We start from the raw sequence: 57,554 nt of genomic DNA, 5'->3' as shown, positions 1-57,554 counted from the left end.
GCCGGGCTCCATCACTCCGCACACCGACTTCGAATCCGAAGTATACGTACTGTCCAAAGACGAAGGCGGCCGTCACACTCCGTTCTTCAAAGGCTACCGTCCTCAGTTCTACTTCCGTACTACTGACGTGACCGGTACCATCGAACTGCCGGAAGGCGTTGAAATGGTAATGCCTGGCGACAACATCAAGATGGTTGTAAGCCTGATCGCTCCCATCGCGATGGAAGACGGTCTGCGCTTCGCTATCCGTGAAGGTGGCCGCACCGTGGGCGCCGGCGTTGTAGCCAAGATCATCAAGTAATTGATGACTTGCGCAACCCGCGCTGCAAAAAAGGAGGCTTCGGCCTCCTTTTTTCGTTTCTGAGCTTGCCTGCACACCTTTATGTTAGTAACTTCTAATCTAAAGGTGTGAGGGGAATGCTATCATTCGTCACCGATAACCCAATTAAGGAACCCAGTATGAATATCAAACAGGTAACCTCCGGCTTTGCGGTGGCGGATCAGGTCACCGCCGGCGATCTGGCGACGCTTAAACAGCTGGGATACAAAACCCTTATCTGTAACCGTCCTGATGGTGAAACAGAAGGGCAGCCTGCCGCCGAGGCGCTGGCAGCCGAGGCGCGCAGTCAGGGCTTTGCCTGGGAGTGGATTCCTATCAGCTCAGGCAACTTTACCGATGAGGCCATTACCGACTTTGACACGGCCCTGAAGCGCCACCCGGGCCCCGTACTGGCCTTTTGTCGCACCGGTACCCGCTCTATTACGCTGTGGGCCTTGTCTCAGGCAGCCCGGCAGCCGGCAGAAGTATTGCTGCAGCAGGCTGCTGCAGCTGGTTATGATCTCTCTGTCCATGCCGGCCGGATGGCGGAACGCCTGTCATCATGAGTCTGTTGCCCGAGTGGGCGAAAGATTATAGCCGCAGCATACTGGCTCAGGATGGAGCCGCAGCACTGATTGTTACCCTGATGCTGATCCCTCAGTCGCTGGCTTATGCCATGCTGGCGGGGCTGCCGCCTCAGGCTGGCCTTTATGCCAGCATATTGCCATTAATTATCTATGCACTGTCCGGCTCAAGCCGAACCCTGTCGGTTGGGCCGGTGGCGGTGTTGTCTCTGATGACGGCGGCTACCCTGGGCCAGCTCTCACTGCAGGGAGTGCATTACACTGACGGGGCCCTGGCGCTGGCGTTGCTGAGCGGTGGCTGGTTGCTGCTGTTTGGCCTGTTCCGGCTGGGGTTTGTGGCGCATTTTATCAGTCATTCAGTGATGTCGGGCTTTATCAGTGCGTCTGCGGTGCTGATTACGCTAAGCCAGTTGCGTCACCTGCTGGGGGTTCAGCTTGAAGGGGCGCTCTGGCAGCTTCCTGTGGTGCTGGTGGCCCAGTCTGAAGCCATACCGCCGGCGACCCTGGGGGTGTCGGTTATCAGCCTGATCGCCCTGTTATGGGCCCGGGCCGGCCTTAAAGGCCTGTTGTTGCGGATAATGAGCCCGGCCTCGGCCACCGCAGTGGTGCGGCTGATGCCGGCCCTGGTGGTGATGTCGGCGATTGTACTGTCGGTGCAGCTGGATCTGGAGAGCGCCGGCGTGGCGGTGGTGCAATCCGTTCCGGCTGGCTTGCCGGTGCTGAGCTGGCCCGAGTGGCACAATTTGCCATGGCGGGAGCTGGTATTGCCTTCATTACTGCTGGGCCTGGTGGGATTCGTCGAGTCGGTATCCATCGGTCAGACTCTGGCAGCGCGCCGCCGGCAACGCATTCGGCCCAACAGGGAGCTGATTGGCCTGGGGCTGGCTAACTTGTCTGCAGGCGTCTCCGGTGGCATGCCGGTAACCGGGGGCTTTGCCCGCTCCGTGGTGAACTTTGACGCCGGCGCACAAACGCCGGCAGCCGGTATTTATGCTGCTTTCGGCATTACCCTGGCCGGGCTCTGGTTTGCGCCCTGGCTGAGTAACCTGCCCCAGGCAGTGCTGGCCGCCACCATAGTTGTATCGGTACTGGGGTTGTTTGACTGGCGGCATTTCGGCTACACCTGGCGTTATTCCCGAGCTGACTTCAGTGCCTTGTGCGTTACCTTTATCGTGACGCTGACGGCAGGCGTTGAGATCGGCCTGGTGAGCGGCATTCTGGTGTCACTGTTGCTGCATTTGTATCACAGCCACAAGCCACACTGGGCTGAGGTGGGCCGCATTGCCGGCACGGAGCATTTTCGTAACCGGCTCCGTCATCGTGTAGAGCTGAACGAGAGGCTGCTGTGTCTGCGAATTGACGAAAGCCTGTATTTTGCCAATGCGGGTGAGCTGGAAGAGGTAATCGCGACGCTGGTCAGTCAGCGCCCCGGGCTGCGCCACCTGGTGCTGCAATGCACGGCAGTCAACCGCATTGACGCTTCAGCCCTCGACAGCCTGCTGATGATTAATGAACGCCTCAGGCTTGCCGGTATTTGTTTTCATCTGGCCGAGGTAAAAGGCCCTGTGATGGATCGGCTGGAGCGCAGCGAGCTGTTGCGGCAACTCAGTGGCAAGGTCTATCTGACGCTGTTTCAGGCCTGGCAAGAGCTGGGCGGGTCGTGAGTGTTAAAAAGGACACTTGACGTAAATCGACGTGTTTTTAGTCAAAATTAACTTGCACTGATAACTGATATCATTTAGATTTGCCCTATAGCGGAGGGCATCATTTATGTATGTTTGTTTGTGCAAAGGTATTACCGAACGCCAGTTAAAAGCAGCCATTGCCGAAGGCAATGCCGATTTTATGGATCTCAAGCGCGAGCTGGGAGCTGGCTCCCAGTGTGGTAAATGTATTCCGGTTGCACTGGCCATTCTGGCTGAAGAAACCGCTAAAAACGCCGTCTTTTATGAAGTGGCCTGACACCGGCCGCCTAGTACAAAAAAAGCTCCTTCGGGAGCTTTTTTTGTTGAAGCAGTCAGCTGCGGCCCAGCTGTTTGTAAGCATAGCGGGGGCGAGAGCTGAGGAGCTGACTTTTCTGCTCTTCGGTCATGTTGGCCGGATTCAGCCCCAGTACTCTGAAGGTTAACAGGGGGCGCGCTTCCAGCGTGATCATCAGCGCCTTGATGGCCTGCAGGCTGTTTTCTCCCGGCTCGCCGTAGGCGTAGGTCAGAATGCCCTGATTCAACAAATTTTTGACGGCGGGCTCGGTGACCGGCAGTTTTATGACGCTTTTACGCTGGATCACAAACTCCCGCAGCACGGCTTTTTCATTCGGATCCAGGTATTCAAGCAGCTCTTTCAGCAGCTTTTGCCGGGTCACTCGCTGTTTACGATAAAACACATGCTGAAACAGCATGATGGCACCAATCGACAGAAAATAAGTCGCTGACAACACCAGGGCAAGCACAAAGAGTAGCCGGTAATCGGCAAGCCAGAGTCCAAAGGCACCGGTAAACAGACTGTCGGGCAACAGCGTGATCAGCAGGCAGCTCAGCATCAGCCAGCACATAAACCAGTTCAGCGTAGAAACCTGTCGCAGCTCCGGCATTGTATTTTCTCCATTGAATGATGCCTGAGCCGAGAAGTGAGCAATATTCGTGCCATTGGTCAGGCAGGCAGCGGCCAGAAGACAGTTAATACATCAATGCCGGCACTTGTTAATGGCTTACGCAAAACAGGAGCAGAAGTGACGCAAGGTTTGTCTTTATATTAAACGTATACAAATATCTGTTAACTTTGTCGCGATTTTATGTTTTATTGGTGTCCAGTTGGTAATACTTTAGTATGGCTAGACAGGGAGTCATTGAGTAATGAATACAATTTCACTTGAGCAGGCATTATCAATCACCGAAGGTGCGCTGCAGCGCGCTAGGGAAATGTCTGCCGCACCGCTGACCGTCGCCGTGCTCGACAGTGCCGGCGTGCTGGTATCTTTGCAGCGTGAAGATACTGCCAGTCTGATGCGTCCCGATATTGCCATTGCCAAGGCCTGGGGCTCCATCGCACTGGGTCGCAGCTCCCGTGGTCTGGCCGAAATGGCAGAAGCCCGTCCGGGCTTTATGCAATCCATCAATACTCTGGGTCAGGGCAAAGTGTTGCCTGCTCCCGGTGGCGTACTTATTCGTAACGACAATAATCTGATCATTGGTGCCGTGGGCATTACCGGTGATCTGTCTGATGTGGATGAAGCCTGCGCCGTTGCCGGCATTGAAAAAACCGGCCTGAAGGCAGACTGCAGCTAATATTCGGTGCGCGCCCGCCTGCGTGCGGCTCATCACCCCATTGTTTTGGTCGAGGGGTAACCTTGGTTACTCTTTTTTCACGCTCACCCTGTGGTGGGCGTTTTTTTATGAATTTGTAACCGATTAGGGTATGGTTGCTGACTAGTAGGTCAAACAAACGTAAAGAACTATGTCACGGATAAGAGCCAGAAACGAAGAAAAAATCATACGCGCTGCCAGCCGGGTATTTGCCGAGCATGGCTATGCCGCCACCAAAACTGCCGATATCGCCGAGCTGGCTCAGTTGCCCAAGCCCAATATCTACTACTATTTCGGCAGCAAGGAAAATCTCTACCGCGCTGTACTGGAAAGCGTGACCGAGCCGCTGCTGGCGGCCTCTGCTCCTTTTGAGGAGCATGCTGATCCGGTAATGGCACTGACGGCTTACATACGCACCAAGCTGACGATTTCCCGTGACTACCCTTATGCCTCAAAGGTGTTTGCCAGTGAAATCATGCATGGTGCTCCTCACTTGCCAGAAGATCTGATTGCTCGCCTGAGTGAGCAGACCAAAACGCTGAGCAGCAAGCTGAGTGACTGGATGGGGCAGGGATTGATGGAGCAGTTTGAGCCACGGCATCTGCTGTTTGCCATCTGGGCCTCTACCCAGACTTATGCCGATTTTAACTGGCAGATCACCATGGCCCTGGGTAAGGAGGAGCTGGATGACAGCGACTTTGAACAGGCCGCCGAAGTGATCACCCGGCTGGTGATTGAAGGCTGCCGAGTGCGTCCTTTACCTCAGTAACGTTTCAGCCCGGCTGGTTCTTGGCCTGATTACCCAGCTCTTTGTCGGGCATCACGAAACCCAACAGCAGGCACACCAGCCCATATCCTGTGAGCGAGCTGTAAACGGGTACCGACCAGTCGCTTAACTGCTGCTGATATTGCCAGCTCAGCCAGACCACTCCCAGGGTGCCGCCCAGGGAGCGACAGAAGTTCATCAGCGCCAGCCCGGCACCCAGCTGAGGGGAAGGCAGGGCGTTTTGCACTGCAATGGAGCAGGCCACAATCAAAAAGCCGATGCCCACGCCACCGGCAATCAGGCCGCCATACAGCCAGGGGCCGTTCAGCCAGCGGCCAAATAGCGCCAGTAACAACGCACAGCCAAGGCCCAGCAGAACACCGCCCGCCCAGGGAAAAGGACGGCAAAAGCCGCTGTGAGCAATGCGCTTGCCGCTGATAAAAGTACCGGCGGTCACACTCAGAATAAACCAGAGTAACACCCGGCTGGTGCCGTCCGGGCTCATGCCTTGCTGTTGCTCCAGCGCCAGTGGCAGATAAACCAGCAGCCCCAGTCGCACACCTTCCGACAGCGCCAGCAACAAAAAGGCAATGGCCAGCAAACGGTTGCCCAGCAGTCGTAATGGCAACACCGGATTGGAATGACGCCATTGTTGTACCAGCAGCACCAGGCTGAGCAGGGCAGCCCCGGTCATCATATAAGGCTGGTATGCCGCCAGTGCCGGCAACAGCTCGGCGGTATTGGTAGACAAACCCCAGCCGGTGCCGGCCAGCAGCAGCAAAGTAATGCCGATATTATCCGGCTTGCTGCGGGCTCCTTTATGACCCAGATCCTTTAATGCCCAATAACTCACTGCCATGGCCAGCAGCCCCAGGGGCAGCTTGAACAGAAACAGCCAGCGCCAGTCAAAATGCGCCACCATAAAGGCGCCCAGCAGCGGGCCGGCCACGCTGGAAACGGCAAACAGAGTGGAAATCAGCCCCTGATAACGGCCTACCTGACGGGGTGGTATCACATCGGCAATCACTGCAAACGACAGTGCAATCAGACCACCGCCGCCCAGGCCGGTGAGCAGCCGGGTGGCCAGCAACACCGGCAGGCTGTCGGTAAGGGCGCTTGCCAGTGAGCCAAAGGTAAACAGCGCCAGCGCTGCGGCCAGACAGGGGGTGCGGCCAAAGCGGTCGCTCAGCCGGCCATATACCGGCATGGTCAGGGTCATGGTGAACAAATAACTGCTTACCAGCAGCGGGGCCAGCTGTGGCGAGTCAAAGATCTCACCCAGCCGGGAGATAGCCGGCATCAGTAAGGTAATTTCCAGCGCTCCCAGCATAATGGCCATGGCCACGCCGGCAAACACTCTGTGTGCTTGCTGGCTTTGTTGCACCTGAATTGTTTCAGACATGATAAAAATGACTCCCACTACACTTTAAGAGATCAGGCTGCTTGGCTATCACAATTTGTGAGCAAAACTGCTTTTTCAGCAAGCAGTTAACTACGAACCGGGCAAGCGTCGCAAGCCATGTGTAAAATTTTTGTTGACCGAGAGGTCAAATTTTAATTTAATTGGATGTAAAGATATTAACAACTCATCTGTTCGTCCGGGTGTTTTACCCTGAAGGAGGCAAGCTGTGATCACCTTTTTGTTAAACCAGGAGCTGCGACAGGAAAAAGACCTGTCCCCTAATATGACGGTGCTCAATTACCTGCGCACCCGCGTTGGTAAAACCGGCACCAAGGAAGGCTGCGGCTCCGGTGACTGCGGTGCCTGCACTGTGGTGCTGGGCGAGCGGGATGGTGATCGCATGCGCTATCGCTCGGTCAATTCCTGTCTTACCTTTGTCTCGGCCCTGCACGGCAAGCAGCTGCTGACCGTGGAAGATCTTAAGTCCAGAGACGGCCGCCTGCATCCGGTGCAGCAGGCCATGGTGGACTTCCATGGCTCTCAGTGCGGCTTCTGTACCCCGGGCTTTATCATGTCGATGTTTGCTCTGAGCAAGAACAAACCTGCCGCTGACAAACACGATATCTTTGAGGCGCTGGCCGGCAACCTGTGCCGCTGCACCGGCTATCGCCCCATCGTGGATGCCGCCAAAGCCATAGCCGAGCAGCCACAGCTGGCCGATGACTTCTCTCGATATGAGCAGGAACTGCTGGCGCGGCTGGGCAAGATTGAAACCGATACTCTGGTCACTCTTACCGGTGATGACAAGGTCTGTTTCTCGCCCACCAGCAGTGCCGAGCTGGGCACCCTGCTGGAGCAGCATCCGGATGCCCGGCTGCTGGCCGGCGGCACCGATCTGGCTCTGGAAGTGACCCAGTTTCACCGCGAGCTGCCCACCATGATTTATGTGGGCAATGTGGCCGACATGAAAACCCTGGAAGAAACCGAGCAGGGGCTGGTGATTGGGGCGGCCCGCTCTTTAACCGACAGCTATGAAGCGTTAAGCCGCTACTACCCCGACTTTGGCGAGCTGCTGCATCGCTTTGCTTCGCTGCAAATCCGCAACCAGGGCACCCTGGGGGGCAACATCGGCAACGCCTCGCCCATCGGTGATGCGCCGCCGGTGCTGATTGCCCTGAACGCCACTCTGGTGCTGCGCAAAGGGAGCAGAGTGCGGGAACTGCCGGTGGAAGACTACTTCCTCAGCTACAAGGTGACCGCTCAGGAAGAAGGGGAGTTTATCGAGAAGATCATAGTGCCCAAACCGTCGGCCAATCAGCACTTCAGGGTGTACAAGCTGTCCAAACGAATAGACGACGATATTTCTGCGGTGTGTGGTGCCTTCAACCTGATCATTGAAAACGGCATCATCACCGATGCCCGCATCGGTTTTGGCGGCATGGCCGCCACCCCCAAACGAGCCAGTGGCTGCGAGCAAGCGCTGGTGGGCAAGATCTGGAACATGGCCACGGTCAAGGCCGGCATGAAGGCCCTTGAAGCCGACTTTGAACCGCTGTCGGACTTCCGTGCCAGCAAGGAATACCGCATCAAAACAGCGGCCAACCTGCTGTATAAGTGCTTTATCGAACAACAGGATCTGAAACTGGAAACCAGGGTGACGTCTTATGTCTAATAAACCTCAGAACACGCTCACTATCGATGAAATGATGGCGAAATTAAAACAGGAACTGCAAACCGGCGTGGGCAAGAGCGTGCCTCATGACAGCGCCGCCCGGCAGGTATCCGGCGAGGCCCAGTACATAGACGATCGCCTGGAGTTCCCCAATCAGCTGCATGTGTATGCCCGCCTGTCGGACCAGGCCCATGCTCGCATTACCAGGCTGGATGTGAGCCCCTGCTACGATTTTCCCGGTGTGGCCATTGCCATTACCGCCGAGGACGTGCCCGGCGAGCTGGATATCGGCCCGGTACTGGCGGGTGATCCACTGCTGGCGGACGGCAAAGTGGAATATTACGGCCAGCCGGTGCTGGCGGTAGCCGCCAATGATATGGAAACCGCCCGCAAGGCTGCCATGGCCGCCATTGTGGAATACGAAGAACTGCCGGCGGTGCTGTCGGTGGAAGAGGCGCTGGAAAAAGAGCTGTTTGTCACCGAAAGCCACAAGCAGCAGCGAGGTGACTCCGCCGCCGGTCTGAAAAAGGCCAAACACGTCATTGAAGGCAGCCTGCATATCGGCGGTCAGGAGCACTTTTATCTGGAGACCCAGGTCAGCTCTGTGGTGCCGACGGAAGACGGCGGCATGATGGTATTCACCTCCAGCCAGAACCCCACCGAGGTACAGAAGCTGGTGGCCAGTGTGCTGGACGTGCCCATGAACAAAGTGGTCATCGACATGCGCCGCATGGGCGGTGGCTTTGGCGGCAAGGAAACCCAGGCCGCCGGCCCCGCCTGCATGGCGGCGGTGGTGGCGCGCCTCACCGGTCGTCCGGCCAAAATGCGGTTGCCGCGCATGGAAGACATGATCATGACCGGCAAGCGTCACCCCTTCTTTAACCAGTACAAGATTGGCTTTGACGACAGCGGCCGCATTCAGGCGGCAGAAATTACCGTGGCCGGTAACTGTGGCTACTCGCCGGATCTGTCCTCGTCCATCGTTGACCGGGCCATGTTCCACTCCGACAACGCCTATTACCTGGGTGATGCCACCGTTATCGGTCATCGCTGCAAGACCAATACCGCGTCTAACACCGCCTATCGCGGTTTTGGCGGCCCTCAGGGCATGATGACCATTGAACACGTAATGGACGAAATTGCCTCTTATCTTGGCAAGGATCCCCTGGAGATCCGCAAGATTAACTTTTACGGCAAAGCCGAGCGCAACGTCACTCACTATCATCAGCCGGTGGAGCACAACATTATTCACGAGCTGGTGAATGATCTTGAGTTGTCGTCGGAATATGCCAGACGCCGGAAAGAAATTCGGGCCTTTAACGCCAAAAGCCCCATTCTGAAAAAGGGCATCGCCATCACACCGGTGAAGTTTGGTATCTCCTTTACGGCCACCTTTCTCAACCAGGCCGGGGCGCTGATCCACGTTTACACCGACGGCAGCATTCACCTTAACCATGGCGGCACCGAAATGGGTCAGGGCCTGAATATCAAGGTGGCCCAGATAGTCGCGGAAGAATTTCAGGTGGATATTGATCGCATTCAGATCACCGCCACCAATACCGACAAGGTGCCCAACACCTCGCCCACGGCGGCGTCGAGCGGTACCGATCTGAATGGCAAGGCGGCCCAGAATGCGGCCCGCACCATCAAGCAGCGGCTGATCGACTGGGCTGCCGGTCACTTTCAGGTGAGCCCGGAAGAAGTGGTGTTCAAAAACAACCTGGTGCAAATTCGCGATACCCTGATGGCGTTTCCGGAGTTTGTTCAGCTGGCCTACTTCAACCAGATTTCGCTGTCGAGCACCGGCTTCTACAAAACGCCGAAAATCTATTACGACCATGCCAGCGGCTCGGGCCGGCCTTTCTACTACTTTGCCTACGGCGCAGCCTGTGCCGAAGTGGTCATAGATACCCTTACCGGTGAATACAAGCTGCTGCGCACCGACATACTGCACGATGTGGGCGACTCCCTGAACCCGGCCATTGACATCGGTCAGGTGGAAGGAGCCTTTATTCAGGGGGCCGGCTGGCTCACCACCGAAGAGCTGGTATGGAACGACAAGGGCCGGCTGATGACCAGCGGACCGGCCAGCTACAAGATTCCGGCAGTGGCCGACATGCCCACGGATTTTCGTATCAAGCTGGTGGAAAACCGCAAGAACCCGGAAGACACCGTGTTTCACTCCAAGGCCGTGGGCGAGCCGCCCTTTATGCTTGGCATGGCAGTCTGGTGCGCACTGAAGGACGCCGTGGCCAGTGTCTCCGGTTACCTGCGCTATCCGCATATAGACGCACCGGCCACTCCGGAGCGGGTACTGTGGGCGGTGGAACAAATGCGAGAGCTGGCAGAGCAGCAGCAAGGCGCTGCCGAGCATGCGGTCAGTATGAAATAAGTCATTGGCCCGGGAGCGAAACATGTTCAAGGACAACTGGATTCAGGTTCTGGCCGAGCTGGAGCAGCGGGGTGAGCCCTGCATCATGGTCACAGTAGTGGAGCACAAGGGCTCCACCCCGCGGGACAGCGGTACCAAAATGCTGGTGACCGAAGCCGGCTGTTACGCCACCATTGGTGGCGGCCATCTGGAATTCAAAGCCATGGAGCTGGCGCGGCACATGCTGGCAGAAGGCGAGCAAGCCATGCGGGTGGAGCGTTTTAATCTTGGGGCCAGCCTGGGCCAGTGCTGCGGCGGCATGACCACCATAATGCTGGAGCCGGTGGTGCGGCCCCGCCATCATCTGGTGCTGTTTGGTGCCGGCCATGTGGCCAAGGCGCTGGTGCATATACTGGCCACGCTGCCGTTTCGCATTACCTGGATAGACTCACGGCCCGAGGAATTTCCCGCCAGCCTGCCCGAAGGAGTGACTGCCGTGGTCAGTGACGAGCCCGTTGACGAGATTGATGAGCAGCCTGCCGGCAGTTATTACCTGGTGATGACCCACAATCATCAGCTGGATCTGGAGCTGTGCGCCCGCATTCTTAAACGCAATGATGCCCGTTACTTTGGCGTGATTGGCTCGCGTACCAAGCGCAAGCGTTTTGACTACCGGCTGAAGGAGCGGGGGTTTGATGACGCCGCCCTGGCGAACATGATTTGCCCCATCGGCCTGGCCGAGGTCACCGGCAAACATCCGGCGGAAATTGCCGTGTCGGTGGCGGGTCAGCTGATTGCCGCTTATCAGGGTGAGGTCGTCAGCAATCAGGCGATTCCCGCCGCCCAGGCCGAGCATGCCTGATTTTATTGATTTCAAGGAGACGCGCAGAGATGACGCAACCCGTAGCCTATCGCGCCGCCATTTTTTACAGCCTGGGTGATCCGGCCAAAGTGGGCCTGGAAAACTCTTTTGCCTGGCATGAAGATGGGGTGCTGGTGGTGGCCGATGGCCATATTCAGGATGTGGGGCCGGCCCCGGAAGTACTGAACCGGCTGCCCGCCGGCACCCAGGTGGTGGAGCTTGAAAACCGGTTGATCACGCCGGGCTTTATCGACACTCATATTCATTTTCCACAAACCGAAATGATCGCCTCTTATGGTGATCAGCTGCTGGACTGGCTCAATAACTACACCTTTCCGGAAGAACGCAAGTTTGCCGATCCCGCACATGCTGCCCGAGTGGCAAAGCTGTTTCTCGATGAGCTGTTGCGCAACGGCACCACCACCGCCATGGTGTATGGCACTGTGCACCCCCAGGCGGTGGACGCCTTCTTTACCGAGTCCGAGCGGCGCAATACTCGCATGATCGCCGGCAAGGTGATGATGGATCGTCATGCTCCCGAATTTCTGCTGGACACGCCTGAGTCGTCCTATGCCGACAGCAAGGCGCTGATTGAGCGCTGGCACAACAAAGGCCGCCAGCTTTATGCGGTGACGCCGCGCTTTGCCCCCACCAGCAGCCCGGAACAGCTCGACGCCGCCGGCCGCCTGCTGCGTGAGCATAAGGATCTTTATCTGCAGACTCATCTGTCGGAAAACCGCAAAGAGATTGCCTGGGTCAAGGAGCTGTTTCCAGAGCGCTCCGGCTATCTGGATGTGTATGACCATCACGGTCTGCTCAGTGAGCGCTCCATATTTGCTCACAGTGTGCATCTGGAAGACGGTGAATGCGAGCGGCTCCATGCCACCGGCTCGGGGGTGTCTTTCTGTGCCACCTCCAACCTGTTTCTCGGCTCGGGCCTGCTCGATCTGGCGCGGCTGGAGCGCTTTGATGTCAATGTGAGCCTGGGTACGGACGTGGGCGGCGGTACCAGTTTCTCGCTGCTGCAGACCATGAATGAGGCTTACAAGGTGTTGCAGCTGCAGCAGCAAAAGCTGCATCCGCTCAAGGCGTTTTACCTGGCCACCCTGGGTGGTGCCGAGTCGCTGCGTCTGGATGACAAGCTGGGTAACCTGCTGCCGGGCAAGGAAGCCGACTTTCTGGTGCTGGATCTGAATGCCACAGCACTGATGCATGCCCGCACACAAAATGCACAAACTTTGTACGAAAAACTTTTTGTACTCATGATGCTGGGAGACGACAGAGCCATTGAAAGTACCTTTGTTTATGGCAAATGCCAGCATGGCAGAAATGGCGTCTGAGAGAGTTAAGAGGCATTTGAGTAGTAAGAAACGCCCGCTCAGGGCGTTTTTTGTGCTCAGTCACAGACTTGGACATTGTGGCTGTTGAATTGGCAAAAAGCGCGTTAGATTGTATACGTAAAGTGTAACAATTTTTTAACTGAAACAGGCAAGGATAGCGGTGATGTCGTCGCTGCAGCCAAGTCCGCAACTGGAAACAAAAACATGAGTTCACTCAGTCAACTGGAGCCGAGACCTGTCAAGTCGAGCTCAAACACGCAAGACGATATCGTCTACGAACATATTTTTGATGCCATTCTGGAGCAGCGACTGGCACCGGGCACCAAGCTCAGTGAAGAAGCGCTGGGCGATATTTTTGGCGTCAGCCGCACCATTATTCGCCGTGCCCTGCTGCGCCTGTCTCACGAGCAGGTGGTGATTATTCGCCCCAACCGGGGGGCCGTGGTGGCCGCACCCAGCGTGGAAGAAGCCCGGCAAATTTTCGCCGCCCGCCGCGTGGTTGAGCTGGCGGTTATTGAGCTGGCGGTAAAAAATGCCACCCCCGAAAGCCTGGCCCGTATGCGTGCCATGGTGCAGGAAGAGCAGGACGCCTTTGCCCGGGGCGATCGCGGCAGCGGCATTCGCCTGTCTGGTGAGTTTCACCTTGAGCTGGCGCACATGGCCAACAATACACCGCTGCTTAACTTTCAGCGCAGTGTGGTGTCACAGACATCACTGATTATTGCCCAGTATGAAGTCGGTCATCAGGCCCACTGCTCCTTTAACGAGCATGAAATATTGCTGAATGCCATCGAAACCGGCGACAAAGATACCGCCATGCAAAAAATGGCCGAGCATCTGGACCATATCGAAGCCAAGCTCAATCTGGACGGCGATTCCGCCTCCACGGATCTGCATGTGGTCTTTTCCGGCGTGGCCAAAAAACGCCGCGGCCGTTAATTCGTCCAGAAATAATAAAGGGCGGCTCACTGGCCGCCCTTTGTGTTTTTAGTGAGTCAGCAGCAGATAGCTCAGGATCAGCAGGGCGATAAAGACAGTTTCCAGCACCACCAGCAAAACCGGTTTCCAGCCTACCGAGAGAATGTCTTTCAGCTGAGTGCGCACGCCCAGCGCGGCAATGGCAGTGAGCAGCAGCCAGGACGAACTGTCCGCCAGCTGACCGGCCAGCTGTTGCGGCAGCCAGCCCAGGCTGTTAATGATAAACAGCACCACAAAGCCGATTAAAAACCCCGGAATGGCTACCTTTCCGCTCTCATTGCCGTTGCCCTGTTTGCTGGCGGCCCGGCGAATAATAATGCCAATGGTCATCACAATGGGCACCAGCATGGCCACCCGCAGCAGCTTGACGAAGGTGCTCAAATCGCCCACTTCTTCCGACATGCTGTAGCCGGCCCCCACCACCTGAGCCACATCATGAATGGTGGCCCCGAGAAAAAGCCCGGCTTCCTGCCCGGTCAGCCCCAGCGCCTGGCTGATCATGGGATAGAAAATCATCGCCAGGGTACTGAGGGTGGTGACGATAATCACGGTAAACAGCGTATCGCGTTTAGCCTGCTCGCTGTTGGGCAGCACGCTGCTGATGGCCATGGCCGCCGAGGCACCGCAAATGGCCACTGAGCCGCCGGTCAGGGTGCCAAAGGCACTGCTGAAGCCGAGCCAGCGGGCCATCACCACGCCAAAAGCAATGGTCAGCACCACCGCCGAGCACACCATCAGCATGGGTTGCCAGCCCAGGGTCAGCACATCACCAAAGGTAATGCGCAGGCCCAGCAGAGCCACCCCCAGACGCAGCAGGGTTTTGGCTGAAAATTGCAGCCCCGGCGCACACTGGGATTCTTCACTGAGAAAGTTAAAGGCCAGCCCCAGCAGCAGCGCCATCAGCATGGCGGGCGCACCATAGTGCTGAGACAGAAAACTGGCGGCAATGCCGATGGTGGCGGCCACACACAAACCGGGAAAAAAACGTTTTCGAGTGTCGTCAAGACGACGCAGCAGCGCGGCCATCAGGCCTCCTGATTAAAAGTGCATAAGGATATTCCCTAATGTTATCAATGCCAGCCAGCCCAGGGCCAACCAAAGTTTGATTTGTTTCCTGTGTGGTGGTCCAAGTTAATCCGTGCAACTGGCGCTACCGGCCTTGGCCCCTTTCCCTCTAATGTTATGAAAATGTAAATAACTCGGTGCGCCGGGTCTTGATTCATCGCCACTTGCTGGCCAAGGGAGAATTGATATGTCTGCTGAAAATAACCAGAAAACCGTTGCGCTGCTGGAGCAGCTGTTTGCCGCCTTTAACCGTCACGATATTGAAGGCATCATGGCCTGCATGACCGACGATGTGGTGTTTGAAGGGGCGGCCGGGCCCGAAGCCCATGGTAACCGTTTTGTGGGTGCCGATGCGGTGGCGGCGGCCTTTATCAATGTATGGACCACAATGCCGGATGTGCAGTGGAACAACACCAGCCACTTTGCCACCGGCGATCGGGGTGTATCCCAGTGGACCTTCTGTGCCACCACGCCGGATGGCCGCCGTATTGAAGCCGATGGCGTGGATCTGTTTACCCTGAAAGGCGGCAAGCTGGCGCTGAAGCAGGCCTTCCGTAAGGATCGTCCGCTGCTGGATCCGCGCTAAGCCTCGGCAGCCTCACTCTGTTAACGGGAATCACGAATATGGATATGGTCAACAACACTCGGGCGGACTTCCGCCAGTCGGCCAAGGCCGATACCGTGCTGGATCGTTACGATCCCAGCTATGATCCCCTGGTAGCGGCCACGCCCGGGAAGGGTCAGCAGTATGCGCCCACTTATTGGGTTGCCACTGCCGGAACGCCGCCGGAGGATGATGGCCCCGTAACCGGTGACATGGATGTCGACGTCGTGATCATCGGCAGCGGCTTTACCGGCCTGTCTGCGGCGCTGCATCTGGCCAAGGAGCATGGCATCAGGGCCACCGTACTGGAAGCCAACCAGGTCAGCTGGGGCTGCACCAGCCGTAACGGCGGCCAGGCCCAGAACGCCTCGGGCCGGCTGACCCGCTCTCAGTGGATCAAACGCTGGGGGCTGACGACTGCCCGCAAAATGCATGATGAAGTGCAGGAAGGCTTTGATACCTTCAAGGGCCTGATCCGGGAAGGCAACATCGACTGTGATCCTCAGGATGGCGGCCACCTTTATATTGCCCACCGTGACAAAGCCATGCGCAAACTGGAAGCGGAAGCCAAAGTGCTGCGTGAACAGTTTGGCTATGACACCGAGCTGCTCGACAAGGCGACCTTAAGCCGTGATTATGTGAATGAAGCCGAGGCGGTAGGGGCCATGCACGAGCCGGAAGGCATTGGCGTGCATCCGCTCAAGCTGGCTCAGGGCTATCACCGCATGGCCCGCAATCTGGGGGCTACCATACATCCGTCCAGTCCGGTACTGGGCTGGGAAACCATTAATGGCGTACATCATATCAAGACCCCGGGCGGCACCGTCCGTGCCCGTGCCGTTGGGGTGGCCACCGGTGGCTATACCTCTCAGGGACTGCATGCCAGCCTGAACAGCAAGATTATGCCGATACTGTCGAACTCACTGGTGACCCGGCCGCTCACCGAGCAGGAAATTGCTGCCTGCAACTTCAAGACCAATGAAGTGATCACCGACACCCGGACTCTGCGGCATTATTATCGCAAGCTGCCCGACAACCGGGTGCAGATTGGCAGCCGCAGTTCCATTACCGGGGCCGATGCCGGCAACCATAAGCATCTGGAATTACTGATTAACGGCCTGCATCGCAAGTTTCCGGCGCTTACCGGCATTCAGATTGACTATTCCTGGTGGGGCTGGGTGGATGTCAGCCACGATATGATGCCGCGCATCTATCAGCCCGACGACAAGGAGCAGATTTTCTATGCCCTGGGCTACGGCGGTAATGGTGTGATGTTCTCGGCCCACGCCGGCCGGCGCATGGCCCAGCGCATTGCCGGCATTCGCGAAGGCTTTGAGCTGCCCATTTACAACTCACCGCTGCCGGGGCACCTGTTCGCCCCCTTCCGCCGGCTGGGTCAGCGCATGCTGTACCACTGGTATCATTTGCGTGACGAAGTGCTGTAAATGAACAAATAATTGTTAACAACCCTTTTACTTTACCGCCCTCTGAGTTACAACGGCTTACATCAGAGGGCGGCTTTTTGGTACCGCCAGCAGAATTCAACTCGCTGACAGGTAAGCCTTTTCATGCTTCATTTATTTCATCTCTCCACGGAAAAAAACACCAGTCTGCAGCAACAGCTGCGTGAACAAATTGCTGCCGCCATTCTTAATGGCAATATTCCGGCGGACAGCCCGCTGCCATCCAGCCGCAAGCTGGCCAAGCAGCTCAGCATTGCCCGTAATACGGTGGTACTGGCCTACGAGCATCTGCTCGATGACGGCTATCTGCTGGCGCGGGAGCGCAGCGGTTATTTTGTTAATCCGGAGATTTTGTCCCGTCGTCCTGAGCTGCCGGCAGAAACCGCACCGGCTAGTGAAGGCACGCCACCGGACTGGGGCCGCAAGCTCAAGATCCATCCCAGTGCTCAGCACAATATCAGCAAGCCCAAAGACTGGCAGAAATACCCTTATTCCTTTATTTACGGCCAGTTTGATCCCACCCTGTTTCCCAGCAACAACTGGCGCGAATGCTGCCGTGATGCGGTGAGCATTCCGGCCATTCGTGACTGGGCTTCCGACAGTTTCGACAACGACGATCCGCTGCTGATCGAACAGATCCGTACTCGCCTGTTGCCACGGCGCGGGGTCTGGGCCTCGGCGGATCAGATCCTGGTCACGGTAGGGGCGCAGCAGGCGCTCTATTTGCTGGCGCGCTTACTGCTGGATAAAGACAGTACCATCGGCATTGAAGATCCCGGCTATGTGGATATTCGCAATATTGCCACCATGAACCCGGCCAAAGTGCGGCCGCTGCCGGTGGATGAGCAGGGGCTGATCATCGATGATCAGCTGGCCGGCTGCGATCTGGTGTATACCACCCCCAGTCATCAGTGTCCGACCACGGTCACCATGCCGCTGGAGCGCCGCTTTGAACTGCTGAAGCAGGCCAGCGAGCGTGATTTTCTGATTATTGAAGATGACTATGAAAGTGAAACCAACTTCAGGACCAACCCTACGCCGGCGCTGAAGAGTCTGGATGATAATGACCGGGTGCTTTATGTGGGCAGTCTCTCCAAAACCCTGGCACCCGGGCTTCGGCTGGGTTATCTGGTGGGACCGGCGGAGCTGATCCGTGAAGCCCGGGCCCTGCGCCGGCTGATGCTGCGGCATCCGGCGGCCAACAACCAGCGTTCGGTGGCGCTGTTTCTGGAGCGGGGCTATCACGATGCGCTGATCATGAATCTGGCCAAGGCCTATGAAGCGCGCTGGCAGGAGATGGGCAAGGCGCTGGATGAGTTCCTGCCCTGCTCCAGCCGCCAGCCCGGTTTTGGCGGCTCCTGCTACTGGGTAAAAGGCCCGGACGGGCTCGACAGCCGTATTTTGCGTAAAGAAGCCGCCGACAGAGGCATTCTGATCGAGCCCGGCGATATTCATTTTCAGGGTGAGCGAGTGCCGCTCAACTATTTTCGGCTGGGTTATTCCTCCATTGCCGCGGATCGCATTCGCCCCGGCATCGAGTCTCTGGTGGCGTTGATCCGCGATATGACTTGATTAAAAAAGCCCCGCATGTGCGGGGCCAAAAAGTGCAAGGGTAGTAAAACAATATCATCAGCCCATCAGCAGCAAATAAGCGAGCACCAGCAGGGCGATAAAGGCGGTTTCCAGCACCACCAGCAGCACCGGCTTCCAGCCTACCGACAGAATGTCTTTCAGCTGGGTGCGCACGCCCAGAGCGGCAATGGCGGTGAGCAGCAGCCAGGACGAGCTGCCGGCCAGAGGCTGAGCGATGTTCTGAGGGATCCAGCTCAGGCTGTTGAGCACAAACAGCACCACAAAGCCGATCAAAAAGCCGGGAATGGCCACACTGCCACCTTGGCTTTGTTCGCCTTTTTTGCTGGCGGCACGGCGGATCAGAATGCCGATGGTCATCACGATGGGCACCAGCATGGCCACCCGCAGCAGTTTTACAAAGGTGCTGAGATCACCCACTTCGGCGGACATGCTGTAGCCGGCCCCCACCACCTGGGCCACATCGTGAATGGTGGCACCGATAAACAGGCCGGCTTCCTGATCCGACAGCCCCAGGCTCTCGCTTATCATGGGGTAGAAGATCATCGCCAGGGTGCTGAGGGTGGTCACGCTGATCACGGTGAACAGGGTATCGCGCTTGGCCTGCTCACTCTGGGGCAACACACTGCTGATGGCCATGGCCGCCGACGCGCCGCAAATGGCCACAGAGCCACCGGTAAGGGTGCCAAATTCCTTTGAAAAGCCGAGCCAGCGGGCCATGACTACGCCAAAGCCAATGGTCAGCACCACCGCGGAGCACACCATCAGCATGGGCTGCCAGCCCAGGGTCAGCACATCGCCAAAGGTGATGCGCAGGCCCAGCATGGCAACCCCCAGGCGCAGCACGGTTTTGGCCGACAGCTCAAGGCCCGGCGCGCATTGCGGTTCGTGGCTGAGAAAGTTAAACGCCAGCCCCAGCAGCAGTGCCATCAGCATGGCGGGGGCACCATAATGCTGAGACAAAAAGCTGGCGGCAATGCCAATGGTGGCAGCAACGCAAATGCCGGGAAAATAGCGCTTGCGGGTGCCGTCCAGGCGGTACAGCAGGCCCATTACCGGAGAGTGGGTGTCGGCAGCCATGGAATTTCCTCCGTGAAACAAATCCAGTCAATGTTGCTGTTATGTTATTGACGATGCTGTGATGCAGGCCAATGCCATTTTCAGCCATTGCGGTTACTTTTTTGCATAGGTGTTATTTCACAAACCAAGGACAGCGTAATGGAAACCAAATGGCTGCATGATTTTATTGCCCTCAGTGAGCAGGGCAGCTTTTCCCGGGCGGCGGAAAGCCGCTTTGTCACTCAGCCTGCGTTCAGCCGCCGTATTCGTTCACTGGAAAACTGGCTGGGAGTGGCATTGGTATGCCGTAACCGTTATCCGCTGGAGCTGACGCCGGCCGGGGACAGCTTTCTCGAGCAGGCCCGCCAGCTGCTGGCCCAGATTTATGGCATACGCAGTCAGCTGCGGCTTAGTCAGCAACAAACCCCCGGCGTCAGTCTGATCACCCAGCCGGCGCTGGCGGTGACCTTTTTTCCGGCCTGGCTGCACCGGCTGCGCCCGGCGCTGGGCGAGGGGCTGGTGCGGCTTAACACCGGCCACTACCACGAGGCCATGGAGCAGTTTGTGGCGGGAGCGGTGGACTTTTTACTGTGCTTTGCCGAGCCGCAGCAGGCCGAAGCCCTGCAACGCCTGAACGTAGAGCGGCTGCAGCTGGGCCAGGACCGGCTGGTGCTGGTATCGGCTACTGACCAACCGCATAACCCCCGCTTTCAGCTCAATCATGAACAGCCGTTGCCGCTGCTGCTCTACCCGAAAGATGCCTATCTGGGGGCTCTGGTGCAGCAGCATTGCCTGCCGGCGCTGGCAGAGCAGCCCTGGCAGCCGGTGTGTGAAAATGCACTGGGAGAAGGGCTTAAGGCCCAGCTGCTGCAAGGCGAAGGGGTGGCTTTTCTGCCGGAAAGTCTGGTGCGCGACGAACTTGCCAGCGGTCGGGTGGTGGTGCTGGAGCAAAGCCCGTCACTGCAGCTTGATATTGAGCTGTGCCGGGCCGGCGAGCCCCGCTCAGAGCTTGCCGAGCGGTTCTGGCAGCAAAGTGCCGTGCTGGCGAATAAATAAACCGGCTGGCATCATTTTTTTAACCCTGGCGTAACATGGGGAGTGAAACTGGCCCTATGTTACCTTGCCCCCCCTTCCTAAGCTGTTTCCCAAGCGAGCCACTCAGGTGCTTTTACTCTGCAGGGCCTGCTCGTCATAACCAACGCAATTGCCCGGACAGAAAACGGAAGATTGAACTCAACCCAACCGAGGCGGCTGGCATCAAGCCACCACCAACGGGAAACAGCAAAAGGAAGACAGTTATGCCACGTATGACTCCCAGTGAAGCTCTGGTCGAAACCCTGGCGGCCAACGGTGTGACCGATGTGTTCGGTATCATGGGCTCTGCCTTTATGGATGCCATGGATATTTTTGCCCCCGCCGGCATTCGTCTGATCCCTACGGTGCACGAGCAGGGGGCCGGTCACATGGCCGACGGTTATGCCCGGGTCAGCGGCCGCCACGGTGTCTGTATTGCCCAGAACGGCCCCGGTATTACCAACTTTGTCACTGCCATTGCCGCCGCCTACTGGGCCCACAGCCCGGTGGTGTGCATTACTCCGGAAACCGGCTCCATGACCCAAGGGCTAGGCGGTTTTCAGGAAGCGCAGCAGCTGCCCTTCTTTGAAACCATCACCAAATATCAGGGCCATGTGTCCAATCCGGCCCGCATGGCGGAATTTACCGCCCGCTGTTTTGACCGTGCCATGCTGGAAAACGGTCCGACTCAGCTCAATATTCCCCGGGATTTCTTCTACGGTGACATTAACGTGGACATCCCTCAGCCTATTCGCATTGAGCGTGGTGCCGGCGGCGAGCAGAGCCTGCAACAAGCCGCAGCCCTGCTGGCCGAGGCCCAGTTCCCGGTGATTATTTCCGGTGGCGGTGTGGTCATGGCCGACGCGGTAGAAGAGTGCAAGGCGCTGGCCGAATATCTGGGTGCGCCTGTGGTAAACAGCTATCTGCATAACGATTCCTTCCCTGCCAGCCACCCGCTGTGGTGTGGTCCACTGGGCTATCAGGGCTCCAAGGCCGGCATGAAACTGCTTTCCCGCGCCGACGTGGTGCTTGCGCTGGGCACCCGTCTGGGGCCGTTCGGCACCCTGCCGCAGCACGGTCTGGACTACTGGCCGAAGGAAGCCAAGATCATTCAGGTAGACTGCGACGCCAAAATGCTGGGCCTGGTGAAGAAGATCTCCGTGGGCGTGTGTGGCGATGCCAAGGCCGCTGCCGTGACCATTCTCGATCGGCTGCAGAACCTCAATGTTTCCTGTCTGGAAAACAAGGGGGCCCGTGCTACCGAAATCGCCAACGAAAAAGAAGCCTGGGAAGCCGAGCTGGATCAGTGGATCCACGAGAAAGACGACTATTCCCTCGATATGATTGCCGAGCAGTCGGAAGAAGAGGGCAGCTATCTGCATCCGCGTCAGGTGTTGCGTGAGCTGGAAAAGGCCATGCCCGAAGATGTGATGGTATCGACCGATATCGGCAACATTAACTCGGTCGCCAACAGCTATCTGCGCTTTGAAAAGCCGCGCTCTTTCTTTGCGGCCATGAGCTTTGGTAACTGTGGTTACGCTCTGCCCACCATTATTGGTGCTAAAACTGCCGCACCTCATCGTCCGGCGGTGTCTTATGCCGGCGACGGTGCCTGGGGCATGTCCATGATGGAAGTGATGACCTGCGTGCGTGAGCATATTCCGGTGACCTCCATCGTGTTCCATAACCGTCAGTGGGGTGCCGAGAAGAAGAACCAGGTCGACTTCTATAACCGCCGCTTTGTGGCCGGTGATCTGGAAAACCCGAGCTTTGCCGATATTGCCCGCTCCATGGGTGCCGAAGGTGTCACCGTCGACAAGCTGGAAGACGTGGGCCCGGCGCTGCAGAAAGCCATTACCCGTCAGATGGAAGAAGGCAAGACCACCGTTATCGAGATTATGTGTACCCGGGAGTTGGGCGACCCCTTCCGCCGGGATGCGCTGTCCAAGCCGGTGCGTCATCTGGATAAGTACAAGGACTATTGCTGATAGCCAACGCTAAAGCTGCCCCTTGGGGCAGCTTTTTTGTTTGTCAGGCTGTTTACTGGCCATCATCAAAGGGAACTCAGTGATGCTCAATACTAACCCCAAACAATGCCCGGCCCATTTGCTGGAGCAGGCCCGGCAATATGCGGCCGTACGCACTGTGGTGATCAACCCGGTTAACCGGGTGTCACTGGCCAGCGCCCGGCTGGCGCAGGATGAGGGGCTGATCATGCCCATTCTGGTAGGAGATGAAGCACGCATGCGTGCAGAAGCCACCGCCATGGGTTGGGATCTGGCCGGTGTGCGCCTGGTGCATGCCACCGATGAAACGGCTGCCGCTCAAGCTGGCGTGGCCCTGGTCAGCCAGGGCGAGGCCGACGCCATTATGAAGGGCCATGTGCATACCGACATCTTGCTGCGTGCTGTGCTTAATCGTGCCGCCGGCCTGCGTACCGACAGCCGCCTGAGCCATGTGTTTTACATGACGGTGCCGGGCAGCTGCCGGGCCCTGTGCATTACCGATGCGGTCATTAATGTGCAGCCCAATGTGCTCGACAAGCTGCATATTGCCCGCAATGCCATTGAGCTGTTACATGCGCTGGGCTGCGAGGAGCCCAGAGTGGCGCTGTTGTCGGGCACCGAAGAAGTGAGCAAAAGCATGCCCTCAAGCCAGGATGCCGCCGAGCTGGTCAAGCTGGCCGCCATGGGGGCCCTGCCCGGTGCCGTGGTAGAAGGACCGCTGGCGTTTGATAATGCCGTCTCTCGGGAAGCGGCCGAGATCAAGGGCATTTCCGGCCAGGTACCCGGCAATGCCGATGTGTTGCTGGTGCCCAATCTGGAGTCGGGCAACTTTCTGTTCAAGCAGATGGTGTATTTTATGGGGGCGACCGCTGCCGGTCTGGTGCTGGGAGCCCGTGTGCCTGTTATTCTCACCTCTCGTGCCGATCCGCCCGAAGCCAGGCTGGCATCCTGTGCCCTGGCCAGCATAGTGCATCATAACCGTCATGGTGTGGCACCGGTCCGTGCCACCGCCTGAACAAGGAGAAAACTGATGAGTCTGAGTCGTTACGGTTTTATTGCAAAAGCGCCGGATCTGGAAATGTTCAAACACCACGGCCGCATCAAGAGTGAAGGTTTTGATCTGGCAGTGTCTGGTGTCAGTAATCTGGAAGAAGCCATCATGGCTGCTCAGGAAATGCTGACTCGGCGCATCGAGTTGATTGAACTGTGCGGTGGCTTTACCGCCGAGGAAGAAGCGCAGATCCGTGAGGCGATCAACGATCATGTGCCTCTTGGGCGGGCGGTGATCCGCCCTCAGGATCAGGATCGGATCCAGTGGCCCTGATCCGCTGTGATACCAAGTAGATCAGAAAAAAGCCGGGCAACAGCCCGGCTTTTTATTGGAGACTGAAGCGCGTTCAGGATCCTTTCTTTTCCGGGCGGGGTACTATCAGGGTGGGAATACGCGACTCCCGCAGCACGTTCTTGGCCACGCTGCCCAGCAAAGTATGAAACCAGCCTTTTTCGTGAGCCCCCATAATAATCAAATCGCACTCCAGCTCTTTTGAGCGCTTCAGAATGGTTTGCTCCGGGTAACCTTCTACCACCTCACAACCAATCACCTTGCTGCGCAGGGCCTGCTCTTCCGGTGCTATCTGCTCCCAGAAATAATCCTGGCGTTGCTGCAGCTGAGCTTTGGCATGGTTCAGGCGCTGATGCAGAAACTCTTCCCGGCTGCTCTGGTTAAGAATATAAGACTGCAGCGTCAGTTTTTCATCGCCGGACAGCTGCTCTACCACCTTGAGGATATGAATGTCGGCACCGGTCTCCCGGGCCAGATACACAGCATACTGAAAAGCATAAGAGGCGTTCTTGGACAGGTCAGTGCAATACAGAATTCGGTTCACTTGCGGCAGCATGGGCATTTCCTCATTGGCTGAAACGGAAAACGATCAGCATAGCGGCTGATCGATGACATCATGATGATAGTGCCGGCCTGAATAATTCCCTTGATAATGATCAGGCCGGCACTTGGTTGCTGGATACTAGTAGCCAAGCAGCCTTGGCAGGAACAGGGTAATTTCCGGAACAAAAGCAATAATAAACACGGCGGTGACCGAAGTCAGGGCAAAGGGCAGGGCCCGCACCGAAATTTCCTCAATGGACGTGCCTGATACGCCCGAGGCAATAAACAGGTTTTCACCCAGGGGCGGCGTCTGAAAGCCTATCGACAAACAGCACACCACCACAATACCAAAGTGCACCGGATCAATGCCTAAGCTGTAGGCCACCGGCAGTAGCACCGGCGTCAGGATTAAAATGGCGGCCAGGGTCTCCATAAACATGCCCACAAACAGCAGGAAGAAAATAATCAGCGCCCAGATAAGATAAATATTACTGGTCAGCTCCAGCATGGAGGACGCCACTATGGCCGGAATCTGGTTCTCTACCAGCAGCCGGCCAAAGACGGTGGCGGTAAACAGGATCAGCAGCACGCGGCCGGTGAGCCAGGTGGTGGTTTCCAGCGAGCGCAGCACGTCCTTTATCTTCAGTTCCCGGTGCACAAAAAAGCCGATAAACAGGGTGTAGAAGATGGCCACAATGGCCGATTCGGTGGGCGTGAACAGGCCACTGTAAATGCCACCCAGAATAACAATGGGGGCCAGTACCGACCAGGTGCCTCTGCGCAGCATGGTCAGAATATTGGCACCGGACCAGCCGTCGGTGGTGCCCTTGTAACCCTGCTTCTTGCACAGGAAGTAGTTCATGGTCAGCAGGCCGCAAGACAGTACCAGACCGGGGAAAAAGCCGGCGATAAACAGCTTGGGAATGGACACCGACTGAAACTGGCCATGTTCGGCTACCGCTTCCGGCGGTGCCATCAGGCCAATGGCGGAAATGCCGAAGATCACCATGGGAATGGAGGGCGGAATTACCACGCCAAGGCCACCGGAAGAGGCAGTAATGGCAGAGGCATAGCCCTTGCCATAACCTCTGTCGATCATGGCCGGAATCATCAGCATGCCCACGGCAGCGGTAGTGGCCGGGCCCGAGCCGGAAATGGCACCAAAGAACATGCAGGCCATCACGGTGGCGGCCGACATGCCGCCGGTAAAGGGGCCGGCAAAACTTTCCGCCAGATCCACCAGCCGTTTGGAGATGCCGGCCGCCTCCATCAGGGCACCGGCCAGAATAAAGGCGGGCAGCGCCATTAACGGAAAGGAGCCCACGGAGGTAAAGGCAATTTGCACAAACTTGATGGGGTTTTCACCCAGATACAGAAAGGATGCCAGCGCCGACACTCCCAGCGACACACTGATGGGGGCACCCAGCAGCAGCAGTACCAGAAAGCTGCCAAACAAGATTAATACGACGGATGATTCAACCATGATGCGCTCCCGCTTTGACTCGTCCTTGGGTGGGGGACCGGGATTCTTTGCCAGCTACCGGTTTGCTGTTTGCCTGCTGCTCTGCCGAGTCCATCAGCTTTTCTACTTCCAGCGACTCGGGATCGCGAATATCAATGCCCTTGACCAGTTTGTAGTAGTTCACCTGCAGAATGCGGAAGGTCATTAACGCAAAGGCAACGGGCAGAATGACGTAAACATATTTCATCGGAAATCCAAGGGTCTGGGACTTCCAGAACAGGTTCATTTTATTAAAGACAAAGTCATAGCTGAGCCAGACAAAATAGCTGTTAAAGCCTACCCAGATAAGGTCGGCCAGTGCCTCGCTGTAGACCGCGACTCTGGGCGGAAACAGTTTGAACTGAAAGGTAACCCGGTTGTGCGCGGCCAGCTTGGTGGCATAGCTGGCACCAAAGTACACAAACCACACAAACATGTAGGTAGACAGCTCTTCGCTCCAGGAAATGGAGTGGTTAAACAGCTGCCGGGAAATAATCTGAATAAACAGAATTACCACAAAGGTGGCAAGGAGCGTGCTGCAGATAACACGCTCTATATTGTCGATAACACGGTAGATAATGATGCCAATAGACATGGCCGGCTCCTCCCTGATGCACACAGCCCCCGATAATATCGGGGGCAGGCAGTGATAGCGGGGTGATTAAAGGGTATCTCGGCCCAGCGATTGCAGGATTTGATTGAGCTTGTCTTTGCCTCCCACCAGGTCGTAATACTTGGGCCAGACCTGGCTGACTGCCTTATCCATCCACTCTTTTTCGCCGTTGGCGGGCTCGCTGATTTCCATGCCGTTGCTCACCAGTTCGCTCTTGATGCGCTCTTCCTGGGCTACCAGCCACTGGGCACTGTGCTCGGTGGCAGCCTTGCCGGCAGCCAGAATGGCCTGCTGCACGTCTTCCGGCTGTGCCTGGAACACGGCTTCCGACATGATCAGCGGCTCAATGGAGAACAGATAGCGAATGTTGGTGATGTATTTCTGCACTTCATCAAACTTCATGGCAGATACGGTAATGTAGGGGTTGTCCTGTCCGTCTACCACGCCCATCTGCAGGCCGGTAAAGGTTTCGGACCAGGCCATGGGGGTGGGGTTGATGCCCCAGGCGCGATAGGTATCGATCATGATTTCGTTGTTGGGCACTCGAATCTTGAGACCGTCGAGATCGTTCAGGCTGGATACCGGACGGCTGGAGTTGGTCAGCACACGAAAGCCCGAGTAAGCCCAGCCCACAATGCGCACACCTGCATCGCGAATGGTGTTGTCTACCAGCTGCTGGCCCACTTCACCCTGGGTCAGGGTGACCGCATCGTCCAGGCTGTGCACCATGTAGGGCAGAGTCAGCACGCCCACAGAGGGTGAAAAGGGGGTCACGTTGTTGATGGCCAGAATGGAGAAGTCGAGCAACCCCATGGAAGCGTCGTTAACCGTGGCCTGTTCATCACCCAGCTGGCCGTTCAGAAATAACTGAGTGTCGTGTTTGCCACCGGTGCGCTCTTTCAGCTGTTCGGAAAAAGCTTTGCCGAGTTCATGCTGGGTGCCGCCGGCACCATCACCCACTGCAACCCGAAAGGTCTTTGCCAGAACCTGAGGGCTGGCCATGGCAGCACCAAGGCACAGGGCAAGAGACAGGGATTTCACAAAACGCTGCTTGAATATCATGGTATTTGCTCCAGTTGTGTGGCCCGGTGAGACCGGGCGTTTACCTTCCGTGATAGCCGGAGTTGTTGCACTCCGCAGACTGGTTCAATGTGCCGCTCGCTCCTGAAGAGGCTGAGCGGCCGGTTAAGGTGTCCGGCTTTCCTTAAAGCCTGACAATATCTTTGATTGGGGCTGTTAAATTGGTTAGGGCCACTTGTATTTTGCTGCTGGGTCCAGAATTAAAGTTAATTAAAATCAAAGGCTTAATTGATGTTTTTGTAAAAAAGTTGTTAATTATAATGCAATGAACAGCAGGCTGTCTGTATTTATGTTCAGCCCCGTATGCTTCTTGAAAGCAGGGCCAGAATTTCATCAAAAATGCGGTTGTCCGGATCCTGCTCCAGATCCAGCAGCTGGCTGTGGCGGTAATAGCGGCTCAGATCCAGCCCCACGCCCAGCGCGCACAGCCGAATGCGCGGATCGGCATCAATACGACCGGCCACCGCCATCAGGTGACTGTCGAGAATATCCTGCTCGTTGCTCTGGCGGGTGGCGGTATCCATGGGGCAGCCATCGGAGATCACCAACAGAATGCGCTCGTTCACCTGCTCGGCGAGCAGCCGCTGCTCTGCCCACAGCAAGGCCTCGCCGTCCAGCCCTTCACGAAACATATCGCCCTTGAGCATGGCGGCCAGGCTGGCTCTGGCCCGACGCCAGGAAGTATCGGCATTTTTATAAATCAAATGGCAACGTTCGTTAAGACGACCCGGATTGGCTGGCCGGCCCCGGCGCTGCCAGTCTTTAAGGGGCTTGCCGCCATTCCAGTGACCGGTGGTAAAGCCCAGCACTTCAGTGCGGGCACCGGTGCGTTCCAGCCCCCGCACCAGCAAATCGGTCAGCATGGCGATATGCTCCATGTGGTTACGCATGGAGCCGGAGTTATCCACCAGAATGGTGACGGCGGCATTGGCCCGCCATTCATTCCGGGGTTGTTTAAAGACGCGGCGGTCAGCGTGGCTGGTGACCAGGGTAGCCAGCCGGCGGCCGTCGAGCAGGCCTTCTTCTTCGCCAAAGCGCCAGCCATCATTCTCGGGCCGGGCCAGCAGCCGGCGCAGTTTTTTGGTCAGGCCATTAACATTAAGCCCCTGCTCGCGAATGCGCTTATCCAGCTGGTGGCGAAGTGTGGTCAGCAGCTCGGGCCGTACCTTCTTGTCTGCTCGCCATTCCTTGTCGTACTGGCTGGTAAAAATGCGATAACCGGCCTCAGCGTCACTATTCCGGGGGGAGCCCGCGCCGGCAACACTGACTCCTTCTTCACCGTCGCCATCAATATCCAGCAGCAGACCAAAGCGCTGGCTGATTTCCTCCAGCACCTCCTGGCTTTGATCATCGTCGGCCAGTTGTTGCTGCAGATCGTCAATCAGGCCGTTTACGCTCAGCGCAATGGCCCGGGCCTGCTCGCCAAAAGCGGCCTGATCATCGCGATGGCGGCGCATGCGACCAAAAGGCTGACCGATTTCCCGCAGCAAAAACATGCGGGTCGACTCAATCAGCATCTCGGTGCCTTCATCAATGGGGCCACCGCCCAGCTGCACCCAGCTCATCATCGACAGGGTAAACAACAGCAGTCCCAGATGGCTTTCGGTCTGGCCCGAGGCCAGAAAGCGGTTGCTCCAGACACTGAAACGGTAATGCAGATTACGGCGGCTGCCGGGGTGATGGGCGGGCACCAGAGACTCGACCCTGAGCTGCTCCAGCAGCTCAAACACCAGCCGGGCCACCGGAGACTCAGGCAGCAGGCTTTGGTGCAGCCCGGTGTCATGATGGCGCAGGCGCAGAGCAATGGCATCAGCCACGCCCCGGCATGAGCCCCAGTCATCCTGTTGTGCATCCAGTTGCAGGTGCGGAGCGCGTAACGGACAGGCCTTGCCCTGCCATTCCAGCCGGTGCCCGCGGTAGCGGACTGCCGTTTGCGCCGACTGAGCCCGTATCAGTGCTGCGCACAGCTCTTCCAGCCGTTGCTGGCGGCGGGCAGCTGCCGCCGGATCCTGAGTGTGAGTAGAATCAGCCATGGTTCAGACTGCCGTCAGTTGCAGGGCTTGTGGCTCGGCCAGCTCCTGATCGAAGCAGCGCTGATAATATTCAGCCACCAGCGGCCGTTCGGCGTCATCGCATTTATTCAGAAACGACAGCCGGAATGCCAGCGCCGGATCGTGAAAGATCTCGGTGTTTTCGGCCCAGGCGATCAGGGTGCGCGGTGACATCAGGGTAGACAGATCGCCGGCGGCAAAACCGGCCCGGGTCAGCTCCGCCACCGCCACCATTTGGCTGATCAGCTCATGGCCGCGGGCATCGTTATAGCGGGGCACCTTGCCCTGAATAATGCTGATTTCATCTTCCCGGGGCAGATAGTCCAGTTTGGCTACAATATTCCAGCGGTCCATCTGGGCCTGGTTAATCTGCTGAGTGCCGTGATACAGACCGGTCACATTACCCAGACCCACCGTGTTGGCGGTGGCGAACAGCCGAAAATGGGGGTTGGGGCTGATCACCTGATTCTGATCGAGCAGGGTAAATTTGCCGTCCTGCTCCAGAATGCGCTGGATCACGAACATCACATCCGGGCGGCCGGCATCGAATTCATCAAAAATCAGCGCCACCGGCCGGCGCAGTGCCCAGGGCACTATGCCTTCCTGAAAACGGGTGATCTGCTTGCCTTCTTCCAGCACGATTGTGTCTTTGCCCACCAGATCCAGGCGGCTGATATGGCCGTCCAGGTTGACTCGTACACAGGGCCAGTTAAGGCGGGCGGCCACCTGCTCAATGTGGGTCGACTTGCCGGTGCCGTGCAGGCCCTGCAGCAGTACCCGGCGGTTACGGGTAAAGCCGGCCAGAATGGCCAGAGTCACATCCGGATTAAAACAATAAGTAGGATCAATCTCGGGCACATGTTCGTCTCTGTGCTTAAATACCGGCACCTGCATATCTATATCGAGATTGAACAGCTCGCGCACCGGACGCAGCTGGCTGGGATGGTCGTGAAGAAGATCGGTCATGGCTCTGGCCCCGGCTGAAGATAACAAAGTGTTAACACACTCTAACCTTCATCATCAGCCTGAACAGGGCCAGTTGCGGTCTTGCCATGCAGCCAGTGCGCGTGCTGCACCGGGCGCAAGGTGAGGGTGAGAGATCAGTCGCCCGCTTTGGGCTGCCCCGGTGGATGAATATGGCACTCCTTGAAGATACGGGCGGTACAGGTGCGGCACACCTCGGCATTGAGCTGATCATAAATGCGGTGAATGGCCTGGCCCTTGTTAATAAACACATGGTCCCGGCGAATTTCATCGAGCCGGTTATTGCGCAGCAGAAACCGAATGACGCCTTCGCGCAGGTTGCACAGATACAGATCGCCCCCCATGGCGCGGCGGCGTTCGGCTTCCTGCACCAGCATGTCGACCCCCACCATATCGATAAAGTTAATGCCGTTACCCACAATCAGCAGGCGAGGCTCACGAATGGCCTGCAGATCTTCCTGCACATGGTTCACCGCGCCAAAGAACAGCGAGCCTTCAATGCGAATAATGCGCAGCTGGGGGCAATAGGGCAGACGCCGGCGTTCCGCGTTAACAAACAGCGGATGCTTGCTGTCGGGGTCCGGCAGAATGGACACCACCCGCGGCGTGGACGTGCGCTTTAAGTAAAACACCAGCGACAGTATTACCCCGGTATAAATGGCGAATTCCAGCTCAACCAGCAGGGTGGCGGCAAAAGTGGCGGCCAGCACCGCTGTCTCGGAGCGCGAGCCCAGTACAATCAGCCGAATATGACGAAAGTCGATCAGGTTCCAGGCCACCACCAGCAGCAAGCCGGCCATGGCCGGCAGCGGCAGCCAGGTGGTAATGCCGGGAAACAACAGCACAATCAGCAGTAAAAAAACCGAGGCAAAAATGGCCGCCATGGGCGTGCGGGCACCGGAGGTGTAGTTGATGCCGGAGCGGCTGAAAGAGCCCGACGAGGCATAACAGGAAAAAAAGGCACCCACTATGTTGGATAAGCCCTGACCCACAAATTCCTGATTATCGTCCAGCCGCTGATGCGAGCGGCTGGCAATGGCGCGGGAAATGGCGGCGGCTTCCACCAGCCCCAGCAAACTAATGGCCAGCGCCCCCGGTGCCAGCGCGCTGATGCTGGACAGGCTGAAGTCGGGCAGGCTCAGGGGTGGCAGCCCGGAAGGAATGGCTCCCACCAGGGCAATGTGTTCATGCCCCGGATCTATCAATACCGCCAGGCCACTGGCCAGTGCCAGGGCCAGCAGCATATTGGGCCAGCGCGGCCGCCAGCGTTTTATCAGCACACAGGCCAGCACGGTAAACAGCGCCACCGACAGGGTGTAATAGTCTACTTCCTGCACGTGCTGCAGCAGCTGCCACCAGGTGCCGGTGACATTACCGCTGTTTTCTATGCTGATACCCAGCAGCGCCGGCAGTTGACTGGAGGCGATCACCACGGCAGCACCGGCGGTAAAGCCAATGACCACCGACTGGGACACAAAATTCACCAGCACCCCAAGGCGGGCCAGGGCCAGCACCAGCTGAAAGACCCCTTTCATCAGCGTCAGCGTTAACGCCAGCGCAATAAAGGTGGCGGTGCCCGGCTCCGCCAACGGACTGACCGAAGTAAATACCACTACCGACATGGCCGCAGTGGGGCCCGAGATCAAATGCCAGGACGAGCCGAACAGGGCGGCGATCACGGCGGGAATAATGGCAGCATACAGGCCGTATTCCGGCGGCAGACCGGCAATCAGGGCATAGGCGACGCCCTGAGGCAGCACCACTATCGCATTGGTCAGGCCCGACTGAGCATCGGCCCGCAGGCTGGCCCCATTGACCATGGGCCACCAGCCCAGAAAAGGCAGCAAACGCTGCACACGTGAAAAACTGCCGGCCTTTGGCTCGGGCATAAATATCCTCCCTGGTTCCATAGCGCACGAACAACTGGCCTTTGCAGGCCCGTTAACCTTTTATTAACGTCTGTCGCAGCACTTAGTATACCAGCCGATTTTATTACCGAGGGCGCGGTGAGCCCTGCACAAGGAGCCGTGTGATGACTTTTGTTTCCTTTGACCCCAGCTCTGGCCGTGTGCTGGCCCATCATGCCTGTTTAAGTGAGACTGAGCTGGAGCATCGCCTCAGCCGGGCATTCCAGACTACCCAGGCCTGGCAGCAGACGGTGCCTGCCGAGCGTTCAGCCTTATTGTTCAGGCTGGCATCCACACTATCGGAAAAACGTGAGTCACTGGCCCGCGAGCTGAGCCATGAAACCGGCACCCTGCTGGCCGATTGCTTGCGCGAGATAGAGCGCTGCGCCGAAGAATGCACTCACTTTGCCGCTCATGGCCAGGCCATGTTGCCGGCGGCACGCAGCCAGATAAGCCAGCTGCCCATCGGGCTGATGCTGGCGCTCACCGCCGGGCCGGCACCGCTGTGGCAATGCTTTCGGCTGCTGGCACCGGCGTTAATGGCCGGCAATGGCCTGCTGCTCAAGCCTGCCGGGCACTTATCCCGGCTTGTTACTCTGCTGGAACAACTGTTGTCTGATGCGGATTTGCCGCAAGGGCTGGTAACGCCCCTGCGTATCTCCAAAGAGCAGGTTGCTGCCCTGGTGGCAGACTCACGCATTGCCGGTCTGGCTTACAGCGGTGAGCACAAAGGCGGTGCGGCCATGGCGGCGCTGGCCGGGGCTCAGCTTAAGCCGGTCAGGCTGGATCTGGCGCGGGCCAATGTACAGCTGATCCTGGATGATGCCGAGCTGGAGCCGGCGGTGGAGTCGGTGCTCAACAGCTGTTTCCGTTATCGTACCAGCTGGCGTCAGAGTGAGGGAGGGGTGTTGATTACGCCGGCACTGGCCGATGCGTTTCTTGAGCAACTCGCCGCCAGGCTTGCTCAGCTGGAAACCGGGCAGCCCGGCAATCTTGCTGCCGATATCGGCCCTCTTGCCAAAAGCGGACAGCGGGAATGGCTGGAGCGTCAGCTGCGCGAGGCCGAGCGGCAAGGTGGCCGCATTCGTTGTGGCGGCGTGATGCCCGATGAGCCGGGTTGGTATTATCCGGCTACCTTGATCGAGGGCGACAAACCAGCCCAGACGCTGTTCCCGGCCTGGCCGGCAGGGCCATTCTGTGGTGTGTTGCGGGTGGCGGATGAGGCCGCCATGACAGCGCTCTGCCATGATCTGAATACCGATGGCGTGGCCTCGATCTGGACCAGGGATCGTGCCCGGGGAGAGCAGCTGGCGCGCACGCTGCCCTTTGATGTGTGCCGGGTTAATCCGGATCCATATCATGGCCGGCACTGGCCGCCTTATTCTGAGCCGGAGCAACGACCGGCGCTCAAGGAATTTTGTCGCACCAAAACCGTGCTGGTCTCGGCCTGAGCTCACTGGTTCTAATGCGGTTATAAAACTGGCCCTGTTTGTTGCAGCCGGGCCGGGCTACCATGCCCGGCCTGTTGCCAGCTCCGCTCGTATTTGTGTCGGTGCTGCTCAAGGAAGAAAGGTTTAAGCAACAGTGTATTCTGCCTGACCGGCAGAGTGATGTTGAGTCATCTACTTTTGAGCGAGCAGCAATGAGCCATTCCTATCCTACTCTGGCCCAGATGGGCATCACGTCTTTTGACAATATCAGCCGCTATCAGCTGCGCCGTGAAGGGCGTGCCGATGTGCTCAAAATTTATTATCACAGGCCCAAAGGCTCATTGTTGTCGCGCAGCAAGAAGTTTACCTTTGCCCGTCCGAAATCATTGGGGCCGATGGAGTTTCAGAAAACCGAGCAATGGCACCAGCTGGAAGACACCAGCCCGGTGTTGCGCCAGGCCCTGTGTGAACTGCATCAGTTGCTTGGGGTTGATAACCCCGTTGAAGATTCGGCTGATAACACCAAAGTGCAGTTATTGGCAGATCTGGAGCATATGGAGCGGGTCATGCAAAGCAAGCTGGATGAACTGCGCCGTCAGATAGAAGCACTGAAATAACAGGCAACAATGGACCCCCGCCTTAGCGGGGGGTGACAAATGAGCAATGCTCAGGCCTGAGCCTGCTGCTGGCGCAGCATGGACTCGGCCATTTTTTTGCCAAACAATTCCATGACCGCGGCTTCATCGTCGCCGGCTTCCTGCAATGCGGCCACCATGGCAGCCAGAGTGGGCTGGGTCTTTTCCACCAGCTGCTGCACATATTGCTCCGCGCTGACATGAGTCAGGGCTTCATATTGCTCAAACAGAGCAGCAAGTTCCGGGTTCAGTTCCAGAGTAAGAGGTTGTGCGGCCATGACGGCTCCTTGTCTTGTTACAGTATTGTTAGCCCCACTCTATGAAGAGCGCCAGGCCGGTATTAGCACCAGCTGCACCTTCCCGATAGGGCCAGCTGGTCTCAACACTTTTAATAACTGGCTCTATCGATGCCGTAAAAAAGCGCATAGCCTTTCGGTTAAATTTTTGTGATCAAGTTGTGTGGGGAAAGTTGTCATGACACAGAATTATTCCACTCTGGCGGCCATGGGCATTGAAGATCTGGAGCAAATCAGCCGTTTTCGTCTGTGCGACGGTGACGCCCATAAAGAGCTCAAAATCTGGTTTGAGCGTGCCCCCGATTCCTGCCTGCCCGACAGCCTCAAGTTTCGTTTTCCCAAGGTGATCAACCGGGAAGTAGCCGATACCCTGGACAATGCCATTGAAGAGCTGGAGCAGCTGCTGGGCAAGGAAAGTTCACGAGAGCGGCTGCTGCTGGAGCTGGGCCGCTTTGAGCAGGTGATGAACGATAAAATGAATGAATTGCGCCGGCGTATGAGCCGGCTGGTATGACGGAACAAAGCCAATAAAAAAGCCACCGCGAGCGGTGGCTTTTTACTTTCCATCACCAGGGCTTACATAAAAATAAATTTGGCGATGAAAATCACGCTCAGAACATAAACCCCCACGGACACCTTGGCGGCCTGACCGGTGGCCAATTTCAGCACTGCATAGGCCACAAAGCCCATGGCAATGCCGTTGGCAATGGAGAAGGTCAGCGGCATCATCAGGGCGGTCAGTGCGGCCGGAGCCAGCTCGGTGTAGTCGTTCCAGTCAATGTTGGCCAGGCTGCTCATCATCACAAAGGCCACATAAATCAGCGCACCGGCGGTAGCATAGGCGGGCACCATGCCGGCCAGCGGGGCGAGGAAGATAGACAGCAAAAACAGCGCCGCTATGGTCACGGCGGTCAGGCCGGTACGACCACCTGCAGCCACACCCGCTGAGCTTTCCACATAGCTGGTAACCGGCGGACAACCCACAAAGGTACCGATAACCGACGAAGCACTATCGGCCTTGAGTGACTTTTTCAGGCCTTCAATGGTGCCGTCAGGACGGCGCAGTTGTGCCCGCTCGGCCACGCCCATCAGGGTACCGGCGGTATCAAACATGTTCACAAACAAAAAGGCCAGAATCACGGTGATCATGCCGATATCCAGCGCCCCCATAATGTCCAGTTTGAACAGGGTAGGGGCCAGACTCGGCGGGGCGGCAAAAATACCGTTATATTCCACCAGTCCCATGCCCAGACCAATCAGGGTCGTACCCAGCACGCCGATCAATACGGCACCAAATACCCGCAGATGGGCCAGGGTGGCAATAATCAGAAAGCAGGCGGCGGCCAGCCAGGTATTGGGATTGGTAAAATCACCCAGAGTGACCAGGGTGGCTTCGCTGGGCACCACTATGCCTGCCGTTTTCAGGCCGATCAGGCCAAGGAATAAGCCCACACCGGCGGTCATGGCATAGCGCAGAGACTCAGGAATGGCGTCCAGAATCCACTCACGAATTTTCCAGAAACTCATGGCGGTAAAAATAATGCCGGACCAGAACACGGCACCCAGTGCCACTTCCCAGCTGTAACCCATTTCACCGACCACGGTAAAAGCAAAAAAGGCGTTCAGCCCCATGCCCGGGGCCAGGCCTACCGGCCAGTTGGCATAAAGTCCCATAAACAGGGTGGCCACGGCGGCACCGATGCAGGTGGCCACAAACACCGCACCCGCATCCATGCCCGATGCAGACATGATGTTGGGGTTGACGAAAATGATGTAGGCCATGGTAATAAAGGTGGTCAGACCAGCCACCAGCTCGGTTTTCACTGTGGTGCCGTGCGCGCTGAGTTTAAACAGTCTGTCCAGAAGTCCCGAAGATGCCGGGAGTGCTTGAGAGGTTGGCTCGTGCTTGGCGTGTTCCATACCGGAAGTCCTCATGGGTAATTTGCAGACTACCCATGCCATCGGTCATTCCTTGAGCCGGTGGCATGGGCAGGAGCCGTCTGCGACCCTTTAGCTTACTCAGCTACCGCGATAGGTAGAGTAGCTGTAGGGCGAGATCAGCAGGGGTACGTGATAATGCTCTTCGCCTTCGGCAATACCAAAGCGGATAACAACGTCATCCAGGAATGCCGGCTCAAGCAGTTCAATACCTTGTTTCTTGAAATAAGGAGAAGTGTGGAATACCAGCTGGTATTTGCCGGAAACGTAATCCGCACCTTCCAGGATGGGCGCATCGGTACGGCCGTCGTGGTTGGTGTAAACGGTGTTGATCAGCGTGGTTTGCTCGCCGTCTACCTTATACAGTTCAACCTTGATATCGGAGCCGGGCAGGCCCTTGGCAGTATCGAGTACGTGTGTAGTCAGTCTTCCCATTTTCAAGTTACCTTGCGCATTACTGCGTCTTCAAAGTCCAAGGTACTACCAACGATAAACGCCGGTAGAAGTATTTTTACATCAAGATAACCAGCGCGTCTACATTGTTTTAACATCAAGAGATGTTTTTGTGAGCGCTGAGTCACATTTTTCAATGTGAAAATCTTGATCCGTTACCGATTGTCTTTGCTTTATCGCCGCAAAGCAAGAATTGCCGAGCGCTTCCGATACAAAAACTAAACCAGTTATTTACATAAGTTGATTTTATTGTATACAATGGGAAGATTGTGACGACCGTCAAACTCTCACTGCCCGGCCTTTCATGCCCGGCATGTAACCCGTTGTTTTTTAGGAGTTTTCCGATGAGCCAAAATAAAGACTATCCGCGCGACCTCGTCGGGTATGGCGCCAACCCGCCTCACCCCAAATGGCCCGGTGATGCCCGTATTGCTATTAACTTTGTACTGAACTACGAAGAGGGTGGTGAGCGCAACGTGTTGCACGGCGACGGTGAGTCTGAAGCCTTCCTGTCTGAAATGCCGGCAGCGGTAGCTTTTCCTGATACTCGTCACATGAGCATGGAATCCATTTATGAATATGGCAGCCGTGCCGGCGTCTGGCGCCTGCTGCGTCTGTTCAAGCGCTACGACATTCCGCTCACCATCTTTGCCGTGGCCACTGCCATTGAGCGTTATCCTGAAATCGCCAAGGCGTTTATGGACGAAGGTCACGAGATCTGCTCGCACGCTTATAAGTGGATCACTTATCAGTTTATGAGCGAAGAAGAAGAGCGCGAGCACTACCACAAAGCGATGGAAATTTTTGAGCGCGTTTGTGGCCAGCGCCCCCAGGGCTGGTACACCGGCCGCGACAGCCCCAACACCCGCAAAATCGTAATGGAAGACGAAGGCATTCTGTATGATTCCGACTCCTACGGTGACGATCTGCCGTACTGGGTAGACAACAACGGCAAAGGCCACCTGGTGATTCCGTATGTGATGGACACCAACGACATGCGCTTTGGCCAGGGTTGCTACAACAACGGTGAAGAATTCTATCAGTATCTGAAAGATGCCTTTGACGTTCTCTATGAAGAAGGTGCCGAAGCGCCCAAGATGCTGTCTATTGGCATGCACTGCCGTCTGCTGGGCCGTCCGGGCCGTATGGCCGGCCTGCAGCGTTTCATCCAGTACGCCCGCAGCCACGACAAGGTGTGGTTTACCCGCCGCATCGACATTGCCAAGCACTGGCATGAGCACCACCCCTACAAAGGAAACAAGAAATGAGCCTGTTCAAGACCTGCAAGCCCGCTTCCATGGGCCGCGACGAATTCGTAAAAACTTTCGCCGACATCTACGAGCACTCTCCCTGGGTGGCAGAGCAAACTTATGATCAGGGCCTGACCGAGGCCGACAACGAGATTGAGCAACTGCATGCCCGCATGAGCAGCGTAATGAGCAACGCCAACAAACAGGCCCAGCTCGACCTGATTAATGCTCACCCGGATCTGGCCGGCAAGGCTGCCCAGCGCGGCGAGCTGACCGAAGCCTCCACCAACGAGCAGGCCGGTGCCGGCATCAGCGAGTGCACCGCCGAAGAGTTTGAGCGCTTCACCTTCCTCAACAATGCCTATAAGGAAAAATTCCAGTTTCCTTTCATCATGGCGGTGAAGGGCTCCAACCGTCATCAGATCCTGGCGGCGTTTGAAGAGCGCATTCACAACGATTACGACACCGAGTTTGATCGCGCTGTTAAAGAAATCAACAAAATCGCCATGTTCCGTCTGAGCGATATGTAATACCGACCGGCGAGGCGTTCTGCCTCGCCTTTCATCTTCTTCTCTGCAGGAGGCAGCAATGATCAAAACTCTCAAGATTGAGCCGCTGACCAAGGAAGCGTTTGCTCCCTTTGGCGACGTGATCGAATCCGAAGGTCGTGACTACTTCATGATCAACAACGGCTCCACTCAGCGTTATCACAAACTGGGTGAAGTGCAGCTGGATGAACAGGGTCAGGGCATCATCAGCATTTTCCGTGCCGAAATCCTGGAATATCCGCTGCAGATTAAAATGCTGGAGCGCCATCCTTTCGGCTCCCAGTCTTTCATTCCGCTGTTCGGTCGCGAGTTTTTGCTGGTCGTTGCCCCTGTTGGCGACGGCAGCATGAACATTGACCCGTCCACTGTGCGTGCTTTCCGTGCCACTGGCCGTCAGGGTGTGAACTATCATCGCGGTGTATGGCACCATCCGATCATGGCGCTGCACAATAACGACGAGTTCCTGGTGGTGGATCGCAGCGGCCCGGGCAACAACTGTGACGAGTTCTTCTTTGACGAGTCGGTGCAGCTGACCGTTGAGCTCGACTGACAGCGTCCCTGACGCCGTTCATGCCATCAAACCCCGTATCGTGAACACGATACGGGGTTTTGTTATTCAAGCGGGATGAAAAGAGGTTGTTGAGCCGTTGTTTGCCATGTGTTATTTCTATATAAAGAAATATCATATGGAGATACTGCATGGATGCCGTCACAATTGGCTGGCGCGACCGCCTGCTGATGAACCTGCCGCTGAAGCACAAGCTGATGCTGACCTGCTACCTGGCCGGCGTGTTATTGCTGGCGCCTTCCCTTTATGTGCTCTGGCTGACCTGGCGCCAGCCCGCCGCGTTACCCCTGAGGCTGCCCGATCCGGCATGGCTGCTTGCCGCCAGTGCTGGCGGCCTGGTGTTGCTGTGGCTGGTGGCCCGCGCCGTGAGTGCCAACCTGCTGCCACTGCTGGCGCACATTGAAGGGGTGATGAGTTCCGTGGCGTCGGGCGGCCTGGAGCGCCGGGTCGGGTTTTCCGGAGAAGACGAGTTCGGGGTGATCGGCTCGGCCATTGATGCCACCCTGGATCATCTCTCGGGCACCCTGACGCTGGTGGAGCAGGCGGTGGGCGGTCTGCATGGCGCCGTGGGGGCCATTGGCGAAACGGTGGAACATACCGGCCAGGCGGTGGGGGAGCAGCATCGTCAAATTGCCGCCTGCCGCACGGCGGTGGCCGGGCAGCACCAGAGTCTGCAGCAGGTCGCGGTGCACTGCCGGCAGGCCAGTGAATGGACCGGCCAGAGCCATGCCGAAGCCGCGACCACCGGCCAGTACATGCAGGAAGCCATGGACGGCATCAGCCGGCTGGAGGCGGACAGCGCCACCACATTGCAGGAAGCGGCCCTGCTGGGCGATACCCTGACCCGGGTGGCCACGGTCGTAGACACCATTAAAAGCATTTCGGAGCAGACCAACCTGTTGGCGCTCAACGCCGCCATCGAGGCGGCCCGGGCCGGTGAACAGGGGCGGGGCTTTGCGGTGGTGGCCGACGAGGTGCGCACCCTGGCCCGGCGCACTCAGGATGCCACCCAGGACATTCAGCAGATGATTGATGCCCTGAGTGAGCGGGTCGAGCGCAGTGCCGGCCTGATGGCCGCTAATGCCCAGGTCAGCGGGGAGGCGGCAGAAAAGGTGCGTTCCGGGCTGGCGGCGCTGGAAGGTATTCAGCAGCGCTCGGCGGGGCTGAGCAAAATGAACGGCGACATTGCCGAGGCCATTTCGGCCCAGGAGGCGGCCATGAACGAGCTGGACGCCTATCTGGCGCGACTGTGGCAGCAGGCCGAAAGCTCCCAGCCCCTGCTCGACAACCTGGAGCGGGAAGGGCGGCAAATCCGCACCATTGCCGAGGGGCTGACCGGCAATATGGCGCGCATTCGCCGCCGTCAATCCTTGCCGGACTGAGCCTGCGGCCCGGAGTGGCCTTGCTCTTCCCGCTCCCGGCCGTTGAACTCGCGCATGAAAATGTCCCAGAACACCAGAAACAGCGCGGCCACCAGGGGGCCGATAACAAAGCCGTTCACGCCCATCAGGCTGATGCCCCCAAGAGTGGAGAACAGCACCAGATAATCGGGCAGCTTGGTATCCCGGCCCACCAGCAACGGGCGCAGCACATTGTCGGCCAGGCCAATCACCAGGCCACCAAAGGCCATCAGTATCACGGCTGATATCCAGGCCCCGGTAGCGAACAGGTAAATGGCCACCGGCAGCCATACCAGGGCCGCGCCAATGGCCGGGATCAGTGACAGAAACGCCATCACCACGCCCCACAGCAGTGGCCCGGGAATGCCCAGCACCCAGAAAATAAAGCCGCCCAGGGCACCCTGCACCATGGCCACCAGAATATTGCCCTTTACCGTGGCCCGGGTCACTTCCGAAAACTTGGCAAACAGCATGCGCTCGCGGTCATCTCCCAGTGGCAGTGCCCGCACCAGCAGCTCGGTGAGCTGGTGGCCATCGCGCAGCAGAAAGAACGCCAGATACAGCATCAAGGCCACGTCCACCACAAAGGTAAAGGTACTCTGGCCGGCGGTCAGGGCTTTTTCTGCCAGCAGCTTGCTGCCCGCCACCGCGGCCTGAGACAGATTCTCTCTGGCGCTGTCGAGATCCAACCCCAGTCTGGCCAGAAAATCGGGCAGCAACGGAAAGGCGGTGCGCACCTGCTCCAGCAAATTGCCCGGGCTCACTTCGCCTTTATCAATGCGCTGATACAGTGCCAGCCCTTCCTGCGCAAATGAGGCTGCAATAAACAGCATCGGCAGCACCACTATCACTACGCACAGGGTAAGAGTGAGCAGAGCGGCACGATTGGGCTTGTTGCCAATACGCGCCAGAATACGGTGTTGCAGCGGATAGAAAATCACCGTTATGGCACAGGCCCAGAAAATGGCGCCCCAAAAAGGCCGCAGTACCAGCCCGAACAGAATGCTGACTATCAGCAGAGTGAATAGAAAGGATCGGCGTTCAAGTTTTTCGCGCATGAAAAAGGGTTCCGTAAGAAGCGGAACCCCAGTGTAAAGAAGCCGGCGTAAAGAGGCCAGATAATGTGCAGGTTCAGCTGGTACGGTAACGACCTACCAGTTGCTGCAGGTGACCGGCCAGCTCGCCCAGCTGGCGGCTGGTCTGGCTGGCCGCCCTGGAGCCGGCATCAGTCTGCCCGGCAATGGCCACAATTTCGTGCACATTGGTGTTGATGCTTTCCGACACCTGAGTCTGCTCTTCTGCCGCGCTGGCGATCTGGGCATTCATCAGGTTAATGGTGTTTACTGCCGTGCCAATGTCGAGCAGGGCCTCGTCAATGCGGCGCGCTTCGGTGACGGTATGGCTGCTGCCGTCGCGAATGCTTTCAATGGCCTGTACCGCCTCCTTGGCCCCTTGCTGCAGCTGAGTGATCATGGTGTGTATTTCTTCTGTGCTGGTTTGGGTACGGCCGGCCAGGGTACGAACCTCGTCGGCCACCACCGCAAAACCACGGCCCTGTTCACCGGCCCGGGCCGCCTCAATGGCGGCATTCAGCGCCAGCAGGTTGGTTTGCTCTGCCACGCCGCGGATCACATCCAGTACGGTACCAATCTGCTCCGATTCCTGCCCCAGCCGCTGAATAATTTCCACGCCGGCGGCCACCTGATTTTCCAGTCCGTCAATCACCGAGATGGTTTCCTGCAGCTGTTGCTGAGCAGTGTGTACCAGGGTTTCGGCCTGCTCGGCAGCCTGGGCTGCATTGGCGGCGCTGCTGGCCACTTCCTGGGCGGTGGCCGACATCTGATTCATGGCGGTGGCCAGCTGGTCGCTTTCATGGTGCTGACGACTGATGCCGTCCTCGGTTTCTGCCATAAAGCGCTGCAGCTCACTGCTGGCCTGTTGCAGCGTGTCGGCAGAATGACGAGTATCCTGCACCAGGCTGCTGATCTGGCCGGCAAACTGGTTAAAGGAGCGGGCCAGCGTGCCCAGCTCATTTTGCTGGCTGTCATCCAGCCGGCGGGTCAGATCGCCTTCGCCCCGGGCGATGTCTTCCATGGTGTGCACTGCCTGACGAATAGGTGCATGAATGCCTCTGGCAATCACCAGGCCGGCAGCTGCAATCAGTGCCAGCAGCAGGGTTGCCGATAACGCCGAGTTGAGCAGCCCCTGACGCACAGAGGCAGACAGATCCTCTTCCAGCTTGGCGACGGTAGCCAGCAAATCATCAATATAAAAGCCGGTGCCAAGCAGCCAGTCGGTGCCCGGTACGGGCATGATATGAGCCAGTTTGGGCGAGCCTTCGCTGGCATCCAGCCTGGGCCAGCTGTATTCCACATAGCCGCCGCCCTGGCGGCCCAGCTCCATATATTCCTGTACCAGATGGCGGCCGTCGGGGCTGGTAGAGTTAAAGTAGTTATTACCTTCCCGGGCGGGGTTATCGGCGCTCATGACCTGTACGCCATCGTCATTGTATACAAAAAAATAGCCACCGCCGTTGTCAAAACGCAGGCCACGCAGCTGGGCCTTGGCCCCTTCTGTGTTGCCCCTGGCCAGCAGCGGCTGAATGCCGGTAATGGCCAGCTCCATATAGTTGGCGAGTTGCTGCTTGCGTGACTCAAACAGCGAGTTATGCAGGCTTTGTCCGCTCAGCTCCTTTAGCCTGATTGACTGAGCCACATTTACCCAGGTGCTGACCGCCGCCAGTAACAACAGGGGTAACAGAGCCAGCAACAGAATTTTCTGTCTGATGGAAAGTCGCTTCATCCTTGATCTCACCATGGTTTTGTTTACAACTTTGTATCATTTGAATGGCACAATGTCATGCATTCCAGTTGTAAAATTGTGTGCCTTTACCAACAGGTTAACGGCAGAAGTCGTCCGTACTTGAGCAGGCTTTGCTTTAAAGCCTGCCGGTGGCTGGTTATCATGCTGTTATTGATCAACAAGCGGATATGCCATGGATTTCACCATTCTTGCCGGCCCCATAGTGCGCCGGGCCGACGCCGACCGGCTGGTTTTCTGGCTGGCCAGCCGCGAGTCACTGCGCTTTCGCCTGTGTCTTGAGGGCCGGGAGCCACTGTTGTTTGACGAGGGCCAGCAAGAGATAAGAGTGGGAGAGTCCTGTTATATTCAGCTGCTCGATCTGCCACTGAATGAGCCCTTGCCGCTCGACATGCTTGTTCACTACGATCTGCAGTGGCAAAGATCCGCTGAGCATAACTGGCATGGCACGGCAGAGTGGGGCAGTGAGCTGTGCTTTAATGATGAGTCTTTGCCATCGCTGGTGATACGCAGCCGGCTGGATGCCATGTTGCACGGCTCCTGCCGCAAACCCCATCATGCCGCTCCCGATGGCCTGGTGGCAGCGGAACGCTGGCTGAGTGAACGCCAGCAGCAACCCATGCAGCGGCCGGCATTACTGATGATGAGCGGCGATCAAATTTATGCCGATGATGTGGCCGGCCCCATGCTTACCGCCATTCATCAGCTGATAAAGGAGCTGGGGCTGTATGACGAGACGCTGGAAGGGGCGACCGTGGCCAACAGTCAGGAGCTGTTTGCCGATCCGCTCAGTTATTATCGCCGCCATCAGCTGCTGCCCGACACTCATGCCAACCTGCCGCTGCAAAAGCGCTTTTTTGAAGGCGCGCGCAAGCCCATTTTTACTACCAGCAGTGCCGCCAACCACTTAATAACCCTGTCGGAAGTACTGGCCATGTATCTGCTGGTGTGGTCACCGGTGCCCTGGCGGCTGCTGCCCGACACCCGGCCGGCGCTGGATGAAGCATTTGTAGAACGCTATGAGCGGGAGCGGGGCCGGCTGCTTGGTTTTGTGGAAGGCTTGCCGGCAGTGCGGCGCTTGCTGGCCCATGTGCCCACCCTGATGATCTTTGACGATCACGACGTGACCGACGACTGGAACCTCACCGCCGGCTGGGAGCAGACCGCCTACGGCCATCCGTTCTCCAAACGGATCATCGGCAATGCCCTTGCCGGCTACCTGATCTGCCAGGGCTGGGGTAATGATCCCGATGCCTTTGCCGGTGATCCCTTAACCCGGCTACATGCCTGGAGCCAGCAGCCCGACTGTGAACGCCAGGATCAACTGATCAACTGCCTGCTCAAGTTCGACGGCTGGCAATATCACCTCGACACTCAACCCCGGCTGCTGGTGCTTGACACCCGCACCCGGCGCTGGCGTTCCGAGTCCAACCTTAACCGGCCTTCCGGCCTGATGGACTGGGAAGCGCTTACCGAGCTGCAGGGTGAAATGCTTAATCGCGAGTCGGTAGTGGTGATCTCGCCCACGCCCGTGTTCGGGGTAAAACTGATAGAAGCAATTCAGAAGGTGTTTACCTGGCTGGGCAAGCCGCTGCTGGTGGATGCGGAAAACTGGATGGCCCACAAGGGCACCGCCAATGTGATCGTCAATATTTTCCGCCATGCCCGCACGCCGGCCAACTATGTGATCCTCTCGGGTGATGTGCACTATTCCTTTATGTATGACATTCGTGTGCGTCAGCGCGGCGGCGAGCCTCATATCTGGCAGATCACCAGCAGCGGTATCAAGAATGAATTTCCGCGCCGGCTGCTGGATGTGCTGGACCGGCTTAATCGCTGGCTCTATGCGCCGCGCTCGCCGCTGAACTGGTTTACCCGCCGGCGCAAGCTGCGCATCAGTCCCCATTCACCCGTGGGAGCGTCAAAGGGAGAGCGGCTGCTGAACCGCGCCGGCATTGGCTATGTACGTTTTAATGAGCAGGGTGAGCCGGTGTGCGTGCAGCAAATCACCGCCGAAGGCGTGGTGGACTTTATTGAGCCTGACATGAAAACCAGCCCGGTGGAATTGCAGCAGCAAGGCCGGCAGGCAGAGTAAGGCTCAGGCTGGTAGAATGGCTTCATAACAACATAACCATGAAGCAAGCATGAGCAACCTTACCGGAACCCTGATCAAAATGCCGGCGCAGCGTGAGGCCCCCGTGGCCTATGAGCTGGCGCTGGGCGAGCAGCGCACCAGCCTGAATGCCTTTCTGGGCAAGCCCCTTCGGCTGACCTTCAGCGGCAATATCTTTTGCAACGCCTGTGGCCGCAAAACCAAAAAAAGCTACTCTCAGGGGCACTGTTTTCCCTGCATGAAAAAGCTGGCCCGCTGCGACATGTGTGTGATGAAGCCGGAAACCTGCCACTACTTTGAAGGCACCTGCCGCGAGCCCGAATGGGGCGACAGCCATTGCATGGTGGAGCACATTGTCTATCTGGCCAATACCTCCGGCCTTAAGGTGGGCATTACCCGCCACACTCAGGTGCCCACCCGCTGGATTGATCAGGGGGCCACTCAGGCGCTGCCCTTACTGAAAGTGGCCACCCGTCAGCTGTCCGGCTTTGTGGAGGTGGCGCTGGCCGACATGGTGGCCGACAAAACCAACTGGCGCGCCATGCTCAAGGGCGGCGAAGCACCGTTGGATCTGAAAGCCGAAGCTAAACGTCTGCTGCCGGAAATTAAGGAAAAACTCGCCGAACTCACGCTCAAATACGGCGAAAATGCCATTACCGTGCTGGATGAGCCCGTGGTGGAGCTGAGCTATCCGGTGCTGGAATACCCCACCAAAATCACCAGCCATAACTTTGATAAAAACCCCGAAGTGGCCGGCACCCTGCTGGGCATCAAGGGTCAGTATCTGATACTCGACACCGGCGTGATTAACCTGCGCAAGTTTACCGGTTATGAAGTGACGCTGGGCTGAAGGCTTGTTATTAACGGTAAGGAGCGGCAGTGATGACGCAATTCAGTGATTTTAACTTTGATGAGATTCAGGGGGTTATCTTTGACCTTGATGGCACCCTGGCTCATTCCAACCCCGACTTTCCCGGCCTGCGCCGCGAGCTGGGCATGGACCCGGGAGAAGACGTGCTGGCCCATGTAGACAGCCTGAGCAGCGCCGCCGAGCGGGAGCGCGCCCTGGCCATTATTCACGAGTATGAATGCCGGGCATCCCACAGCTCCAGCTGGGTGGACGGTGCCAAAGAGCTGATTGCCTTTCTGCGGGGCCGCGCTTTGCCCCTGGCCATTTTAACCCGCAATATTCCCGAAGCGGCCCAGCTCACCATCAACAAACTGGGCATCGACATCGATCTGGTGCTCACCCGCCATGATGCCCAGCCCAAACCGCATCCTGAGGGTATTCACCTTATCTGCCGGCAATGGCAGCTGGCCCCCGCCAATATTCTGTATGTGGGTGACTATCTGTTTGACCTGCAAACCGCACAAAATGCCGGCAGCCGCTGTGCGCTCTACTTTCCCGACACCATTCCTGACTATGCCCATCAGGCAGATCTGCTGGTGCCCTGCTACCACGGCTTTATTGAGGCCTGGCAGCAGAGTGATGCACGCGTACGATAGTCACTCACATCAGGCGTTCAGGCATCGTCGGCCAGCAGGTGTTCATTACGGCCCTTGATGCGGGTAATGATCAGGGCAGTGATCACCAGGGTGAGCACAATGCCGGTGACGGTAGACAGCGTCATCGGCAGACCCGCGCCCAGGGTGGCTGAGTTCAGCAGAAAGCTGATGACGACTGTGGTCATGAACATGGCCGGCACGGTAGCAATCCAGTGCAGCTTGTTGTGGCGCAGCAGATAGGCCGAGGCAGTCCACAGCATCATGACGGCGGTAGCCTGGTTGGCAACGCCGAAGTAACGCCAGATAATGCCGAAGTCCACCTGTGTCAGTACTGCGCCGGTCGCAAACAGCGGCAAGGCCAGCAGCAGCCGTTTGGGCAGGCGATGTTGCGGCATGTTGAAATACTCCGCCAGGATCAGCCGGGCAGAGCGAAAGGCAGTGTCGCCGGAGGTAATGGGCAGCACAATCACGCCCAGCACCGCCATAAAGCCGCCTACGGCACCCAGCAGGCCGGTAGAGGCCTCATATACCAGGTTGGCCGGGTTGCCACCCATACCGGTGTTTAGACCTTCCACGCCACCGAAGAAGGACAGGGCAATGGCACACCAGATCAGCGCGATAATGCCTTCACCTATCATGGCACCATAAAACACAAAGCGGCCATTGCTTTCGTTTTCCACGCAGCGGGCCATCAGCGGCGACTGAGTGGCATGAAAACCGGATACGGCACCACAGGCAATGGTAATAAACAGCGCCGGCCACAGCGGCATGTCGTTGGGGTTCAGGTTCTGAAAGAAATCCCCCATTTCAAAGCCCGGCAGCATGGTGTGCTCGCTGGAAAACGCCAGCGCCACGGTGAGGCCCACCGACATGAAGATCAGCAGGGCACCGAAGAAGGGATACAGACGACCGATAATCTTGTCGACCGGCACTATGGTGGCCAGCAGGTAATACACGAAGATCACGCCCACAAACACCGACACGCTCACGCCGGTGATCTTGGCCAGCAGGCCGGCGGGGGCGGAGATGAATACCACGCCCACCAGCAGCAGCAGCACAATGGCGAACACGTTCATAAAGTTTTTTGCGCTGCGGCCCAGATACTTGCCCGCCAGGTTGGGCACCGACTGACCGCCATTGCGCACTGACAACATGCCGGAGAAATAGTCGTGCACACCGCCGGCCAGAATGCAGCCCAGCACAATCCACAGCATGGCGGCGGGGCCGTACAGCGCGCCCAGAATGGGGCCGAAGATGGGGCCGACACCGGCAATATTAAGCAGCTGAATGAGGTAGACCTTGCCCTTGGACATGGGCACATAGTCAACGCCGTCGCCCTGTGCGAAGGCGGGAGTCTGGCGTTGTGTCTTGATACCAAACACCTTTTCCACCAGGGTTCCGTAAATAAAGTAACCGCCGAGCAGCAGCCCGACGCAAAGCAAAAACCAGGTCATAACATCACCCTCTTGTATAGATAGCCGCCAGTGTAGGCAGTAATAAAGACGGGAAAAGAGAGACTTGAGTTAGCGGTCGAAAACGCGGGGTCAGCGGTCGATAGCGGGAGTGAACGATCATTCACTCCCGGCTGCGGAGTCAGTGAAAACCGAACAGTTGCTTCAGGGGTTTGAGATAGCGGCGCGACACCGGCACGCTGGCACCAGCCCGGGTGGTGAGCTCGGCACCGGCCTCCAGTATTTCAATTTCAGCAATGGCATCAGGTGCCACCAGATATTGCCGGTGACAGCGCACCAGGGGCGTTTTTTCCTCTATTACCTTGAGGGTCATGTGAGTGTGTACCTGCTCGTTGGGCGTGGCTACATGCACACCGGAGAGATCACTGAACACATATTCTACCTCCGCCACCGGCACCACTTTCAGCTTCTGACCGCTGTAGCAGGGCAAATGCTCCAGCTGGCTGGGGGCCAGCGATGCTATTGCCTGAGGGCGCAGATCCCGGCGCACTTTCTCCAGGGTCTGCTGCAGACGCCGTTCATCCACCGGCTTGAGCAGATAGTCAAAGGCATGGCGGTCAAAGGCCTGCACGGCAAACTCGTCAAAGGCGGTGACGAACACCACCCGGGGCATGGTGGCCGGATCCAGCATGGCAAGCAGTTCCATGCCGCTGATGCGGGGCATCTGAATATCCAGAAATACCAGATCGGGCCGCAGCCGGCTGATGGCCTGCATGGCTTCAATGGCGTTGCCGCACTGGCCCACTATCTCGATGTCGCCGGCGTCGGCCAGCTGGGCAGCCAGTTCGTCCCGGGCAAAGGGCTCATCGTCAATAATCAGGCAGGTGATCATGTTGCAGGCTCCGTAAGGGGCAGACGAATGTCAACTTGGGTTAGCTGACCGGGGTCACAGGTTACGCTCAGGCCGTAGCCGGGACCAAACAGGTTCTGAATGCGTTTATGTACCAGGTTCATGCCCAGGCCGTCCGAGTCTTTTTTGGGCTGATACAGGCCGGCGTTGTCTGTGACGGTCAGCAGCAGTTCTCCGTTATTCACGCTGGCGGTCACCTGAATATGACCCGTATCCAGCATGTGTGAAGTGCCGTGCTTGACCGCGTTTTCAATAATGGGCTGCAGGGTAAAGGCCGGCATTCGCACGCGATGCAGCGATTCGGGAATCTGGATATCCACGCGCAGCTTGTCAATAAAGCGGGCCTTCTCAATGGTCAGGTAAGCATGAATGTGCTCCAGTTCGTCGCCCAGGGTAACCAGGCCGGTAGTGCGCTTGAGGTTGATGCGCAGAAACTGACTGAGCTGCTGTAACAGCTGCCGCGCCTTGTTGGGATCTTGTCGGGTAATGGCACCTATGGTGCTCAGCGCATTAAACAGAAAATGCGGGTTGACCTGAGCCTGCAACAGCTTCAGCTCCGCCTGAGTCAGCAGATTTTGCTGCTGCACAAAGCGGCCAAACAGGATCTGGTTTGATAACAGCCGGGCAATGCCTTCCCCCAGGGTTCGGTTGATATTGAGGAACAGCTTGTTTTTGGGCTCGTACAGTTTGATGGTGCCCACCACCTCGTTATCACTTCTCAAAGGAATCACCAGGCTTGAGCCAAGGGTGCAGTGAGGCGACATGGAGCAGGCGTAGGGTGTTTCTACCCCGTCGGCAAACATCACTCTGTTATGGTGAATGGCATCCAGTGTCATCTGTGAGGAAATGGGGGCACCGGGCTGATGATGATCAGCGCCGATGCCAATAAAGGCCAGCAGCTTTTCCCGGTCGGTAATGGCCACGGCACCGACTTTGGTTTCTTCTATCAAAATGCGTGCTACCTGGGTACTGGTTTCCTGGTTAAAGCCCTTGCTGAGCAGGCCCACGCTGCGCTCGGCAATTTTCAGCGCCTTGGTCGAGAAGGCGGAAGACTGCTTGTCGTACATGGCCTTCTGATCCCGAATCATGCTCATAAACAGCGCCGCACCTACCGAGTTCACCAGCAGCATGGAGGGAGCGATTTGCAGCACCAGCGCCAGGGCATCGTCAAAGGGGCGGGCCAGCAGCAATATAATGGCCATCTGCATCAGCTCGGCAACGAGCGTGAGCAGAAATACCCACAGCGGATGGAACACCTGCTCGCTTCTGCCGGTGCGGCGCAAATACAGGCTGACCACCCCAGCCAGCAGCCCTTCCAGGGTGGTGGACACGGCGCAGGCCAGGTCGGTAAAGCCGCCCAGACTGTAGCGATGCAGCCCGCCGGTAAGCCCCACCAGCGCCCCGGTAACCGGGCCACCGAGCAAGCCACCCAGCACAGCGCCCATGGCCCGGGTGTTGGCAATGGCACCGTGAGTCTGCTCGCCAAAATAGGTGGCCATGATGCAAAAGCAGGAAAAAAACAGATAAATAAATACTTTATGGGGCAGCCGGGTGGCCGCTTCAGTAAAGAGCCTGAATAACGGTGTGCGACTGATCAGGTAAACAATCACCAGATACAGGGACATCTGCTGGATAAGCAGCAGGATCAGTGACATAGCGGCTCCCTGAACATAAAGGCTGCACTTATCATAGTCTGTGCCCGCCTAAGATTGAAAGTGGCCCGGCAGCCGTGATTGATGCGGTTTTTAGAACCATTTCCCCTTAAACAGCTCAAGCTTATAACGTAAAAACCTAGCTAAACACTCAAGTATTTGTCTGCTTCTGCCGATTCATTAGGGCGACCAAAACCTTCAATAAAAATCCAGCAAGGAAACTCCGTTGTTCAGAAAAGTGAATATTGGCACCCGTTTGTCTGTGGGTGTGGGTGGACTTATGGTGATCACAGTGCTCGCCATGTCTTTCTTCTATCTTGCCAACGCCAACCGTTTGATCGAACAGGCCGAAAAGCGTGAGCTGCAAAGCCTGTTTGATGCCGTTAGTGCCCAGATTGACACTCAGGCTCAGTTTGCCGAGGCCATGAGCGCCATGGTAGCGGCTCAGCCTGATGTGCAGCAACGCTTTGCCAGCGCCGATCGTGCCGGACTGGGTGAGCAGTTTCTGCCGGTGTTCCAGCGTTTGCAGCAGCACTATGGCGTGGCCCAGTTTCAGTTTCATACCGCTCCGGCCACGTCTTTTTTACGGCTGCACAAGCCGGAAAAATACGGTGACGATCTCTCCCGCCTGAGAGCCACCATAGTGGCCGTGAATCAGAGCCGGGCACCGGTGCGCGGGCTGGACGGCGGCGTGGCCGGCATTGGCATTCGCGGCCTGTCGCCCATCAGCCAATATGGCCGGCATCTGGGCTCGGTAGAGTTTGGTCTGAATCTGGCACAGGACTTTGCTGCTCACTTCAGTGACGAGTTTAATGCCGGTATTGCCATTCATGTGATTAACGGCAACCGGGCGGAGCAGCTGGCGTCCACTATTAACGGTGGCAGCCTGAACACACAGCAGCAACTGCTGGCCGCCTGGCAGGGTGACCCTGTGCAGGGCCGGACTGACCGGGGCGAGCTGCATTTTGCCACCCTGGCCCGCACCCTGAACGACTATGCCGGCAAGCCCATTGCCGTGGTGGAAATTGCCATGGATCGCAGCTTCTATGCCGATAACCTGGCCGCTACCCGGCTGTTTGTGGGCCTGTTAGCCGCGGGGGCCTTGCTGGTGTCTGTGCTGGTGGCACTGATGCTGGCCCGCAGCATAGTGCAACCGCTGCAGCAAACCGTGCTTAATTTGCAGGACATTGCCGATGGTGAAGGAGACCTGACCCGCCGGCTGGCCGAAACCGGCAACGACGAGCTGACCGAGCTGGCCAAAGCCTATAACCGCTTTGTGGTGAAGGTGCAGGAGCTGGTGCGGCGGGTATCGGACGCTACCGGCCAGATGGCCGCCGCCACTGAGGAGCTGTCTCAGGTGGCGCAGGAAACCCGGCAGGGCGTGGACAGTCAGCGTGACCAGACCACCCAGGTGGTGACCGCCATGCATCAGATGACCATGTCGATTCAGGAAATTGCCGGCAATACCGGCAGCGCGGCCGATACCGCCCGCCAGACCACAGCCACCACCGAAGACGGCCGCGAAGCAGTTACCCGCAATGTGCAGATCATGGACGAGCTGGCCGGTGAGGTAAACCAGGCCTCTGCCATGATCCAGGAGCTGGCCCGCCAGAACGGTGATATTGGCAAAATGCTGGAAGTGATCCACACCATTGCCGACCAGACCAACCTGCTGGCGCTGAACGCGGCCATAGAAGCGGCCCGGGCCGGTGATGCCGGCAAAGGCTTCTCGGTGGTGGCGGAAGAAGTGCGCAGTCTGGCTCAGCGCACTCAGCAAAGCACGGGTGAAATTGAGCAGCTGGTTACCAGCATTCAGCAAAGTACCCAGAATGTGGTGGCAGTGATGGAGCGCAATCAGCAAAAAACCGAAACCGCCGTGAGTGAAGCCAACACGGTTGCCAGCCGTCTGGGCAATATAAAAACTGCCGTGGACGCCATTCACGACATGAACACTCAGGTGGCTGCTGCAGTAGAAGAGCAGTCCGCCGTGGCGGAAGACGTGAACCGCAGCATGAGCCTGATTAACGACATTGCCGAGCAAAGCGGCCACTCTGTGGGCCAGACTGCTCAGGCCAGTGCAGAGCTGGCGCGACTGGCCACTCAGCTGCAGGAGCTGGTAGGACGCTTTCGCGTGTAAACGCTGAAGAAACTCAGGGCGGCATCAGCCGCCCTGTTTGTTTTCGTCACTGGCTTATTTTCCGAGACGCCAGCCCGCTCAGCGCTCCCTGCAACAGCGGCGTAATGGGCGCATTCAGTTTCAGGCTGAGCAGCTCATCGGCGCGGGTTTTGCCAAGGGTCAGCGCGGCGATGGGCTTGTTCCATTCCTGCGCCTTGCGGCAGAAGCGAAAGCCGGAATACACCATCAGCGACGAACCAATCACCAGCAGGCCGTCGGCCGCTTCAAGGGCGCTCAGCGAATCCTGTACTCGCTGCCTGGGCACATTGTCGCCAAAGAACACCACATCGGGTTTAAGAATGCCGCCGCACTGGTGGCACTCGGGCACACGAAAACGACTGAAATCCACCTCCAGATCCGCATCGCCGTCGGGCGCTGTGGCGGCCGTGTAATGAATAAAGTCCGGATTCAGCTCGGCACTGCGCTGGTGGGTTTCATTGCGGCTGCAGCGATAATGGCAGCTCATGCATACTACGCTGTCGGAGCGGCCGTGCAAATCCACGACTTTTTGGCTGCCGGCGCGCTGATGCAGTCCATCCACATTCTGAGTGACCAGCAGGCTGATATGCCCCAGCTGCTCCAGCTGTGCCAGCGCAGTGTGGGCCGGATTGGGCTGTGCATCCCGCATCACCGGCCAGCCCACGAGACTGCGGCCCCAATAGCGCCGGCGAGTATGCTCACACCCCATAAAATCCGGATGCTGCACCGGCTGCTGACGCTTCCACTGGCCCTGCTGATCCCGGTAATCGGGAATGCCCGAATCGGTGCTGATGCCGGCACCGGTCAGCACCAGCAGGCGAGGGTGTTGGTCAATAAACTCAAGCAGCGCGGCGGTGGTGTCAGTCATGGTGTTAGCTCCGGAGCAATGCAGTAAACAGTATTCAATATATTCACAGAGCCGGCCAGTGAAGAAGGAATTTCAAAAAAGAACAGCAGCGTCTAAAAATAAGTGATAACGACAATGGCGCTTTTCAGTGCCGGCCTGATTGCTTACTATCGTGACTAATGTCCATCTTTCTCCCACCATTTTAGAGAAAAGCATATGACTCAAGCGCATAACGCGCTTGCCATGCAGCAAGCTATTCAGGATCAAATTGCACGGCATGCCCTACTTGGCGATATTCTGGACAGTATTATTAAGATGGTGGCGCAGCAGTTACCCAGCGCGCGGATATCCTTGATGATGCTGGACTCAGAAGATGGCACCTTGAGCCTGACCGCCGGTCACGGGCTGTCTGACGGCTACTGTCGGGCACTTCAGCGCTTACCGGTAGGACCAGCCATTGGTGCCTGTGGCGTCAGTGCATACAACCGTGATGTGGTCATTACCGAAAATATTGAACAAGATCCCAACTGGGTACCCTTTCTGCAATATACCCGTGCTGAAGGCGTGGCATCATGCTGGTCTGCTCCTGTACTGACATCCAATCATGAGTTATTGGGTACGTTTGCCATCTATCATCATTATCCCAGATCGCCTTCACTTCAGGAACGCAGCCTGCTGATCCAGTCCGCCGGCCTGCTTGCACTGGCCATTGCCCGCCAGCGGGACAGACAGGCGCTGGCATGGAATGAACAACGCTTTCGCTCACTGTTTACTCACCACCCTGACGCGGTATTTGAACTGGATTTGCAAGGCTACCTGCTTGATGCCAATCGTGCCCTGACTCAAATAACCGGTTTCTCGCTGGAGCAGATAAAAGGACGGCATTATGAGCAGTTCATGGCAGAAGAAAATAAAGCGCGGGCCAGGGAAGCCTTTAAGCAGGTATGTGAGGGCCAGCCACAGCGTTATGAGCTGACAGCCTATAATGCCAATGGTGAGCGCTATTGGCTGGATGTGACTAATCTGCCGATTATGGTTGATGGCAGGGTAATGGGTATATATGGCATAGGGCGTGATATTACCCTGCAACAGGCGCAGGCAGCCGAGCTGCATTTACTCAAACGCGGCATTGAAGCTACCCCTAACGGGGTTGTGATGGCAGATGCCACCTTACCCGATATGCCACTGGTTTATGTAAATAAAGCCTTTTTAAATATTACCGGGTATTTACGTGAAGATGTGCTGGGGCGAAATTGTCGTTTTCTGCAGGGCAGCAATACAGACCCTCAGGCAGTGTCAGCTATTAAGGAGGCTATCTCTGCTTGTCGGGAGCATGAATGTACGCTGCTTAACTACCGCAAAGACGGCACGCCTTTCTGGAATCAGCTGATTATTGCACCAGTATTTAACTCGCTTGGACAATGTACTCATTATATTGGCATTCAGCAGGATATCACCAAACAGCGTGAAAATGAGGAAGCGCTGCGTTTTCAGCGCAGTCATGATGTGCTTACCGGGCTGCCCAACCGGGTTGCGTTCCATGAGCGGCTGACAGAATATTATCGGTTGTGCCGTCAACAATCACGAGAGCTGGCTGTGCTGGCACTCAATCTTGATGGTTTTAAAGTGATTAATGATGCTTTGGGTCATTATGCGGGAGATCAGTTACTTAAAAGTGTAGGGCAGCGGCTGGCCGGCTGGTTAAACTCGGGCGATATGGTTGCCCGTCTTGGCGGAGATGATTTCGGCATTCTGCTGCCGAACCGGGATGAGGCCGGTATTATCAAGGCCGCTGAAAGTTTGTTGTCATTGCTTGAGCAGCCATTTTTTATTAAAGATCAGCGTTTGTATCTGAGTGCCAGCATTGGCGTTGCCACCAGTGATGAAAAAACACACGACAGCAGCCTGTTAATTCAGCATGCCAGACTTGCCATGCGGGAAGCCAAGCGACAGGGCTATCATCACTGGCAATGGTATAGCGGCAGCATCACCTCTCATATTCATCATCATATCAACCTGAGGCGTGAAATTGAGGAAGCGCTGGAGCAGGGGCAATTTATTATGCACTATCAGCCGCTGGTAGATGCCCGCACCGGTGAAATACGCAGCCTTGAAGCATTAATACGTTGGCATCACCCTGAGCGAGGACTGATTTTCCCTGGTGACTTTATTCCTCTGGCAGAAGAAACCGGAAAAATTATCGGTATTGGCCACTGGGTTCTGCGCCAGGCCTGTAAAGATATTACCATTATCAATGCCTCGCGTAATACTCAGCCGCTTTCAGTGGCCGTCAATATTTCTCCGCTCAGCTTTCAGCGGGGAAACATATTCAGCGATATTAAACATATTTTACAGGAAACCTGTCTGGCACCACATCTTCTGGAACTGGAGCTGACGGAAGGAGTTCTGATGAGTGGTGCCGAAACGGCTATCGATAATCTCAGAGCTATTCGCGAGCTGGGAGTAAGGGTGGCGATTGATGATTTTGGCACTGGTTTCTCCAGTCTCAGCTACCTTCGTAAACTGCCCATTAACCAAGTAAAACTGGATCGCAGCTTTATCAGCGATATTACTGTTGATAAAGATAATGCCGCCATTGTGCAGGGGGTGATTACCATGGCGCACCATCTGGGGCTGGAAGTTGTAGCCGAAGGCGTTGAAACAAAAGAGCAGCAGCAAGACCTGATTATGCGCGGCTGTGATTTATTACAGGGGTTCCGTTTCTCCCGGCCTGTTCCCCTTGAGAATATTTTGCGGTTACCCTCCATGCTGCCAGAATAAAGCGGCACACAGGAAGCACAAAAAAAAGCCAGTGCATTGAATAGCCGGACTATGGCAGTTATCGTTTCTCTGTATTGGAAACCAAGAGCGACATTTAAAAGATAACGGCGGCACTGAGTACAAACGCCGTTTTTTTGAGCTATTAACTGAGCGCGTCAAAAAAGCAGTGGATGCAGGTGAGCTTACGTTGGAAGCCGCATCCGGTGGTATCTCTCTTAAATGCCTTGTTGAACTAAGCCGCTGCGCGGCAGAACAATGGCGCTGCACATCATACTGATCTCAGAGCCCTACCAGAGGGGTAGCGGACTGGAGATAGTATGATGAATAGCCAACAGCAACGCCACTTCGATGCGCTGTATCAG

At 57.1% G+C, this 57,554-nt stretch carries 50 protein-coding genes and 1 pseudogene; 31 read left to right on the top strand and 20 right to left on the bottom strand.

Annotation, left to right across the window (positions count from 1 at the left end; all coding sequences use genetic code 11):
- The 4 genes and pseudogenes from tuf to R0I78_RS04260 form a co-directional block, all read left to right on the top strand.
- Positions 1–301, top strand: a pseudogene (tuf, locus tag R0I78_RS04275) (elongation factor Tu); the annotation flags it as partial.
- A gap of 158 nt (positions 302–459) precedes the next feature.
- Positions 460–885 (top strand): TIGR01244 family sulfur transferase, encoded by a 426-nt coding sequence (locus R0I78_RS04270; protein ID WP_317074435.1) that lies wholly within the window; start codon positions 460–462, stop codon positions 883–885.
- Positions 882–2,567, top strand: coding sequence for a SulP family inorganic anion transporter (locus R0I78_RS04265; RefSeq protein ID WP_317074434.1), 1,686 nt, complete (start codon positions 882–884; stop codon positions 2,565–2,567). The genes R0I78_RS04270 and R0I78_RS04265 overlap by 4 nt, the downstream gene beginning before the upstream one ends.
- A 106-nt stretch (positions 2,568–2,673) precedes the next feature.
- Positions 2,674–2,865 (top strand): bacterioferritin-associated ferredoxin, encoded by a 192-nt coding sequence (locus R0I78_RS04260; RefSeq protein ID WP_019935978.1) that lies wholly within the window; start codon positions 2,674–2,676, stop codon positions 2,863–2,865.
- A gap of 55 nt (positions 2,866–2,920) precedes the next feature.
- Here R0I78_RS04260 and R0I78_RS04255 read toward each other — a convergent pair whose 3' ends face one another.
- Positions 2,921–3,493, bottom strand: a complete 573-nt coding sequence (locus R0I78_RS04255) for a superinfection exclusion B family protein (RefSeq protein ID WP_019935979.1) — start codon at positions 3,491–3,493, stop codon at positions 2,921–2,923.
- A 36-nt stretch (positions 3,494–3,529) separates the two neighbouring features.
- On the opposite strand from R0I78_RS04255, the gene R0I78_RS04250 reads away from it, so the two are divergent.
- The 3 genes from R0I78_RS04250 (at position 3,530) to R0I78_RS04240 (ending at position 4,974) form a co-directional block, all read left to right on the top strand.
- On the top strand, positions 3,530–3,658 hold the full coding sequence (locus R0I78_RS04250) for a hypothetical protein (protein ID WP_281163195.1): 129 nt from the start codon (positions 3,530–3,532) through the stop codon (positions 3,656–3,658).
- A 97-nt stretch (positions 3,659–3,755) separates the two neighbouring features.
- A complete protein-coding gene (locus R0I78_RS04245) occupies positions 3,756–4,187 on the top strand; it encodes a GlcG/HbpS family heme-binding protein (protein WP_019935980.1) in 432 nt (143 codons plus the stop codon).
- Positions 4,188–4,356: 169 nt separating this feature from the next.
- Positions 4,357–4,974, top strand: coding sequence for a TetR/AcrR family transcriptional regulator (locus R0I78_RS04240; protein WP_019935981.1), 618 nt, complete (start codon positions 4,357–4,359; stop codon positions 4,972–4,974).
- A 4-nt stretch (positions 4,975–4,978) separates the two neighbouring features.
- Here the strand turns inward: R0I78_RS04240 and R0I78_RS04235 are convergent, their stop codons facing one another.
- Positions 4,979–6,373 (bottom strand): MFS transporter, encoded by a 1,395-nt coding sequence (locus R0I78_RS04235; RefSeq protein ID WP_317074433.1) that lies wholly within the window; start codon positions 6,371–6,373, stop codon positions 4,979–4,981.
- Positions 6,374–6,599: 226 nt separating this feature from the next.
- Between R0I78_RS04235 and xdhA the strand changes: the two genes are divergently transcribed.
- From xdhA to R0I78_RS04210, 5 genes are all read left to right on the top strand, one after another.
- Positions 6,600–8,045 carry a xanthine dehydrogenase small subunit gene (gene xdhA / locus R0I78_RS04230; RefSeq protein WP_317074432.1) on the top strand — a complete coding sequence of 482 codons (1,446 nt, stop codon included), beginning with the start codon at positions 6,600–6,602 and terminating at the stop codon, positions 8,043–8,045.
- Positions 8,038–10,437 carry a xanthine dehydrogenase molybdopterin binding subunit gene (gene xdhB / locus R0I78_RS04225; RefSeq protein ID WP_317074431.1) on the top strand — a complete coding sequence of 800 codons (2,400 nt, stop codon included), beginning with the start codon at positions 8,038–8,040 and terminating at the stop codon, positions 10,435–10,437. Before xdhA ends, xdhB begins: the two co-directional genes overlap by 8 nt.
- 22 nt (positions 10,438–10,459) lie before the next feature.
- Positions 10,460–11,278: a xanthine dehydrogenase accessory protein XdhC gene (gene xdhC / locus R0I78_RS04220; RefSeq protein ID WP_317074430.1), complete on the top strand. Its 819-nt coding sequence runs from the start codon at positions 10,460–10,462 to the stop codon at positions 11,276–11,278.
- 29 nt (positions 11,279–11,307) lie between these two features.
- Positions 11,308–12,618: a guanine deaminase gene (gene guaD / locus R0I78_RS04215; RefSeq protein WP_317074429.1), complete on the top strand. Its 1,311-nt coding sequence runs from the start codon at positions 11,308–11,310 to the stop codon at positions 12,616–12,618.
- Positions 12,619–12,822: 204 nt separating this feature from the next.
- Positions 12,823–13,557, top strand: a complete 735-nt coding sequence (locus tag R0I78_RS04210; protein ID WP_019935987.1) for a GntR family transcriptional regulator — start codon at positions 12,823–12,825, stop codon at positions 13,555–13,557.
- Positions 13,558–13,605: 48 nt separating this feature from the next.
- On the opposite strand, the gene R0I78_RS04205 is transcribed toward R0I78_RS04210, so the two are convergent.
- A complete protein-coding gene (locus R0I78_RS04205) occupies positions 13,606–14,622 on the bottom strand; it encodes a YeiH family protein (protein WP_019935988.1) in 1,017 nt (338 codons plus the stop codon).
- Positions 14,623–14,848: 226 nt separating this feature from the next.
- Here R0I78_RS04205 and R0I78_RS04200 point away from each other — a divergent pair, with 226 nt between their 5' ends.
- The 3 genes from R0I78_RS04200 (at position 14,849) to R0I78_RS04190 (ending at position 18,300) form a co-directional block, all read left to right on the top strand.
- Positions 14,849–15,247, top strand: a complete 399-nt coding sequence (locus R0I78_RS04200) for a nuclear transport factor 2 family protein (protein ID WP_317074428.1) — start codon at positions 14,849–14,851, stop codon at positions 15,245–15,247.
- Between the two features lie 38 nt (positions 15,248–15,285).
- Positions 15,286–16,710, top strand: coding sequence for an NAD(P)/FAD-dependent oxidoreductase (locus R0I78_RS04195; RefSeq protein WP_317074427.1), 1,425 nt, complete (start codon positions 15,286–15,288; stop codon positions 16,708–16,710).
- A gap of 123 nt (positions 16,711–16,833) precedes the next feature.
- Positions 16,834–18,300: a PLP-dependent aminotransferase family protein gene (locus R0I78_RS04190; RefSeq protein ID WP_317074426.1), complete on the top strand. Its 1,467-nt coding sequence runs from the start codon at positions 16,834–16,836 to the stop codon at positions 18,298–18,300.
- Between the two features lie 57 nt (positions 18,301–18,357).
- On the opposite strand, the gene R0I78_RS04185 is transcribed toward R0I78_RS04190, so the two are convergent.
- On the bottom strand, positions 18,358–19,398 hold the full coding sequence (locus R0I78_RS04185; RefSeq protein ID WP_317074425.1) for a YeiH family protein: 1,041 nt from the start codon (positions 19,396–19,398) through the stop codon (positions 18,358–18,360).
- A 138-nt stretch (positions 19,399–19,536) separates the two neighbouring features.
- Between R0I78_RS04185 and R0I78_RS04180 the strand changes: the two genes are divergently transcribed.
- The 4 genes from R0I78_RS04180 (at position 19,537) to R0I78_RS04165 (ending at position 23,781) form a co-directional block, all read left to right on the top strand.
- Positions 19,537–20,433, top strand: coding sequence for a LysR family transcriptional regulator (locus tag R0I78_RS04180; RefSeq protein ID WP_317074424.1), 897 nt, complete (start codon positions 19,537–19,539; stop codon positions 20,431–20,433).
- Positions 20,434–20,675: 242 nt separating this feature from the next.
- Positions 20,676–22,439 carry a sulfoacetaldehyde acetyltransferase gene (gene xsc / locus R0I78_RS04175; RefSeq protein WP_317074423.1) on the top strand — a complete coding sequence of 588 codons (1,764 nt, stop codon included), beginning with the start codon at positions 20,676–20,678 and terminating at the stop codon, positions 22,437–22,439.
- 82 nt (positions 22,440–22,521) lie between these two features.
- Positions 22,522–23,472, top strand: coding sequence for a bifunctional enoyl-CoA hydratase/phosphate acetyltransferase (locus R0I78_RS04170; RefSeq protein ID WP_317074422.1), 951 nt, complete (start codon positions 22,522–22,524; stop codon positions 23,470–23,472).
- 15 nt (positions 23,473–23,487) lie between these two features.
- A complete protein-coding gene (locus R0I78_RS04165) occupies positions 23,488–23,781 on the top strand; it encodes a DUF6506 family protein (protein ID WP_317074421.1) in 294 nt (97 codons plus the stop codon).
- 73 nt (positions 23,782–23,854) lie between these two features.
- On the opposite strand, the gene R0I78_RS04160 is transcribed toward R0I78_RS04165, so the two are convergent.
- The 7 genes from R0I78_RS04160 to R0I78_RS04130 all read right to left on the bottom strand — a co-directional run bounded on the left by R0I78_RS04160 (position 23,855) and on the right by R0I78_RS04130 (position 32,460).
- Positions 23,855–24,355, bottom strand: a complete 501-nt coding sequence (locus R0I78_RS04160; protein WP_317074420.1) for a universal stress protein — start codon at positions 24,353–24,355, stop codon at positions 23,855–23,857.
- Positions 24,356–24,481: 126 nt separating this feature from the next.
- A complete protein-coding gene (locus R0I78_RS04155) occupies positions 24,482–25,825 on the bottom strand; it encodes a TRAP transporter large permease (RefSeq protein ID WP_019935998.1) in 1,344 nt (447 codons plus the stop codon).
- Positions 25,818–26,438, bottom strand: a complete 621-nt coding sequence (locus tag R0I78_RS04150; protein ID WP_317074419.1) for a TRAP transporter small permease — start codon at positions 26,436–26,438, stop codon at positions 25,818–25,820. The genes R0I78_RS04155 and R0I78_RS04150 overlap by 8 nt, the downstream gene beginning before the upstream one ends.
- 66 nt (positions 26,439–26,504) lie before the next feature.
- A complete protein-coding gene (locus R0I78_RS04145) occupies positions 26,505–27,518 on the bottom strand; it encodes a TRAP transporter substrate-binding protein (protein ID WP_317074418.1) in 1,014 nt (337 codons plus the stop codon).
- A 311-nt stretch (positions 27,519–27,829) separates the two neighbouring features.
- Positions 27,830–29,569: a cobaltochelatase CobT-related protein gene (locus R0I78_RS04140; RefSeq protein WP_317074417.1), complete on the bottom strand. Its 1,740-nt coding sequence runs from the start codon at positions 29,567–29,569 to the stop codon at positions 27,830–27,832.
- Between the two features lie 3 nt (positions 29,570–29,572).
- The gene (locus R0I78_RS04135; protein WP_317074416.1) at positions 29,573–30,553 is read right to left on the bottom strand and encodes an AAA family ATPase; all 981 of its coding nucleotides are present in this window, start codon (positions 30,551–30,553) and stop codon (positions 29,573–29,575) included.
- A 134-nt stretch (positions 30,554–30,687) separates the two neighbouring features.
- Complete coding sequence (locus R0I78_RS04130) at positions 30,688–32,460, bottom strand: SulP family inorganic anion transporter (protein WP_317074415.1); 1,773 nt, start codon at positions 32,458–32,460, stop codon at positions 30,688–30,690.
- Between the two features lie 143 nt (positions 32,461–32,603).
- Between R0I78_RS04130 and R0I78_RS04125 the strand changes: the two genes are divergently transcribed.
- Positions 32,604–33,929 (top strand): aldehyde dehydrogenase family protein, encoded by a 1,326-nt coding sequence (locus tag R0I78_RS04125; protein ID WP_317074414.1) that lies wholly within the window; start codon positions 32,604–32,606, stop codon positions 33,927–33,929.
- Between the two features lie 191 nt (positions 33,930–34,120).
- Entirely contained in the window at positions 34,121–34,525 is a 405-nt protein-coding gene (locus R0I78_RS04120; RefSeq protein ID WP_317074413.1) for a DUF3461 family protein, read from the top strand.
- Between the two features lie 50 nt (positions 34,526–34,575).
- Here the strand turns inward: R0I78_RS04120 and R0I78_RS04115 are convergent, their stop codons facing one another.
- Positions 34,576–34,821: a hypothetical protein gene (locus tag R0I78_RS04115; RefSeq protein ID WP_019936006.1), complete on the bottom strand. Its 246-nt coding sequence runs from the start codon at positions 34,819–34,821 to the stop codon at positions 34,576–34,578.
- A gap of 196 nt (positions 34,822–35,017) precedes the next feature.
- Between R0I78_RS04115 and R0I78_RS04110 the strand changes: the two genes are divergently transcribed.
- A complete protein-coding gene (locus R0I78_RS04110) occupies positions 35,018–35,353 on the top strand; it encodes a DUF3461 family protein (protein ID WP_317074412.1) in 336 nt (111 codons plus the stop codon).
- A 62-nt stretch (positions 35,354–35,415) separates the two neighbouring features.
- Here the strand turns inward: R0I78_RS04110 and R0I78_RS04105 are convergent, their stop codons facing one another.
- Together R0I78_RS04105 and uraH are read right to left on the bottom strand one after the other, a co-directional pair.
- Positions 35,416–36,759 (bottom strand): NCS2 family permease, encoded by a 1,344-nt coding sequence (locus R0I78_RS04105; protein WP_019936008.1) that lies wholly within the window; start codon positions 36,757–36,759, stop codon positions 35,416–35,418.
- A gap of 99 nt (positions 36,760–36,858) precedes the next feature.
- Positions 36,859–37,212 carry a hydroxyisourate hydrolase gene (uraH, locus tag R0I78_RS04100; protein ID WP_107851834.1) on the bottom strand — a complete coding sequence of 118 codons (354 nt, stop codon included), beginning with the start codon at positions 37,210–37,212 and terminating at the stop codon, positions 36,859–36,861.
- 362 nt (positions 37,213–37,574) lie between these two features.
- Here uraH and puuE point away from each other — a divergent pair, with 362 nt between their 5' ends.
- The 4 genes from puuE to R0I78_RS04080 all read left to right on the top strand — a co-directional run bounded on the left by puuE (position 37,575) and on the right by R0I78_RS04080 (position 40,978).
- The gene (gene puuE / locus R0I78_RS04095; RefSeq protein WP_317074411.1) at positions 37,575–38,498 is read left to right on the top strand and encodes an allantoinase PuuE; all 924 of its coding nucleotides are present in this window, start codon (positions 37,575–37,577) and stop codon (positions 38,496–38,498) included.
- Entirely contained in the window at positions 38,495–39,010 is a 516-nt protein-coding gene (uraD, locus tag R0I78_RS04090) for a 2-oxo-4-hydroxy-4-carboxy-5-ureidoimidazoline decarboxylase (protein ID WP_317074410.1), read from the top strand. The genes puuE and uraD overlap by 4 nt, the downstream gene beginning before the upstream one ends.
- Positions 39,011–39,071: 61 nt before the next feature.
- A complete protein-coding gene (locus R0I78_RS04085; protein ID WP_317074436.1) occupies positions 39,072–39,578 on the top strand; it encodes an ureidoglycolate lyase in 507 nt (168 codons plus the stop codon).
- Between the two features lie 149 nt (positions 39,579–39,727).
- Positions 39,728–40,978 carry a methyl-accepting chemotaxis protein gene (locus R0I78_RS04080; protein ID WP_014293616.1) on the top strand — a complete coding sequence of 417 codons (1,251 nt, stop codon included), beginning with the start codon at positions 39,728–39,730 and terminating at the stop codon, positions 40,976–40,978.
- Here the strand turns inward: R0I78_RS04080 and R0I78_RS04075 are convergent.
- Complete coding sequence (locus R0I78_RS04075) at positions 40,960–42,054, bottom strand: AI-2E family transporter (protein ID WP_317074409.1); 1,095 nt, start codon at positions 42,052–42,054, stop codon at positions 40,960–40,962. The genes R0I78_RS04080 and R0I78_RS04075 overlap by 19 nt on opposite strands.
- A gap of 73 nt (positions 42,055–42,127) precedes the next feature.
- Positions 42,128–43,798, bottom strand: a complete 1,671-nt coding sequence (locus R0I78_RS04070; protein WP_317074408.1) for a methyl-accepting chemotaxis protein — start codon at positions 43,796–43,798, stop codon at positions 42,128–42,130.
- A 193-nt stretch (positions 43,799–43,991) separates the two neighbouring features.
- On the opposite strand from R0I78_RS04070, the gene R0I78_RS04065 reads away from it, so the two are divergent.
- The 3 genes from R0I78_RS04065 to R0I78_RS04055 are packed head-to-tail and all read left to right on the top strand — an operon-like array spanning position 43,992 to position 47,435.
- The gene (locus R0I78_RS04065; RefSeq protein WP_317074407.1) at positions 43,992–45,911 is read left to right on the top strand and encodes an alkaline phosphatase D family protein; all 1,920 of its coding nucleotides are present in this window, start codon (positions 43,992–43,994) and stop codon (positions 45,909–45,911) included.
- A gap of 49 nt (positions 45,912–45,960) precedes the next feature.
- Entirely contained in the window at positions 45,961–46,779 is an 819-nt protein-coding gene (locus R0I78_RS04060; RefSeq protein ID WP_317074406.1) for a DUF2797 domain-containing protein, read from the top strand.
- 32 nt (positions 46,780–46,811) lie between these two features.
- A complete protein-coding gene (locus R0I78_RS04055) occupies positions 46,812–47,435 on the top strand; it encodes an HAD family hydrolase (RefSeq protein ID WP_317074405.1) in 624 nt (207 codons plus the stop codon).
- Positions 47,436–47,452: 17 nt separating this feature from the next.
- Here R0I78_RS04055 and R0I78_RS04050 read toward each other — a convergent pair whose 3' ends face one another.
- The 3 genes from R0I78_RS04050 to R0I78_RS04040 form a co-directional block, all read right to left on the bottom strand.
- Complete coding sequence (locus R0I78_RS04050) at positions 47,453–48,889, bottom strand: carbon starvation protein A (protein WP_019936017.1); 1,437 nt, start codon at positions 48,887–48,889, stop codon at positions 47,453–47,455.
- A gap of 139 nt (positions 48,890–49,028) precedes the next feature.
- A complete protein-coding gene (gene btsR / locus R0I78_RS04045; RefSeq protein ID WP_317074404.1) occupies positions 49,029–49,739 on the bottom strand; it encodes a two-component system response regulator BtsR in 711 nt (236 codons plus the stop codon).
- Positions 49,736–51,412: a sensor histidine kinase gene (locus tag R0I78_RS04040; protein ID WP_317074403.1), complete on the bottom strand. Its 1,677-nt coding sequence runs from the start codon at positions 51,410–51,412 to the stop codon at positions 49,736–49,738. The genes btsR and R0I78_RS04040 overlap by 4 nt, the downstream gene beginning before the upstream one ends.
- A gap of 223 nt (positions 51,413–51,635) precedes the next feature.
- On the opposite strand from R0I78_RS04040, the gene R0I78_RS04035 reads away from it, so the two are divergent.
- Complete coding sequence (locus R0I78_RS04035) at positions 51,636–53,546, top strand: methyl-accepting chemotaxis protein (protein ID WP_317074402.1); 1,911 nt, start codon at positions 51,636–51,638, stop codon at positions 53,544–53,546.
- A 46-nt stretch (positions 53,547–53,592) separates the two neighbouring features.
- Here R0I78_RS04035 and R0I78_RS04030 read toward each other — a convergent pair whose 3' ends face one another.
- Positions 53,593–54,432, bottom strand: coding sequence for an NAD-dependent protein deacetylase (locus tag R0I78_RS04030; protein ID WP_317074401.1), 840 nt, complete (start codon positions 54,430–54,432; stop codon positions 53,593–53,595).
- 195 nt (positions 54,433–54,627) lie between these two features.
- On the opposite strand from R0I78_RS04030, the gene R0I78_RS04025 reads away from it, so the two are divergent.
- Positions 54,628–57,192, top strand: coding sequence for an EAL domain-containing protein (locus tag R0I78_RS04025; protein ID WP_317074400.1), 2,565 nt, complete (start codon positions 54,628–54,630; stop codon positions 57,190–57,192).
- Positions 57,193–57,554 lie beyond the last annotated feature (362 nt).

The sequence above is a fragment of the Oceanimonas sp. CAM02 genome (assembly GCF_032842915.1).
GTDB classification, from domain to species: Bacteria; Pseudomonadota; Gammaproteobacteria; order Enterobacterales; family Aeromonadaceae; genus Oceanimonas; species Oceanimonas smirnovii.
Note: the sequence above shows the minus strand (reverse complement) of the source record. Positions and strands in the feature narration are given on the sequence as shown.

Bases quoted from the DNA above. Each gene is read 5' to 3' on its own strand.
- R0I78_RS04270 (WP_317074435.1), top strand. From the start codon at position 460: ATGAATATCAAACAGGTAACCTCCGGCTTTGCGGTGGCGGATCAGGTC.
- R0I78_RS04265 (WP_317074434.1), top strand. From the start codon at position 882: ATGAGTCTGTTGCCCGAGTGGGCGAAAGATTATAGCCGCAGCATACTG.
- R0I78_RS04260 (WP_019935978.1), top strand. From the start codon at position 2,674: ATGTATGTTTGTTTGTGCAAAGGTATTACCGAACGCCAGTTAAAAGCA.
- R0I78_RS04255 (WP_019935979.1), bottom strand. From the start codon at position 3,493: ATGCCGGAGCTGCGACAGGTTTCTACGCTGAACTGGTTTATGTGCTGG.
- R0I78_RS04245 (WP_019935980.1), top strand. From the start codon at position 3,756: ATGAATACAATTTCACTTGAGCAGGCATTATCAATCACCGAAGGTGCG.
- R0I78_RS04240 (WP_019935981.1), top strand. From the start codon at position 4,357: ATGTCACGGATAAGAGCCAGAAACGAAGAAAAAATCATACGCGCTGCC.
- R0I78_RS04235 (WP_317074433.1), bottom strand. From the start codon at position 6,373: ATGTCTGAAACAATTCAGGTGCAACAAAGCCAGCAAGCACACAGAGTG.
- xdhB (WP_317074431.1), top strand. From the start codon at position 8,038: ATGTCTAATAAACCTCAGAACACGCTCACTATCGATGAAATGATGGCG.
- xdhC (WP_317074430.1), top strand. From the start codon at position 10,460: ATGTTCAAGGACAACTGGATTCAGGTTCTGGCCGAGCTGGAGCAGCGG.
- guaD (WP_317074429.1), top strand. From the start codon at position 11,308: ATGACGCAACCCGTAGCCTATCGCGCCGCCATTTTTTACAGCCTGGGT.
- R0I78_RS04210 (WP_019935987.1), top strand. From the start codon at position 12,823: ATGAGTTCACTCAGTCAACTGGAGCCGAGACCTGTCAAGTCGAGCTCA.
- R0I78_RS04205 (WP_019935988.1), bottom strand. From the start codon at position 14,622: ATGGCCGCGCTGCTGCGTCGTCTTGACGACACTCGAAAACGTTTTTTT.
- R0I78_RS04200 (WP_317074428.1), top strand. From the start codon at position 14,849: ATGTCTGCTGAAAATAACCAGAAAACCGTTGCGCTGCTGGAGCAGCTG.
- R0I78_RS04195 (WP_317074427.1), top strand. From the start codon at position 15,286: ATGGATATGGTCAACAACACTCGGGCGGACTTCCGCCAGTCGGCCAAG.
- R0I78_RS04190 (WP_317074426.1), top strand. From the start codon at position 16,834: ATGCTTCATTTATTTCATCTCTCCACGGAAAAAAACACCAGTCTGCAG.
- R0I78_RS04185 (WP_317074425.1), bottom strand. From the start codon at position 19,398: ATGGCTGCCGACACCCACTCTCCGGTAATGGGCCTGCTGTACCGCCTG.
- R0I78_RS04180 (WP_317074424.1), top strand. From the start codon at position 19,537: ATGGAAACCAAATGGCTGCATGATTTTATTGCCCTCAGTGAGCAGGGC.
- xsc (WP_317074423.1), top strand. From the start codon at position 20,676: ATGCCACGTATGACTCCCAGTGAAGCTCTGGTCGAAACCCTGGCGGCC.
- R0I78_RS04170 (WP_317074422.1), top strand. From the start codon at position 22,522: ATGCTCAATACTAACCCCAAACAATGCCCGGCCCATTTGCTGGAGCAG.
- R0I78_RS04165 (WP_317074421.1), top strand. From the start codon at position 23,488: ATGAGTCTGAGTCGTTACGGTTTTATTGCAAAAGCGCCGGATCTGGAA.
- R0I78_RS04160 (WP_317074420.1), bottom strand. From the start codon at position 24,355: ATGCTGCCGCAAGTGAACCGAATTCTGTATTGCACTGACCTGTCCAAG.
- R0I78_RS04155 (WP_019935998.1), bottom strand. From the start codon at position 25,825: ATGGTTGAATCATCCGTCGTATTAATCTTGTTTGGCAGCTTTCTGGTA.
- R0I78_RS04150 (WP_317074419.1), bottom strand. From the start codon at position 26,438: ATGTCTATTGGCATCATTATCTACCGTGTTATCGACAATATAGAGCGT.
- R0I78_RS04145 (WP_317074418.1), bottom strand. From the start codon at position 27,518: ATGATATTCAAGCAGCGTTTTGTGAAATCCCTGTCTCTTGCCCTGTGC.
- R0I78_RS04140 (WP_317074417.1), bottom strand. From the start codon at position 29,569: ATGGCTGATTCTACTCACACTCAGGATCCGGCGGCAGCTGCCCGCCGC.
- R0I78_RS04135 (WP_317074416.1), bottom strand. From the start codon at position 30,553: ATGACCGATCTTCTTCACGACCATCCCAGCCAGCTGCGTCCGGTGCGC.
- R0I78_RS04130 (WP_317074415.1), bottom strand. From the start codon at position 32,460: ATGCCCGAGCCAAAGGCCGGCAGTTTTTCACGTGTGCAGCGTTTGCTG.
- R0I78_RS04125 (WP_317074414.1), top strand. From the start codon at position 32,604: ATGACTTTTGTTTCCTTTGACCCCAGCTCTGGCCGTGTGCTGGCCCAT.
- R0I78_RS04120 (WP_317074413.1), top strand. From the start codon at position 34,121: ATGAGCCATTCCTATCCTACTCTGGCCCAGATGGGCATCACGTCTTTT.
- R0I78_RS04115 (WP_019936006.1), bottom strand. From the start codon at position 34,821: ATGGCCGCACAACCTCTTACTCTGGAACTGAACCCGGAACTTGCTGCT.
- R0I78_RS04110 (WP_317074412.1), top strand. From the start codon at position 35,018: ATGACACAGAATTATTCCACTCTGGCGGCCATGGGCATTGAAGATCTG.
- R0I78_RS04105 (WP_019936008.1), bottom strand. From the start codon at position 36,759: ATGGAACACGCCAAGCACGAGCCAACCTCTCAAGCACTCCCGGCATCT.
- uraH (WP_107851834.1), bottom strand. From the start codon at position 37,212: ATGGGAAGACTGACTACACACGTACTCGATACTGCCAAGGGCCTGCCC.
- puuE (WP_317074411.1), top strand. From the start codon at position 37,575: ATGAGCCAAAATAAAGACTATCCGCGCGACCTCGTCGGGTATGGCGCC.
- uraD (WP_317074410.1), top strand. From the start codon at position 38,495: ATGAGCCTGTTCAAGACCTGCAAGCCCGCTTCCATGGGCCGCGACGAA.
- R0I78_RS04080 (WP_014293616.1), top strand. From the start codon at position 39,728: ATGGATGCCGTCACAATTGGCTGGCGCGACCGCCTGCTGATGAACCTG.
- R0I78_RS04075 (WP_317074409.1), bottom strand. From the start codon at position 42,054: ATGCGCGAAAAACTTGAACGCCGATCCTTTCTATTCACTCTGCTGATA.
- R0I78_RS04070 (WP_317074408.1), bottom strand. From the start codon at position 43,798: ATGAAGCGACTTTCCATCAGACAGAAAATTCTGTTGCTGGCTCTGTTA.
- R0I78_RS04065 (WP_317074407.1), top strand. From the start codon at position 43,992: ATGGATTTCACCATTCTTGCCGGCCCCATAGTGCGCCGGGCCGACGCC.
- R0I78_RS04060 (WP_317074406.1), top strand. From the start codon at position 45,961: ATGAGCAACCTTACCGGAACCCTGATCAAAATGCCGGCGCAGCGTGAG.
- R0I78_RS04055 (WP_317074405.1), top strand. From the start codon at position 46,812: ATGACGCAATTCAGTGATTTTAACTTTGATGAGATTCAGGGGGTTATC.
- R0I78_RS04050 (WP_019936017.1), bottom strand. From the start codon at position 48,889: ATGACCTGGTTTTTGCTTTGCGTCGGGCTGCTGCTCGGCGGTTACTTT.
- btsR (WP_317074404.1), bottom strand. From the start codon at position 49,739: ATGATCACCTGCCTGATTATTGACGATGAGCCCTTTGCCCGGGACGAA.
- R0I78_RS04040 (WP_317074403.1), bottom strand. From the start codon at position 51,412: ATGTCACTGATCCTGCTGCTTATCCAGCAGATGTCCCTGTATCTGGTG.
- R0I78_RS04030 (WP_317074401.1), bottom strand. From the start codon at position 54,432: ATGACTGACACCACCGCCGCGCTGCTTGAGTTTATTGACCAACACCCT.
- R0I78_RS04025 (WP_317074400.1), top strand. From the start codon at position 54,628: ATGACTCAAGCGCATAACGCGCTTGCCATGCAGCAAGCTATTCAGGAT.